Annotated in this window: 52 protein-coding genes (2 of these 52 running past the window's edge); 8 read left to right on the forward strand and 44 right to left on the reverse strand. The window is 69.8% G+C overall.

The window, feature by feature from the left end:
- The 6 genes from carB to pyrR form a co-directional block, all read right to left on the reverse strand.
- On the reverse strand, positions 1 to 2,116 hold the 5' portion of the coding sequence (carB, locus tag ACFYP5_RS13540) for a carbamoyl-phosphate synthase large subunit (protein WP_389034659.1). It extends 1,193 nt beyond the left edge of the window; 2,116 of the gene's 3,309 nt are visible here — the first part of the coding sequence; the start codon lies at positions 2,114 to 2,116; the stop codon falls past the left edge of the window.
- Complete coding sequence (gene carA, locus ACFYP5_RS13545; RefSeq protein WP_389034661.1) at positions 2,109 to 3,251, reverse strand: glutamine-hydrolyzing carbamoyl-phosphate synthase small subunit; 1,143 nt, start codon at positions 3,249 to 3,251, stop codon at positions 2,109 to 2,111. The genes carB and carA overlap by 8 nt, the downstream gene beginning before the upstream one ends.
- Complete coding sequence (locus ACFYP5_RS13550; RefSeq protein WP_389034663.1) at positions 3,248 to 3,829, reverse strand: hypothetical protein; 582 nt, start codon at positions 3,827 to 3,829, stop codon at positions 3,248 to 3,250. The genes carA and ACFYP5_RS13550 overlap by 4 nt, the downstream gene beginning before the upstream one ends.
- Positions 3,826 to 5,112, reverse strand: a complete 1,287-nt coding sequence (locus ACFYP5_RS13555; protein ID WP_327123861.1) for a dihydroorotase — start codon at positions 5,110 to 5,112, stop codon at positions 3,826 to 3,828. Before ACFYP5_RS13555 ends, ACFYP5_RS13550 begins: the two co-directional genes overlap by 4 nt.
- Before the next feature lie 2 nt (positions 5,113 to 5,114).
- Positions 5,115 to 6,140: an aspartate carbamoyltransferase catalytic subunit gene (locus ACFYP5_RS13560; RefSeq protein WP_389035322.1), complete on the reverse strand. Its 1,026-nt coding sequence runs from the start codon at positions 6,138 to 6,140 to the stop codon at positions 5,115 to 5,117.
- A 91-nt stretch (positions 6,141 to 6,231) separates the two neighbouring features.
- On the reverse strand, positions 6,232 to 6,816 hold the full coding sequence (gene pyrR / locus ACFYP5_RS13565; protein WP_389034666.1) for a bifunctional pyr operon transcriptional regulator/uracil phosphoribosyltransferase PyrR: 585 nt from the start codon (positions 6,814 to 6,816) through the stop codon (positions 6,232 to 6,234).
- Between the two features lie 197 nt (positions 6,817 to 7,013).
- Here pyrR and bldD point away from each other — a divergent pair, with 197 nt between their 5' ends.
- Complete coding sequence (gene bldD, locus ACFYP5_RS13570) at positions 7,014 to 7,514, forward strand: transcriptional regulator BldD (RefSeq protein ID WP_014157378.1); 501 nt, start codon at positions 7,014 to 7,016, stop codon at positions 7,512 to 7,514.
- 532 nt (positions 7,515 to 8,046) lie between these two features.
- Here bldD and nusB read toward each other — a convergent pair.
- From nusB to ACFYP5_RS13640, 14 genes are all read right to left on the reverse strand, one after another.
- Entirely contained in the window at positions 8,047 to 8,478 is a 432-nt protein-coding gene (gene nusB, locus ACFYP5_RS13575; protein WP_030968779.1) for a transcription antitermination factor NusB, read from the reverse strand.
- Positions 8,479 to 8,480: 2 nt separating this feature from the next.
- Positions 8,481 to 9,047 carry an elongation factor P gene (gene efp, locus ACFYP5_RS13580; protein ID WP_030918902.1) on the reverse strand — a complete coding sequence of 189 codons (567 nt, stop codon included), beginning with the start codon at positions 9,045 to 9,047 and terminating at the stop codon, positions 8,481 to 8,483.
- A 49-nt stretch (positions 9,048 to 9,096) separates the two neighbouring features.
- Positions 9,097 to 10,203, reverse strand: coding sequence for an aminopeptidase P family protein (locus tag ACFYP5_RS13585; RefSeq protein ID WP_389034668.1), 1,107 nt, complete (start codon positions 10,201 to 10,203; stop codon positions 9,097 to 9,099).
- A 112-nt stretch (positions 10,204 to 10,315) separates the two neighbouring features.
- The gene (locus ACFYP5_RS13590) at positions 10,316 to 11,143 is read right to left on the reverse strand and encodes a Pro-rich N-terminal domain-containing protein (RefSeq protein ID WP_389034670.1); all 828 of its coding nucleotides are present in this window, start codon (positions 11,141 to 11,143) and stop codon (positions 10,316 to 10,318) included.
- A 138-nt stretch (positions 11,144 to 11,281) separates the two neighbouring features.
- Complete coding sequence (gene aroQ, locus ACFYP5_RS13595; RefSeq protein WP_329200464.1) at positions 11,282 to 11,722, reverse strand: type II 3-dehydroquinate dehydratase; 441 nt, start codon at positions 11,720 to 11,722, stop codon at positions 11,282 to 11,284.
- Positions 11,719 to 13,365 (reverse strand): 3-dehydroquinate synthase, encoded by a 1,647-nt coding sequence (gene aroB / locus ACFYP5_RS13600; protein ID WP_389034673.1) that lies wholly within the window; start codon positions 13,363 to 13,365, stop codon positions 11,719 to 11,721. Before aroB ends, aroQ begins: the two co-directional genes overlap by 4 nt.
- Positions 13,362 to 14,546, reverse strand: a complete 1,185-nt coding sequence (aroC, locus tag ACFYP5_RS13605; RefSeq protein ID WP_389034675.1) for a chorismate synthase — start codon at positions 14,544 to 14,546, stop codon at positions 13,362 to 13,364. The genes aroB and aroC overlap by 4 nt, the downstream gene beginning before the upstream one ends.
- A 240-nt stretch (positions 14,547 to 14,786) precedes the next feature.
- Positions 14,787 to 15,197: a serine/threonine protein kinase gene (locus ACFYP5_RS13610; RefSeq protein WP_234322032.1), complete on the reverse strand. Its 411-nt coding sequence runs from the start codon at positions 15,195 to 15,197 to the stop codon at positions 14,787 to 14,789.
- Positions 15,198 to 15,330: 133 nt separating this feature from the next.
- Positions 15,331 to 16,188 (reverse strand): shikimate dehydrogenase, encoded by an 858-nt coding sequence (locus ACFYP5_RS13615; protein WP_389034677.1) that lies wholly within the window; start codon positions 16,186 to 16,188, stop codon positions 15,331 to 15,333.
- Complete coding sequence (gene mltG / locus ACFYP5_RS13620; RefSeq protein WP_389034680.1) at positions 16,185 to 18,023, reverse strand: endolytic transglycosylase MltG; 1,839 nt, start codon at positions 18,021 to 18,023, stop codon at positions 16,185 to 16,187. The genes ACFYP5_RS13615 and mltG overlap by 4 nt, the downstream gene beginning before the upstream one ends.
- Before the next feature lie 95 nt (positions 18,024 to 18,118).
- Positions 18,119 to 18,604 carry a Holliday junction resolvase RuvX gene (gene ruvX / locus ACFYP5_RS13625; RefSeq protein ID WP_063756060.1) on the reverse strand — a complete coding sequence of 162 codons (486 nt, stop codon included), beginning with the start codon at positions 18,602 to 18,604 and terminating at the stop codon, positions 18,119 to 18,121.
- Positions 18,601 to 21,270 (reverse strand): alanine--tRNA ligase, encoded by a 2,670-nt coding sequence (alaS, locus tag ACFYP5_RS13630; protein ID WP_389034682.1) that lies wholly within the window; start codon positions 21,268 to 21,270, stop codon positions 18,601 to 18,603. The genes ruvX and alaS overlap by 4 nt, the downstream gene beginning before the upstream one ends.
- The gene (locus tag ACFYP5_RS13635) at positions 21,270 to 21,638 is read right to left on the reverse strand and encodes a DUF6167 family protein (protein WP_389034685.1); all 369 of its coding nucleotides are present in this window, start codon (positions 21,636 to 21,638) and stop codon (positions 21,270 to 21,272) included. Before ACFYP5_RS13635 ends, alaS begins: the two co-directional genes overlap by 1 nt.
- Before the next feature lie 7 nt (positions 21,639 to 21,645).
- Positions 21,646 to 22,095 (reverse strand): DUF948 domain-containing protein, encoded by a 450-nt coding sequence (locus ACFYP5_RS13640; RefSeq protein ID WP_313941490.1) that lies wholly within the window; start codon positions 22,093 to 22,095, stop codon positions 21,646 to 21,648.
- A 162-nt stretch (positions 22,096 to 22,257) separates the two neighbouring features.
- Here ACFYP5_RS13640 and ACFYP5_RS13645 point away from each other — a divergent pair, with 162 nt between their 5' ends.
- Positions 22,258 to 24,471 carry an ATP-binding protein gene (locus ACFYP5_RS13645; RefSeq protein WP_389034687.1) on the forward strand — a complete coding sequence of 738 codons (2,214 nt, stop codon included), beginning with the start codon at positions 22,258 to 22,260 and terminating at the stop codon, positions 24,469 to 24,471.
- Between the two features lie 17 nt (positions 24,472 to 24,488).
- Here ACFYP5_RS13645 and rpsD read toward each other — a convergent pair whose 3' ends face one another.
- Positions 24,489 to 25,103, reverse strand: coding sequence for a 30S ribosomal protein S4 (gene rpsD, locus ACFYP5_RS13650; RefSeq protein ID WP_030918857.1), 615 nt, complete (start codon positions 25,101 to 25,103; stop codon positions 24,489 to 24,491).
- A gap of 188 nt (positions 25,104 to 25,291) precedes the next feature.
- Between rpsD and ACFYP5_RS13655 the strand changes: the two genes are divergently transcribed.
- A complete protein-coding gene (locus ACFYP5_RS13655; protein WP_389034689.1) occupies positions 25,292 to 25,993 on the forward strand; it encodes a DUF2470 domain-containing protein in 702 nt (233 codons plus the stop codon).
- Between the two features lie 30 nt (positions 25,994 to 26,023).
- Here ACFYP5_RS13655 and ACFYP5_RS13660 read toward each other — a convergent pair whose 3' ends face one another.
- From ACFYP5_RS13660 to ACFYP5_RS13675, 4 genes are all read right to left on the reverse strand, one after another.
- Positions 26,024 to 27,397 carry a replication-associated recombination protein A gene (locus tag ACFYP5_RS13660; protein WP_389034692.1) on the reverse strand — a complete coding sequence of 458 codons (1,374 nt, stop codon included), beginning with the start codon at positions 27,395 to 27,397 and terminating at the stop codon, positions 26,024 to 26,026.
- A 67-nt stretch (positions 27,398 to 27,464) separates the two neighbouring features.
- A complete protein-coding gene (locus ACFYP5_RS13665; RefSeq protein WP_030918849.1) occupies positions 27,465 to 28,100 on the reverse strand; it encodes a vitamin K epoxide reductase family protein in 636 nt (211 codons plus the stop codon).
- 350 nt (positions 28,101 to 28,450) lie between these two features.
- Complete coding sequence (gene hisS, locus ACFYP5_RS13670; RefSeq protein WP_030918846.1) at positions 28,451 to 29,713, reverse strand: histidine--tRNA ligase; 1,263 nt, start codon at positions 29,711 to 29,713, stop codon at positions 28,451 to 28,453.
- Between the two features lie 14 nt (positions 29,714 to 29,727).
- Complete coding sequence (locus ACFYP5_RS13675; RefSeq protein ID WP_389034694.1) at positions 29,728 to 30,414, reverse strand: MBL fold metallo-hydrolase; 687 nt, start codon at positions 30,412 to 30,414, stop codon at positions 29,728 to 29,730.
- A gap of 159 nt (positions 30,415 to 30,573) precedes the next feature.
- Between ACFYP5_RS13675 and ACFYP5_RS13680 the strand changes: the two genes are divergently transcribed.
- Together ACFYP5_RS13680 and ACFYP5_RS13685 are read left to right on the forward strand one after the other, a co-directional pair.
- Entirely contained in the window at positions 30,574 to 31,359 is a 786-nt protein-coding gene (locus ACFYP5_RS13680; RefSeq protein ID WP_389034697.1) for a peptidylprolyl isomerase, read from the forward strand.
- Between the two features lie 202 nt (positions 31,360 to 31,561).
- Positions 31,562 to 32,791, forward strand: a complete 1,230-nt coding sequence (locus ACFYP5_RS13685; RefSeq protein ID WP_389034699.1) for a DUF349 domain-containing protein — start codon at positions 31,562 to 31,564, stop codon at positions 32,789 to 32,791.
- 73 nt (positions 32,792 to 32,864) lie between these two features.
- Here the strand turns inward: ACFYP5_RS13685 and ACFYP5_RS13690 are convergent, their stop codons facing one another.
- The 15 genes from ACFYP5_RS13690 to pgsA all read right to left on the reverse strand — a co-directional run bounded on the left by ACFYP5_RS13690 (position 32,865) and on the right by pgsA (position 48,399).
- Positions 32,865 to 35,426 (reverse strand): RelA/SpoT family protein, encoded by a 2,562-nt coding sequence (locus ACFYP5_RS13690; protein WP_389034702.1) that lies wholly within the window; start codon positions 35,424 to 35,426, stop codon positions 32,865 to 32,867.
- Between the two features lie 179 nt (positions 35,427 to 35,605).
- The gene (locus tag ACFYP5_RS13695; protein WP_389034704.1) at positions 35,606 to 36,157 is read right to left on the reverse strand and encodes an adenine phosphoribosyltransferase; all 552 of its coding nucleotides are present in this window, start codon (positions 36,155 to 36,157) and stop codon (positions 35,606 to 35,608) included.
- Positions 36,154 to 37,260 (reverse strand): protein translocase subunit SecF, encoded by a 1,107-nt coding sequence (gene secF / locus ACFYP5_RS13700; RefSeq protein WP_389034707.1) that lies wholly within the window; start codon positions 37,258 to 37,260, stop codon positions 36,154 to 36,156. Before secF ends, ACFYP5_RS13695 begins: the two co-directional genes overlap by 4 nt.
- A 1-nt stretch (position 37,261) precedes the next feature.
- A complete protein-coding gene (gene secD / locus ACFYP5_RS13705) occupies positions 37,262 to 39,004 on the reverse strand; it encodes a protein translocase subunit SecD (protein WP_389034709.1) in 1,743 nt (580 codons plus the stop codon).
- A gap of 147 nt (positions 39,005 to 39,151) precedes the next feature.
- Complete coding sequence (gene yajC / locus ACFYP5_RS13710; protein WP_389034711.1) at positions 39,152 to 39,643, reverse strand: preprotein translocase subunit YajC; 492 nt, start codon at positions 39,641 to 39,643, stop codon at positions 39,152 to 39,154.
- A gap of 165 nt (positions 39,644 to 39,808) precedes the next feature.
- Positions 39,809 to 40,882, reverse strand: a complete 1,074-nt coding sequence (gene ruvB / locus ACFYP5_RS13715) for a Holliday junction branch migration DNA helicase RuvB (RefSeq protein WP_356663842.1) — start codon at positions 40,880 to 40,882, stop codon at positions 39,809 to 39,811.
- Between the two features lie 71 nt (positions 40,883 to 40,953).
- A complete protein-coding gene (gene ruvA, locus ACFYP5_RS13720; RefSeq protein ID WP_389034714.1) occupies positions 40,954 to 41,580 on the reverse strand; it encodes a Holliday junction branch migration protein RuvA in 627 nt (208 codons plus the stop codon).
- The gene (gene ruvC / locus ACFYP5_RS13725; protein WP_389034718.1) at positions 41,577 to 42,149 is read right to left on the reverse strand and encodes a crossover junction endodeoxyribonuclease RuvC; all 573 of its coding nucleotides are present in this window, start codon (positions 42,147 to 42,149) and stop codon (positions 41,577 to 41,579) included. Before ruvC ends, ruvA begins: the two co-directional genes overlap by 4 nt.
- Positions 42,150 to 42,270: 121 nt before the next feature.
- The gene (locus ACFYP5_RS13730; RefSeq protein ID WP_030918812.1) at positions 42,271 to 43,023 is read right to left on the reverse strand and encodes a YebC/PmpR family DNA-binding transcriptional regulator; all 753 of its coding nucleotides are present in this window, start codon (positions 43,021 to 43,023) and stop codon (positions 42,271 to 42,273) included.
- A gap of 62 nt (positions 43,024 to 43,085) precedes the next feature.
- Positions 43,086 to 43,679, reverse strand: coding sequence for a pyridoxal 5'-phosphate synthase glutaminase subunit PdxT (pdxT, locus tag ACFYP5_RS13735; RefSeq protein WP_376259289.1), 594 nt, complete (start codon positions 43,677 to 43,679; stop codon positions 43,086 to 43,088).
- 6 nt (positions 43,680 to 43,685) lie between these two features.
- Positions 43,686 to 44,606 (reverse strand): pyridoxal 5'-phosphate synthase lyase subunit PdxS, encoded by a 921-nt coding sequence (pdxS, locus tag ACFYP5_RS13740; protein ID WP_030968722.1) that lies wholly within the window; start codon positions 44,604 to 44,606, stop codon positions 43,686 to 43,688.
- Between the two features lie 259 nt (positions 44,607 to 44,865).
- Positions 44,866 to 45,411 carry a hypothetical protein gene (locus ACFYP5_RS13745; protein ID WP_376259292.1) on the reverse strand — a complete coding sequence of 182 codons (546 nt, stop codon included), beginning with the start codon at positions 45,409 to 45,411 and terminating at the stop codon, positions 44,866 to 44,868.
- A 227-nt stretch (positions 45,412 to 45,638) separates the two neighbouring features.
- On the reverse strand, positions 45,639 to 46,799 hold the full coding sequence (locus tag ACFYP5_RS13750) for a glycosyltransferase family 4 protein (protein ID WP_389034721.1): 1,161 nt from the start codon (positions 46,797 to 46,799) through the stop codon (positions 45,639 to 45,641).
- Positions 46,796 to 47,731: a phosphatidylinositol mannoside acyltransferase gene (locus ACFYP5_RS13755; RefSeq protein WP_389034723.1), complete on the reverse strand. Its 936-nt coding sequence runs from the start codon at positions 47,729 to 47,731 to the stop codon at positions 46,796 to 46,798. The genes ACFYP5_RS13750 and ACFYP5_RS13755 overlap by 4 nt, the downstream gene beginning before the upstream one ends.
- Entirely contained in the window at positions 47,728 to 48,399 is a 672-nt protein-coding gene (gene pgsA, locus ACFYP5_RS13760; RefSeq protein WP_267006184.1) for a phosphatidylinositol phosphate synthase, read from the reverse strand. Before pgsA ends, ACFYP5_RS13755 begins: the two co-directional genes overlap by 4 nt.
- Positions 48,400 to 48,666: 267 nt before the next feature.
- Between pgsA and ACFYP5_RS13765 the strand changes: the two genes are divergently transcribed.
- A complete protein-coding gene (locus ACFYP5_RS13765; protein WP_389034725.1) occupies positions 48,667 to 50,892 on the forward strand; it encodes an elongation factor G-like protein EF-G2 in 2,226 nt (741 codons plus the stop codon).
- A gap of 145 nt (positions 50,893 to 51,037) precedes the next feature.
- Entirely contained in the window at positions 51,038 to 52,708 is a 1,671-nt protein-coding gene (locus ACFYP5_RS13770; protein ID WP_389034728.1) for a hypothetical protein, read from the forward strand.
- 92 nt (positions 52,709 to 52,800) lie between these two features.
- Here ACFYP5_RS13770 and ACFYP5_RS13775 read toward each other — a convergent pair whose 3' ends face one another.
- A complete protein-coding gene (locus ACFYP5_RS13775) occupies positions 52,801 to 53,361 on the reverse strand; it encodes an HIT domain-containing protein (protein ID WP_267006182.1) in 561 nt (186 codons plus the stop codon).
- Positions 53,362 to 53,427: 66 nt separating this feature from the next.
- Between ACFYP5_RS13775 and ACFYP5_RS13780 the strand changes: the two genes are divergently transcribed.
- A complete protein-coding gene (locus ACFYP5_RS13780) occupies positions 53,428 to 54,102 on the forward strand; it encodes a potassium channel family protein (RefSeq protein WP_389034731.1) in 675 nt (224 codons plus the stop codon).
- A gap of 33 nt (positions 54,103 to 54,135) precedes the next feature.
- Here the strand turns inward: ACFYP5_RS13780 and thrS are convergent, their stop codons facing one another.
- The 3 genes from thrS to ACFYP5_RS13795 form a co-directional block, all read right to left on the reverse strand.
- Positions 54,136 to 56,112 (reverse strand): threonine--tRNA ligase, encoded by a 1,977-nt coding sequence (gene thrS / locus ACFYP5_RS13785; RefSeq protein WP_389034733.1) that lies wholly within the window; start codon positions 56,110 to 56,112, stop codon positions 54,136 to 54,138.
- A gap of 128 nt (positions 56,113 to 56,240) precedes the next feature.
- Positions 56,241 to 57,524 carry a hypothetical protein gene (locus ACFYP5_RS13790; protein ID WP_389034736.1) on the reverse strand — a complete coding sequence of 428 codons (1,284 nt, stop codon included), beginning with the start codon at positions 57,522 to 57,524 and terminating at the stop codon, positions 56,241 to 56,243.
- Positions 57,524 to 57,671: the final stretch of a DUF4365 domain-containing protein gene (locus ACFYP5_RS13795; RefSeq protein ID WP_389034738.1), read on the reverse strand. The gene runs 449 nt beyond the window's last position; the window shows 148 of its 597 coding nt (coding positions 450–597); its start codon lies beyond the right edge, outside the window; the stop codon is at positions 57,524 to 57,526. The genes ACFYP5_RS13790 and ACFYP5_RS13795 overlap by 1 nt, the downstream gene beginning before the upstream one ends.

Genomic DNA, 57,671 nt, shown 5'->3' on the forward strand with positions numbered 1-57,671 from the left:
CCTTGGCTTCGGCGAAGGTGGTGGCGGTGCCGTGCTTCGGGGCCGGGAGTCCGGCCTCGGCCAGGACGCGGCCGAAGGCGCCGCGGTCCTCGGCGGCGTGGATCGCCTCCGGCGAGGTGCCGACGACCGGCACGCCGTTGTCCTTGAGCGCCTGCGAGAGGCCCAGTGGGGTCTGGCCGCCGAGCTGGACGATGACACCGGCGATCGGGCCCGCGAGGGACTCGGCGTGCACGATCTCCAGCACGTCCTCGAGCGTCAGCGGCTCGAAGTACAGGCGGTCGGAGGTGTCGTAGTCGGTGGAGACCGTCTCCGGGTTGCAGTTGACCATCACGGTCTCGTAGCCGGCGTCGCTCAGCGCGAAGGAGGCGTGGACGCAGGAGTAGTCGAACTCGATGCCCTGGCCGATGCGGTTGGGGCCCGAGCCGAGGATGATCACCGCGGGCTTGGTGCGGGTCGCGACCTCGTTCTCCTCGTCGTAGGAGGAGTAGAAGTACGGCGTCTTCGCGGCGAACTCGGCGGCGCAGGTGTCGACCGTCTTGTAGACCGGGCGGATGCCGAGCGCGTGCCGCACCTCGCGGACGACGTCCTCGCGCAGATCGCGGATCTCGGCGATCTGGGCGTCGGAGAAGCCGTGCCGCTTGGCCTCGGCGAGCAGCTCGGGGTCGAGCTTGTCGGCGGCGGCCAGCTCGTCGGCGATCTCCTTGATCAGGAACAGCTGGTCGACGAACCAGGGGTCGATCTTCGTGGCGTCGAAGACCTCTTCCTGGCTGGCGCCGGCCCGGATCGCCTGCATGACCGTGTTGATACGGCCGTCGGTCGGCCGGACCGCCTCGGCGAGCAGCTCGGCCTTGTCGCCGGGCTCGCCGGTGAAGGTGAACTGCGAGCCCTTCTTCTCCAGGGAGCGCAGCGCCTTCTGCAGCGCCTCGGTGAAGTTGCGGCCGATCGCCATGGCCTCGCCCACCGACTTCATGGTGGTGGTGAGGGTGGAGTCGGCGGACGGGAACTTCTCGAAGGCGAACCGGGGGGCCTTGACCACGACGTAGTCGAGCGTCGGCTCGAAGGAGGCCGGGGTCTTCTCGGTGATGTCGTTGGGGATCTCGTCGAGCGTGTAGCCGACGGCCAGCTTGGCGGCGATCTTGGCGATCGGGAAGCCGGTGGCCTTGGACGCCAGCGCCGAGGAGCGGGAGACCCGCGGGTTCATCTCGATGACGATGACCCGGCCGTCGGTCGGATCGATGGCGAACTGGATGTTGCAGCCGCCGGTGTCGACGCCGACCTCGCGGATGATCGCGATGCCGATGTCGCGCAGCCGCTGGTACTCGCGGTCGGTGAGGGTCATCGCCGGGGCGACGGTGATCGAGTCACCCGTGTGGACGCCCATCGGGTCGAAGTTCTCGATGGAGCAGACGACCACGACGTTGTCGTTCTTGTCGCGCATCAGCTCCAGCTCGTACTCCTTCCAGCCGAGGATGGACTCCTCCAGGAGCACCTCGGTGGTCGGGGAGAGCGTGAGGCCTTGTCCGGCGATGCGGCGCAGCTCCTCCTCGTCGTGCGCGAAGCCGGAACCGGCGCCGCCCATGGTGAAGGAGGGGCGGACGACGACGGGGTAGCCGCCGAGCGTGTCCACGCCCTTGAGCACGTCGTCCATGGAGTGGCAGATGACCGAGCGGGCGGACTCGCCGTAGCCGATCTTGGCCTTGACGGCTTCGACGACGCCCTTGAAGAGGTCGCGGTCCTCGCCCTTGTTGATGGCCTCGACGTTGGCACCGATGAGCTCGACGCCGTACTTCTCCAGGACACCGTTCTCATGCATGGAGATCGCGGTGTTGAGCGCGGTCTGACCGCCCAGCGTCGGGAGGAGCGCGTCGGGGCGCTCCTTGGCGATGATCTTCTCGACGAACTCGGGGGTGATCGGCTCGACGTACGTGGCGTCGGCGATCTCCGGGTCGGTCATGATCGTCGCCGGATTGGAGTTCACCAGGATGACGCGCAGGCCCTCGGCCTTGAGGACACGGCAGGCCTGGGTGCCGGAGTAGTCGAACTCGGCGGCCTGTCCGATGACGATCGGGCCGGAGCCGATGACCAGGACGGACTGGATATCGGAGCGCTTAGGCACGCTGGCCCTCCATCAGGGATACGAAACGGTCGAAGAGGTACGCGGCGTCGTGCGGGCCGGCGGCTGCCTCGGGGTGGTACTGGACGCTGAAGGCCGGCTGGTCGAGGAGCTGCAGTCCCTCGACCACCTGGTCGTTCAGGCAGACGTGGGAGACCTCGGCGCGGCCGAACTCGGTGTCGGACACCTTGTCCAGCGGGGCGTCGACGGCGAAGCCGTGATTGTGTGCGGTGACCTCGACCTTGCCGGTCGTGCGGTCCTGCACCGGCTGGTTGATGCCGCGGTGGCCGTACTTCAGCTTGTAGGTGCCGAAGCCGAGGGCACGGCCCAGGATCTGGTTGCCGAAGCAGATGCCGAAGAGCGGGGTCTTCCGCTCCAGGACGCCCTGCATGACGGAGACCGGGTGGTCGGCGGTGGCCGGGTCGCCGGGGCCGTTGGAGAAGAAGACTCCGTCGGGCCCGACCGCGTACACCTCGTCGAGGGTGGCGGTGGCGGGCAGGACGTGCACCTCGATGCCGCGCTCGGCCATCCGGTGCGGGGTCATGCCCTTGATGCCGAGGTCGATCGCGGCGACGGTGAACCTCTTCGTGCCGATCGCGGGGACGACGTACGTCTCCTTGGTCGCGACCTCGGCTGAGAGGTCGGCGCCCACCATCTCGGGGGCCTCCTTGACGCGCGCCAGCAGGGTGGCCTCGTCGGCGACGGCGTCACCGGAGAAGATGCCGACGCGCATGGCGCCGCGCTCGCGCAGGTGGCGGGTGAGGGCGCGGGTGTCGATGCCGCTGATGCCGACGACGCCCTGACGCTCCAGCTCCTCGTCGAGCGAGCGCTGCGAGCGCCAGTTGGAGGGCAGCCGCGCGGGGTCGCGCACCACGTATCCGGCGACCCAGATCCGCTGCGACTCGGGGTCCTCGTCGTTCACACCGGTGTTGCCGACGTGCGGGGCGGTCATCACGACGACCTGGCGGTGGTACGACGGGTCTGTCAGCGTCTCCTGGTAACCCGTCATGCCGGTGGAGAACACCGCCTCGCCGAAGGTCTCCCCCACGGCCCCGTAGGCGCGGCCGCGGAAGGCGCGGCCGTCCTCCAGGACGAGTACGGCGGGAACCCTGGAGGCTCCCCGGGTGGAGGTCGTCATCGCGCGATGCCTTCCGTAGTGCTGTCGGTGAGGTGGTGGATGGCGTCGACCCAGGCCGGGTGTTCGGCCGAGTGGTCGGAGCGGAAGCCGGAGTCGATCAGCTTGTCGCCGAGCGCCCAGGTGATGATCAGCAGGCCACCCTCGGGGAGGACCTTGCCCGCGATTCCCTTGTCGAGCCGGGCGTCACGCAGCTGCGCGGCCGGGACGAAGAAGTCGGCCGCCCCGGGGCGTACGACGTCGAGACCCTGTTCGGTCAGGGTGAGCTCGACCCGGCTGCGGGTGCCGAGGCCGTGGGCGACGATCCGGTCGAGCCACTGCCCGGCGGTCGTCGAGGCGTGGTAGCGGCCGGTCATCGTCAGCAGGGGTGGCTGTGCCGCGTACCCGTCCGGCGTGGCGGGCAGATCCGGCAGGTCGGACTGCAGGCTTCCCCGCCACTTCCATCCCTGGCGCATCAGCCAGTAGACGAAGGCGATGAAGACGATGAGTCCGATCACCCAGCTGATGCGGGCGGACAGGTCGGTCACGTCCGCCGACTTCTGCTCGGCGGCCAGCTGGTACAGGGGGGTCAGTGATGTCACGCGAGCTTCCCGTCGACGACCGTGGCACGGCCCCGCAGGAACGTGTGGGTGACGCGACCCGGCAGCTCGCGCCCCTCGTACGGGGTGTTGCGGCTGCGGGAGGCGAAGCCCGCGGGGTCCACGACTCCACGGTATGCCGGATCGACCAGCGTGAGGTTCGCAGGCTCACCGGGCGAGACGGGACGGCCGTGTCCTTCCAGGCGGCCGATGGCCGCGGGGCGGATGGACATCCGGTCGGCGACACCCGTCCAGTCGAGCAGACCGGTCTCGACCATCGTCTGCTGGACGACCGAGAGCGCGGTCTCCAGGCCCACCATGCCCATGGCGGCCGCGGCCCACTCGCAGTCCTTGTCCTCGTGCGGGTGCGGGGCGTGGTCGGTGGCGACGCAGTCGATCGTGCCGTCGGCGAGCGCCTCGCGCAGGGCCATCACATCGGCCTCGGTACGCAGCGGCGGGTTCACCTTGTAGACAGGGTCGTACGACCGTACGAGCTCGTCGGTGAGGAGCAGGTGATGCGGGGTGACCTCGGCGGTGACGTTCCAGCCCTTGGACTTGGCCCAGCGGACGATCTCGACGGAACCGGCGGTCGACAGGTGGCAGATGTGCACCCGGGAGTCGACGTGGGCGGCGAGGAGGACATCGCGGGCGATGATCGACTCCTCGGCGACGGCGGGCCAGCCACCGAGGCCGAGCTCGGCCGAGACGATGCCCTCGTTCATCTGGGCGCCCTCGGTGAGGCGGGGCTCCTGGGCGTGCTGGGCGACGACACCGTCGAACGCCTTCACGTACTCCAGCGCGCGCCGCATGATCACGGCGTCGTCGACGCACTTGCCGTCGTCGGAGAAGACTTTCACTCCGGCGGCCGAATCGTGCATGGCGCCGAGTTCGGCGAGGTGCTTGCCCTCCAGGCCGACGGTGACGGCGCCGATCGGCTGCACGTCGCAGTAGCCGGATTCCTTGCCGAGCCGCCAGACCTGCTCGACGACGCCGGCGGTGTCGGCGACCGGGAAGGTGTTGGCCATGGCGTGCACGGCGGTGAAGCCGCCGACCGCCGCGGCCTTGGTGCCGGTGAGGACGGTCTCGGAGTCCTCGCGGCCGGGCTCGCGCAGGTGGGTGTGGAGGTCGACCAGTCCGGGGAGCAGAATCTGCCCCTCGGCCTCGACCACCACGGCGTCTCCGGCATCGATACCGGTACCGACCTGCGCGATGGTCTCGCCGTCGATCAGGACGTCCTGCGGCTCGCCCCCGAGGATCTTCGCGCCGCGAATAAGGATCTTGCTCATGGTTACTTGTTCTCCTCGGAATCGGCGGGGCGCGCAGCGCTTCGATCAAGGGTGGCGGCGGGCGACGGGTGGGAGGGTGCGGCGGGCTCGGAGCCGCCCAGCAGCAGGTACAGGACCGCCATGCGGATCGAGACGCCGTTGGCGACCTGCTCGACGGCCGTGCACCGGTCGGAGTCGGCGACCTCGGCGGTGATCTCCATGCCGCGGACCATCGGGCCGGGGTGCATGACGATGGCGTGCCCGGGCATCTTCGCCATGCGCTCGCCGTCCAGGCCGTAGCGGCGGGAGTACTCGCGCTCGGTCGGGAAGTACGCGGCGTTCATCCGTTCACGCTGCACACGCAGCATCATCACCGCGTCGGACTTCGGCAGCACCTCGTCGAGGCTGTAGCTGACGTCGCACGGCCACTGCTCGACACCGACCGGGACGAGGGTCGGCGGAGCCACCAGCGTGACGTGGGCGCCGAGGGTGTGCAGCAGGTGCACGTTGGAGCGGGCGACCCGGCTGTGCAGGATGTCGCCGACGATCGTGATCCGTCGTCCTTCCAGGTCCTGGCCGAGCCCGGCATCGGCCCCGACCAGCCTGCGGCGCATGGTGAAGGCGTCCAGGAGCGCCTGGGTGGGGTGCTCGTGCGTGCCGTCACCGGCGTTGACGACCGCGCCGTCGATCCAGCCGGAGGTGGCGAGACGGTACGGGGCGCCGGAGGCGCCGTGCCGGATGACGACGGCGTCCGCGCCCATCGCCTCCAGGGTCAGCGCGGTGTCCTTGAGCGACTCGCCCTTGGAGACCGACGAGCCCTTCGCGGAGAAGTTGATGACATCGGCGGAGAGGCGCTTGGCGGCGGCCTCGAAGGAGATGCGGGTACGCGTCGAGTCCTCGAAGAAGAGGTTGACGACGGTGCGGCCGCGCAGGGTCGGGAGCTTCTTGATCGGCCGGTCGGCGACGCGGGCCATCTCCTCGGCGGTGTCGAGGATCAGCACGGCGTCGTCGCGGGTGAGGTCGGCGGCCGAGATGAGGTGACGCTTCATCTGGGTGTTCTCCGGGTGGCTGGAGGGTTCAGGCATGCGGGCGTGCGGAAGCTGTCGTACGACCGGATGCCGGCCGTACGGGTGAGTACAGCTACTGCGCGCCCGCCGGGGCGGTCTGCTGGACACCGAGCAGCACGGCGTCGCGGCCGTCCTCCTCGGCCAGCTGGACCTTGACCGTCTCCCGCAGCGACGTGGGGAGGTTCTTGCCGACGTAATCGGCACGGATCGGGAGTTCGCGGTGGCCGCGGTCGACCAGGACCGCGAGTTGCACCGCGCGGGGGCGGCCGATGTCGCCGAGCGCGTCGAGCGCGGCGCGGATCGTACGGCCGGAGAAGAGCACGTCGTCGACCAGGACGACCAGTCGTCCCTCGATACCCTCGCCGGGGATCTCGGTGCGGGCCAGGGCGCGCGCCGGGCGCAGCCGCAGGTCGTCGCGGTACATCGTGATGTCGAGGGAGCCGACCGGCACCTTGCGGCCGGTGATCTCCTCGAGCTTGTCGGCCAGCCGACGGGCGAGGTAGACGCCCCGTGTCGGGATGCCGAGGAGCACCACATCGTCGGCGCCCTTGGCGCGTTCGACGATTTCGTGGGCGATTCGGGTCAGTACTCGGGCGATGTCGGGAGCCTCGAGAACGGGGCGTGCCGCATTGCCGGTGGCTTCGTGCTGTGCGTCCATAAGAAACGGACCTCCTTCTCCGCCTCACTGGACGGACCTTAAAGGACGTCGAAATTTGCTTCATCAACGTTACCAGGCCTTGCACGGAGCCTTGGTCACAATCCCGGGAGGTGCCAGTGCGGACCATTCGGCTTGACGCATCCAAGTAACGCTGCGTAACCTCACAGTGAGTTACCAGACTTCGTCCGGGGAGCCTTATGTCCAGCGAATACGCAAAACAGCTCGGGGCCAAGCTCCGTGCCATCCGCACCCAGCAGGGCCTCTCCCTCCATGGTGTGGAGGAGAAGTCCCAGGGCCGCTGGAAGGCCGTCGTGGTCGGTTCGTACGAGCGCGGCGACCGTGCCGTGACCGTACAGCGTCTCGCCGAGCTGGCGGACTTCTACGGCGTCCCGGTGCAGGAGCTTCTGCCCGGCACGACGCCCGGCGGGGCGGCAGAGCCGCCGCCGAAGCTTGTCCTGGACCTGGAGCGCCTCGCCCACGTCCCGCCGGAGAAGGCCGGACCGCTGCAGCGCTACGCGGCGACGATCCAGAGCCAGCGCGGTGACTACAACGGCAAGGTGCTCTCGATCCGCCAGGACGACCTGCGCACGCTGGCCGTGATCTATGACCAGTCGCCGTCCGTGCTCACCGAGCAGCTGATCAGCTGGGGTGTCCTGGATGCGGACGCGCGCCGCGCAGTCGCCCACGACGAGGGCTGACGTGCGGGTCTGAAGCCCCGAAGAAACGTAACGCCGGGTTGGCCGGGTCCCCCATTCGGGCCCCGGGCATCCCGGCGTTTTTTGCTGTCGCGATCCCCACGGTGCGGGGTTCGGGGTTCCGTCCTCAAGCGCCGGACCGGCTTGGGTGTCCGCCCCGGGCCGTGAGGGCGCCATCGCCCCTGCCCGGTGGTGGGGTGGTGTCCCTCCGGGGCGTCCCCTCGGGACTGGCGCGGAAGCCGGCAGCGCGACGAACAATGACCCGAGCTCCCCCGACGACGAACCCGAATGTTCGTCGTTCGAGGAGACACCCCGGAGGGGCCCCGGACCCCCACCCACCCGACCGAGGCGACCGCACCCCCGGAGAACGGCGCCGGGCCGGACACCCCAAGCCCGTCCGGCGATTGCGGACGGAACCCCCGCCCCGGGACAGGGGCACACCACCACGAACGACGCCCCGACCAGGGGCCCCGCACGCCGAAGGGCCCACGGTCGTGCGACCGTGGGCCCTTCGTGGGCTGAACTCCGCCGGAAGCTACGACTCCCGGCGAAGGTTCGGCTTGAGGTCCTTGAAGCGTGCCAGCAGCCCGTTCACGAAGGACGGGGAGTCATCGGTGGAGAACTCCTTGGCGAGCTGGACCGCCTCATCGATCACCACCGCGTCCGGCGTCCCGTCCACCCAGATCAGCTCGTACGCACCGAGCCGCAGGATGTTCCGGTCGACGACCGGCATGCGGTCGATCTCCCAGTCCACGGCGTAGGTGATGATGAGGTCGTCGATCCGGTCGGCGTACTGCGCGTACCCCTCGACGAGCTCCATCGTGTACTCGGTGACCGGCGGCTGACGGGTGTCGGACCGCGAGAGCCGCACCCAGTCCGCGAGGACCGTCTGCACGGACTCACCGCGCTGGTCGGCCTCGAACAGGATCTGGAAGGCTCGCTTGCGGGCCGTGTTCCGAGCAGCCACGGTTAGCTGTTCACCCGGCCGAGGTAGTCGCCCGTGCGGGTGTCGACCTTGATCTTCTCACCCGTGGTGATGAAGAGCGGGACGCCGATCTCGTAACCGGTCTCCAGCGTGGCGGGCTTGGTGCCACCGGTGGAGCGGTCGCCCTGAACGCCCGGGTCGGTGTGCTGGATGGTCAGCTCGACGGCGGCCGGCAGCTCGACGTAGAGCACCTCGCCCTCGTGCTGGGCGACGGAGGCCGTGAAGCCCTCGATCAGGAAGTTGGCGGCGTCGCCGACAGCCTTGCGGTCGACCATGAGCTGGTCGTACGTGTCCATGTCCATGAAGACGAAGTACTCGCCGTCCATGTACGAGAACTGCATGTCGCGGCGGTCGATGGTGGCCGTCTCGACCTTCACGCCGGCGTTGAACGTCTTGTCGACGACCTTGCCGGACAGCACGTTCTTGAGCTTGGTGCGCACGAAAGCCGGGCCCTTGCCGGGCTTGACGTGCTGGAACTCGACGACGGACCAGAGCTGGCCTCCGTCGAGCTTGAGCACCAGGCCGTTCTTGAGGTCGTTCGTGGAAGCCACGGTTGCGGAATCTCCTGGACTGAAGCTGGTGGACAACCAAGGATGCGCGCTAGAGCGCGAGCAGCTCCTTGGTCGTAATGGTGAGTAGCTCGGGTCCGCCGTCCGCCTCGGGGCGCACGACGAGCGTGTCATCGATCCGGACTCCGCCCCGGCCCGGGAGGTGAACCCCCGGTTCGACGGTGACCGGCACACAAGCGTCCAGTTTACCCATGGCTGCCGGTGCCAGCTGCGGGTCCTCGTCGATTTCGAGCCCCACCCCGTGCCCGGTCCAGGGTGCGAGGCCGTCACCGTGGCCCGCGGAGTCCAGGAGATGGCGGGCCGCGCGGTCCACATCTCGGTACGCGGCGCCCGGCACCAAGGCCTCGCGTCCGGCCCGCTGAGCGGCGAAAACCAGGTCGTAGAGGTCGATCTGCCAGGCGGCCGGCGCGGTCCCGATGACAAATGTACGACCGATCTCGCACCGGTAGCCGCGATAGTTCGCGCCGAGGCAGACGGAGAGGAAATCTCCCTCCTCGACCCGCCGGTCGGAGGGCCGGTGACGGCCCTGGCCCGAGTTGGGTCCGGTGGCGACGGAGGTCGAGAACGCGGGTCCGTCGGCGCCGTGGTCCACCAGCCGCCGTTCCAGTTCCAGTGCCAGATGCCGTTCGGTACGGCCGACAAGGATCGATTCGAGGAGTTCGCCGAGTGCCTGGTCGGTGATCTCGGCGGCGATCCGCAGGCAGGCGATCTCCTCCTCGTCCTTGACGATGCGCAGCTGCTCCACCGTTGCGCCGAGGTCGGCCAGCCGGAGCCGCGGGGCCACCGCGTGCATGGCCCGGTGGCGGGCGACCGTCAGATCGTGTTCCTCCACGGCCAGCGATTCCGCGCCGGAAGAGGTGGCCAGGTCAGCGGCTGCGACCACCGGATCGCCGTCGGTGGCGGGCAGCAGGGCCAGCCGCAGCTCGTCGTCGGTGCGCCCCTGGACGGTATCGCCGGTCGGCGCCCGGGGGCAGACCAGGACGTCCTCGTCGGGGCCGAGCAGCAGCACGGCACCCGGGGGCGCCCCGCCCGCGAGGTAGCGGACGTTGGCGGGGCGGGAGACCAGAGCGGCCGCGGATCCGACGGCGGCGCACCGGTCCCGCAGCAGCGCGCGGCGGACGGTGTACACCTCTGACATGCCACGAGCCTACGAGCGGGAGCGCCGGGCTGCCCGGTCAGCGCATCCGACCGGGGACCGCAGCAGGTCCGGGCCCGCGCTCAGGTGTGCGGAACCCGGACCCGCCGGGCCGTCACCATGCGGGCGGGCTGGCTATGGAGCGGGCGAGTATGTCGTCGAGGACGCGGGCCGTGGTCTCCACGTCGTAGGTCGAGTTGTCGATGATCGGCAGCCCCGAGCCGTACCAGCCGGCCATCCTGCCGTGGATCCGGGCGACCTCCTCGTCCGACAGCCGGCGGTTGCCGCTGCGGGCGGCGTTGCGCTCCAGCACGATCTCCAGGCCGGGGAGGAGCACCACGGGCAGCAGCCCCGGGCCCACATGGCGCTTCCATCCGCCGAGGCCGACGACCGGGCGGTCGGGGAACACCGCGTCGTCGAGGATGCAGGAGATGCCGTTGGCCAGGAAATTACGGGCCGCGAAGCCGCAGGTGCGGCGGGCCAGCCGGTACTGGGCCTCCGAGTGGTCGTTCCACCCGGCCTGCGGGTCGGCGAAGCCGGAGCAGACCCATTCGCGGACGTCGTCGAGGCTGACGTGCGCCGTGGGGACCCTGCGGCGGCTGGCCCAGAGCTTGGCCACGGTGGTCTTGCCCGCGCCCGCCGGCCCGATCAGGAGGACGGCGAGCGTCGCCGTGCCCGTGCCGGGCTCGGCGGGTGGTGCGGGCAGCGGGACGGGACCACCTGGCGGCAGCTGCACGTGCCCGGTGGTCTCCCGGGAGACGGGCGCGGGGGCGTGGTGCGGGGCGGGCCCGGTCCAGCCCTGGCCCTGGGGTGCCGACGGGGGTGGAGGCGGCGGCCCCGGCGGACCGGGGTGTCCGGGGTGCTGGGCCTGGTGCGTCCAGCCGGCAGGTCCGTTTCCGGGTCCTTGGGGCGGCGGCAGCGGGGCCCCCACTGCGTGCTGCATCCGGTGCCACTCCGTCTCGTACAGGCAACTGGCGCTGGTGGAACGGCCACCGTACCGTCCCCGGCCGCCACAGAGGCAACGGTCGGGGACGGTACGGAGTGCCCGTCGGCCGGGTCTGGCCGTCCGGTACGCCGCCTGTCAGTCCGTCAGTTCGTCCGCGAGGGCGCGGAGCGCGAGCCGGTAGGAGCCGATGCCGAATCCGGCCACGGTCCCCGTGGCGACCGGGGCGACCACGGAGTTGTGGCGGAATTCCTCCCGTGCGTACGGGTTCGAGATGTGCACCTCGATCAGCGGGGCGGTGCGCTGCGCGGCCGCGTCCCGCATTCCGTACGAGTAGTGGGTGAACGCTCCCGGGTTGAGAACGACCGGAATCGAACCGTCCGCTGCCTCGTGCAGCCAGCGGATCAGCTCGCCCTCGTCGTTGGTCTCCCGGACGTCGACGTCGAAGCCGAGCTCCTTGCCGAGCGCCCGGCAGGTCTCGACGAGTCCGGCGTACGACGTCGCTCCGTACACATCGGGCTCACGGGATCCGAGCCGGCCGAGGTTCGGCCCGTTGAGCACGAAGACCCTGCGGGTCACGCCGACACCTCCCCGTACGCGGCGAGCAGCACGGCCGGGTCGGGGCCCTCCAGGACGGTGGGCTTGCCCAGGCCGTCGAGGACGATGAAGCGGAGCAGGTCGCCGCGGGACTTCTTGTCGACCTTCATGTTCTCCAGCAGCCTGGGCCACTGGTCACCGCGGTAGGTGAGCGGCAGTCCGACCGACTCCAGGATCGCCCGGTGCCGGTCGGCGGTGGCGTCGTCGAGGCGGCCGGCCAGCCGGCCGAGCTCGGCGGCGAAGACCATCCCGATGGAGACGGCCGCTCCGTGGCGCCACTTGTAGCGCTCGTTCTTCTCGATGGCGTGGCCGAGCGTGTGACCGTAGTTGAGGATCTCGCGCAGACCGGACTCCTTGAGGTCGCTGGAGACGACCTCGGCCTTGACCCGGATGGAGCGCTCGATCAGCTCGGCGGTGTGCGGTCCGGCGGGCGTACGGGCGCCTTCCGGGTCCGACTCGATCAGGTCGAGGATCGCGGGGTCGGCGATGAAACCGGCCTTGATGATCTCGGCCATGCCGCTGACGTAGTCGTGCACGGGCAGCGAGTCGAGGGAGGCGAGGTCGCAGAGCACCCCGGCCGGCGGGTGGAAGGCGCCGACGAGGTTCTTGCCCTCGGCGGTGTTGATGCCCGTCTTGCCGCCGACGGCCGCGTCGACCATGGCGAGCACCGTCGTCGGTACGGCGATCCAGCGCACCCCGCGAAGCCAGGTCGCCGCGACGAATCCGGCCACATCCGTGGTGGCGCCGCCACCGACGCCGACGATCACATCGGTGCGGGTGAAGCCGGTCTGGCCGAGCGCCTTCCAGCAGTACGCCGCGACCTCGACGGTCTTGGCCTCCTCGGCGTTCGGCAGCTGGATCGCGATGGCCTCGTACCCCTGCTCGGCGAGGTCCTGACGGACCGCCTCGCCGGTCTCGGCGAGCGCCTCGGGGTGCAGGACCGCGACCCGCTGGGCGCGTTCGCCGATGAGCGACGGCAGCTCGCCGAGCAGCTGCCGGCCGATCAGCACCTCGTACGGGTCGGTGCCCGCGCTGCCGGCGATCTGGATGCGCGTGGGGCCCTGTTCCGTCATGTGTGTGTTCTCCCGGCCGGGCGACGCGGGGTCGCCCGCGCGCTCCGGCAGTTCCAGTGCGTCGAGGACCGCTTGGGCGACCTCTTCGGGGGTGCGCTCGTCGGTGGCGACGGTCGCCCTGGCCACCTCGGTGTACAGATGGCGGCGGGCGTCCATCAGCTCGCGCCACTGCCGGCGCGGGTTGACGGCGAGCAGCGGGCGCGCGGTGTTCAGCCCCACCCGCTTGACGGCCTCTTCGACGTCCATCGAGAGGTAGACGACCGCGCGATCGGCGAGCAGCGTACGGGTCGTCTCGTCGAGCACGGCTCCGCCGCCGAGCGAGAGGACGCCCGTGTGCTCGGCGACTGCAGCGCGTACCGCCTCTCGCTCGAGCTCGCGGAAGTGCTCCTCGCCCTCGTCGTAGAAGATCTCGGAGATCGGCTTGCCCGCCGCGGCCACGACGTCCGCGTCGGTGTCCCGGTAGGTGGTGCCGAGCCGGTCGGCGAGGAGTTCACCGACCGTGGACTTGCCGACGCCCATCGGGCCGACGAGGACGATCAGGGGGCCGCTCATCGGATCTGGAGGTGGTCGAGGTACGACTGGACGTTGCGGTGGGTCTCGGGGACGCTGTCGCCGCCGAACTTCTCCGCGACGGCGTCGGCCAGGACCAGCGCGACCATCGCCTCGGCAACGATCCCGGCGGCCGGCACGGCACAGACATCGGAGCGCTGGTGGTGCGCCTTGGCGGGCTCCCCGGTGACGACGTCGACGGTGGCCAGCGCGCGGGGCACGGTCGCGATGGGCTTCATCGCGGCGCGGACACGCAGCAGCTCTCCGGTGGTCAGACCGCCCTCGGTGCCGCCGGAACGGCCGGAGGCGCGCTTGATGCCGTCCTCGGTGACCAGGATCTCGTCGTGCGCCTTCGAGCCGGGGACCCGGGCCAGGTCGAAGCCGTCGCCGACCTCGACCCCCTTGATGGCCTGAATGCCCATGAGGGCGGCGGCGAGGCGGGCGTCGAGACGCCGGTCCCAGTGCACGTGCGAGCCGAGGCCGACCGGCACGCCGTACGCGAGCACCTCGACCACACCACCGAGGGTGTCGCCGTCCTTGTGGGCCTGGTCGATCTCGGCGACCATCTGCTTGCTCGCGGCGGCGTCGAGGCAGCGCACCGGGTCGGCGTCGAGCTTCTCGACGTCGGCGGGCGTGGGGTAGACACCGTAGGGCGCCTTGGCCGCGGCCAGTTCGACGACGTGGCTGACGATCTCGATACCCGCGGTCTCCTTGAGGTACGACCGTGCGACGGCGCCGAGCGCCACCCGGGCCGCTGTCTCCCGGGCGCTGGCGCGCTCCAGGATCGGCCGGGCCTCGTCGAAGCCGTACTTCTGCATGCCCGCGAGGTCGGCGTGGCCGGGGCGGGGGCGGGTCAGCGGGGCGTTACGGGCCAGCGCGGCCAGTTCGTCGGCGTCGACCGGGTCGGCCGACATGACCTGCTCCCACTTGGGCCATTCGGTGTTGCCCACCATCACGGCGACCGGGGAGCCCATGGTGAGCCCGTGGCGCACCCCGCCGAGGAAGGTGACCTCGTCCTTCTCGAACTTCATGCGAGCGCCGCGGCCATAGCCGAGCCGCCGCCGGGCGAGTGCGTCCGCCACCATCTCCGTGGTGATCGGGACGCCGGCGGGAAGACCCTCCAGCGTCGCCACCAGTGCGGGGCCGTGCGACTCCCCTGCGGTCAGCCAGCGCAACCTGCTCAACGGTGCTCCTCATGCTCGCGCCTGAAACTGCAACGGCGCGACCGGGTGCGCGGCCCTGGCCCGCCGCCATTGATCCTCCCATGCCCGGGCGGTGGATCTGATCGGCGTACCAGTTGTCGGACACTCGAAGGCTCGGTCCGGACGCACCAGGCGCCTGAATCCCGGCCGTGGCAGGCTGCCCGACGGAGTACGGAGGGCCCGGCCCCACATAGGGCGGCCGGGCCCTCCGTGCTCCTGTCGTCAGCCGCAGTTGCCGAAGGTGCTGGTGTGATACCAGTCCCGGATGCTGGAGGCGCCGATCTCCTCGTAGTGCCCCCAGAAGCGGACGCACTGACCGGCCGCGCTCAGATAGACAGGACCTGCGTAGTACTTGTAGTCCCCGTCGTCCTTCTTCCAGGACCCGCCCTCCGCCTGGATTCCCGCGCCGAGACCGGTCGCCGTTCCGTAGTACGCGCCCGCGTTCTCGTGCTTCACGGTGACCACACAGTTGTTGCGCGTCGAGGCGCTGTACAGCAGGAACACAGTTGTGTTCTGCCCCAGCCCCATCGACTGCTGCCGCTGGACGTAGTAACTGGACCCACAAGCGGCCACAGCCTTGTCCGCGGGACTCGATGCGCTGGCCACACCCGTACCAGCGATCAGCGTGCTCAAGGCAGCAACCGACACCGTAAGCCCGCGGCTCACCAACGTGCGCACAATCTCTCCCCTCCTGGCCGATGTGATCAACACCGGCTCCACGACGGGAGAACGTAGCAGTCCGACAACCTGAATTGATCAGGTCACGTCAAATCGGCCGGACCCGTGACCGAAACCAATCCCCGGGTCCTTCGAGAGCACGTTCACCGGCCGCTCTCATCTCACGCAACGGCGCGGGAACACAGCCCGTCATGAGTTCCACCTGGAGCGCGGCCTGATGCACCAGGAGGTCCATGCCCCCGATGACCGTTCCCCGGCACGACCACGCAGCGGACAATGCCGTCGGCCACGGCTCGTACAGAACGTCGAACAAGACACCGGCGCTGTCCGGAACGGCGCCTGCCAGCTCATCCGTGGCACCCGCCGGAGTCGTAGCGATCACCAACTCGGCGTCAAAGGCCCGAGCGGCCTGGCTCCATTCCAGAGTGCGCAGCTCGACACCGAGCCTGTCACCCCAGCCCCGCATCTCCGCAGCACGGGCGGCACTTCGTACATAGGCGGTGACAGGCCCGGTACAGACGCGGGAGAGTGCCGCCAGTGCGGATGAGGCGGTGGCCCCCGCACCGAGGATCGACGCGGATCCCACCTGGTCCACACCGCTTTCCCGCAGGGCCGCGATCATGCCCGGAATATCGGTGTTGTCGCCGATCCGTCGTCCGTCGTCCGTGAGGACGACCGTGTTGACGGCCTCCACCGACGATGCGGTCTCGCTGACGGAGTCCAGCAAAGGGATGATCGCGCGCTTGAGCGGCATGGTCAGTGAAAGACCGGCCCACGTGGAGTCGAGCCCCTGGACGAAGCCGGGCAGCGCGGCCTCGTCGATCTCGAAGCGGTCGTACGACCATCCGGTGAGGCCGAGTTCGGCGTACGCCGCCCGGTGCAGGACCGGGGAGAGCGAGTGGGCGATGGGCGAGCCGAGGACGGCCGCCCGTCGGATGGTGCTCACTGACCCGACTTCTCCTGTTCGTACTTCTTTCGATTGCGCTCGTGCTCTTCGTTGGTGACCGCGAACACGGTCTTGTCCGCGGTCACGGATACGAAGTAGTACCAAGGTCCGGGAGTCGGCTTGATCGCCGAGTGAAGCGCCGCTTCGCCGGGGTTGTTGATCGGACCCGGCGGCAGACCGTGGACGTAGTACGTGTTGTACGGGTCCTTGAACTTCCGCAGGTCCGACACCGCGCCCGTGTCCAGCGTGCTCTGGGCCTTGGCGTAGTTCACGGTGGAGTCGAAGTCGAGCAGTCCGTAGGTCTCGGTGTTGTTGGGCTTCAGCCGGTTGTAGACGACCCGGGCGACCTTGTCGAAGTCGTGCTTGTACTTGCCCTCGGCCTGGACGAGGCTGGCGACCGTGATCAGCTGCCAGGGGCTCTTGAGACCCAGCTTCTTGGCGCTCGACTCGAGGTCGACCTTGCCGTACTCGTCTTTGGCCCGGGAAACCATCTTCTTGAGGACGGCCTCGGGCTTCGTCTCCTTGGTGACCGGGTAGGCCGCGGGGAAGAGGAAGCCCTCCAGCCGGTCGTCCACGGCCGGGTCGTCATCGGCCCAGTCCGGCAGACCAAGATCGCCGACGTTCTTCTTGGCGACATCCTTCGTGGTGCCGGCCTTGAGACCGAGCTTCGTGTCGACCATCTTGTAGACATTCCTGTTGGTCGTGCCCTCAGGAATGATCAGCAGATTCTGGCTCTTCGGGTCGAGCATCATCTTCACGGCCTCGGCCGCGGACATGTGCTCCTTGAGGACGTAGACGCCCGCCTGGATCGATTTCCCCTTGGGGTTCTTGGTCTGCGCCGCGACGAAGGCGTCGACGCTCTTGACGACGCCCTTCTCCTTCAGGATGTTGCCGATCTCGTTGCCGAGGGCGAGCTTCGGAACCTCCACCTCGACGCTGCCGGAGCCCTGGCCGGAGTAGTCGGGTGCGGGGCCGAATTGTTCCTGCCAGTACGTGTAGCCGAAGTAGGCCGCGCCGCCGAGGCCGCCGGCGAGGACAAGGGAGACGACGAGGCAGGCGCAGCCGTTGCGGCTCTTCTTCTTGCCCTTGCCGCGGCGTTCGCTGTCGCCGCCCCTGCGCGATTCACGCGAGTCGTCGTCGTACTCGTCATCGTCGTCACGGGGGCGCCGGGCATCGCGGTCGTCGTCGGCGCCCGTGAAGAAGGGGTGCGTCTCCTCCTCGGGCTCGTCCGGGTCCCAGTCGGGGTTACGCGGTGAGCCCGGTTCGGGCGCGGCCTCACGCCGGCCCGGGGGCTGCGGCGGCGGGTACGCCTCGGGAGTGCCGTAGGGGTCGTGCGATGCACCGTAGCCACCCGGCCGGTTCCCGTACGCGTCCTGCGCATGGCCGTCGTACGGCGGCATCGCCGCGGGCTGCTGACCGGTGTCCCAGCCGCCGTTGTACTGCTGGTGCTGCGGAGCCTGCTGGCCGTACGGGCCATGCGGGTGCTGCGGGTGCTGCGGGTGCTGCGGCTGCTGCGGCTGCTGCGGCTGCTGCGGCTGCTGCCCATAGGGGCCTTGGGCGTACGGGTCATGCTGCTGCGGCTGCCGCTGCTGCGCGTACGGGTCCTGCTGCGCGTACGGGTCCTGCGGTGAGCCGTACTGCTGGGGCTGCTGATGCTGGGGGTACATCTGCTGCGGCTGCTGCTGGGCGTAGGGGTCCTGCGGATAGGACTGCTGCGGGCCGCCGTACTGGCTCTGACCGTGGGCAGCCTGCTGGCCGTCCCATCCCTGGTCCCCATAGAGGGGATCCTCGGGATGCCACGGTTCGGAGCCGGGGCCCCGGCCATACTCAGTCATCGATCCCCTAGAGCCGCGAGACGAACTTCCGCCTCTTTGCTGTGCGGTGTTTGTTCGAACACCGCCGCATCGCGCGGAACGTTACCGTATCGCGATCAGACAACCACTTCGACGCCTTCGCCCGGAGCTTTACCTGACGCCCGCTCCGACTCCAGAGCGTTCTGGAGGATCACCACAGCGGCAGCCTGGTCGATGACAGACCGGCCCTTCTTGGACTTCACGCCCGAGGCGCGCAATCCCTGGCTCGCCGTCACTGTGGTCATCCTCTCGTCCACCAATCGCACCGGAATGGGTGCGGCCGAGCGGGCGACCTCCTGGGCGAACAGCCGGACCTTGGCCGCGGCGGGCCCTTCACCGCCGCCCAGGGATCTGGGCAGACCGATGATGATCTCGATGGGCTCGTACTCCTCGACGATCTGTCCCAGCCGCCGGTGGGCGGCCGGGACGTCGCGTCCCGGCACGGTTTCCACCGGCGTGGCGAGGATCCCGTCGGGGTCGCACGAGGCGACCCCGATCCGGGCGTCCCCGACGTCGATCGCGAGGCGACGTCCGCGGCGCATCTGCGTCACTCCCGCCGTCACGCCGTCTCGGTGACGAGGCGTTCGACAGCGGCGATGGCCTCGCCGATGGCGTCGGGGTTCTGGCCCCCGCCCTGGGCGACGTCCGGCTTGCCGCCGCCACCGCCGCCGAGGGTCTTGGCAGCCGTACGGACCAGGTCGCCGGCCTTGAGGCCACGCTCGCGGGCGGCCTCGTTGGTGGCGATGACGGTCAGCGGGCGGCCGTTGGCCGTGGTGAACAGCGCCACGACGGCCGGGCGGCCGCCCCGGATGCGGCCCCGGACGTCGAGGACCAGCCTGCGCAGGTCGTCGGCGGACGTCCCGTCCGGCACCTGTCCGGTGACCAGGGCGACACCGCGTACGTCCTTGGCGGAGTCGGCGAGCCCGCCGGCGGCCTGGAGGACCTTCTCCGCGCGGAACTTCTCGATCTCCTTCTCGGCGTCCTTCAGCTTGCCGAGCATGGCGGAGACCTTCTCCGGAAGCTCCTCGGGGCGGCCCTTGACCAGCTCCTGGAGCTGGGCGACGACCGTGTGCTCCTTGGCCAGGAAGTTGTACGCGTCCACGCCGACGAGGGCTTCGATACGACGCACGCCGGAGCCGATGGACGACTCGCCGAGCAGCTTCACCAGACCCAGCTGGGCGGTGTTGTGGACGTGCGTGCCGCCGCAGAGCTCCTTGGAGAAGTCGCCGATGGTGACGACGCGGACCCGCTCGCCGTACTTCTCGCCGAACTCCGCGATGGCGCCCTGCTTCTTGGCCTCGTCGATCGACATGACCTCGGCCTGGACGTCGAGCTCCCGGGTGAGAACCTCGTTGATCTTCTGCTCCACGTCGGTGAGGACCGTGCCGGGGACGGCGGCGGGCGAACCGAAGTCGAAGCGGAAGCGGCCCGGCGAGTTCTCCGAACCGGCCTGGGCGGCCGTCGGGCCGAGGGCGTCACGCAGCGCCTGGTGCGTGAGGTGCGTGGCGCTGTGGGCGCGGGCGATGGCGCGGCGGCGGGTGGTGTCGATGGCGGCGTAGGCGGTGGCTCCGACCGTCACCTCGCCGACCTGGACCGTGCCCTTGTGGACGGAGACGCCCGGGACCGGCTGCTGGACGTCGCGCACCTGGATGACGGCGCCGGTGTCGAGCCGGATCCGGCCCTGGTCGGCGAGCTGGCCGCCGCCCTCGGCGTAGAACGGCGTGCGGTCGAGGACGACCTCGACCTCGTCGCCCTCGGTTGCGGCGGGCGAGGAGATCCCGTTGACGAGGAGGCCGACGACCGTCGATTCGCCCTCGGTGGAGGTGTAGCCGGTGAACTCGGTGGAGCCGGACTTGTCGGCCACCTCGCGGTAGGCGGACAGGTCGGCATGGCCGGTCTTCTTGGCCTTGGCGTCGGCCTTGGCGCGGTCCCGCTGCTCCTTCATCAGGCGGCGGAAGCCGTCCTCGTCCACTGCGAGGCCCTGTTCGGCGGCCATCTCCAGGGTGAGGTCGATCGGGAAGCCCCAGGTGTCGTGGAGCAGGAACGCCTTGTCGCCGGCGAGGACCTTGCCGCCGGCGGCCTTGGTCTCGGTCACGGCGGTGTCGAGGATGTTGGTGCCGCCCTTGAGTGCCTTGAGGAAGGCGGCCTCCTCGGCGAGCGCGACGGTCTCGATGCGCTTGCGGTCGGTGATCAGCTCCGGGTACTGCTGGCCCATCGCCTTGATGACCGTGTCGACGAGCTCGGCGACGACCGGACCGGTGGCGCCCAGGAGGCGCATGTTGCGGACGGCGCGGCGCATGATGCGGCGCAGGACGTAGCCGCGGCCCTCGTTGCCTGGGGTGACACCGTCGCCGATGAGCATGACGGACGTACGCATGTGGTCGGTGACGACCCTGAGCGAGACGTCGGAGGTGTGGTTCTCGCCGTAGCGCACCCCGGTCAGCTCGGTGGCCTTCTCGATGACGGCCATCGAGGTGTCGATCTCGTACAGGTTCTGCACATCCTGCAGGATCATCGCGAGGCGCTCGAGGCCGAGGCCGGTGTCGATGTTCTTGGACGGCAGGTCACCGAGGATCGGGAAGTCCTCCTTGCCGTCGCCGGCACCCCGCTCGTACTGCATGAAGACCAGGTTCCAGATCTCCACGTAGCGCTCGTCGTTGACGGCCGGGCCGCCCTCGACGCCGAACTCGGGGCCGCGGTCGTAGTTGATCTCGGAGCAGGGACCGCACGGACCGGGGACGCCCATGGACCAGAAGTTGTCCTTCTTGCCCAGACGCTGGATGCGCTCGGCCGGGACGCCGATCTTGTCGCGCCAGATCTGCTCGGCCTCGTCGTCGTCGAGGTAGACCGTGATCCACAGTCGCTCGGGGTCGAGACCGAAGCCGCCGTCCGCCACGGAGGTGGTGAGAGCCTCCCAGGCGTAGCTGATGGCGCCTTCCTTGAAGTAGTCGCCGAACGAGAAGTTCCCGCACATCTGGAAGAAGGTGCCGTGCCGGGTGGTCTTGCCGACCTCTTCGATGTCGGGCGTACGCACACACTTCTGCACGCTGGTGACGCGCGGGGCGGGCGGCTTGACCTCGCCGAGGAAGTACGGCTTGAAGGGGACCATGCCCGCGGGGACCAGCAGCAGAGTCGGGTCGTCCGCGATGAGCGACGCCGAAGGCACGACGGTGTGCCCGCGCTCCTCGAAGAAGCTCAGCCAGCGGCGACGAATTTCAGCCGACTCCATCAGTGGTCCTCATTCCGGTTGTACGAGTTGTCGTTGTACGAGTTGTAGGGGAGCTTGCGGTGGCCGGTGGCGTCCGAGGCCGGGACGGACTCGGCCGCCTCGACCGCGAAATGACGCTGTACCGGGAGCTCGGGGTCGACCGGTGCCTGCAGGCCCAGTGCCTCCCCCAGCTCCGCCTCGCGCCGGACCATGCCGTCGCGGACGTCGAGAGCGAAGTCCTTGAGCTTGTGACCTCCCTCGATCGCCTTGTCGGCGGCACGCGCCGCGAGGCTCTCGGGGGTCAGCTGCTTTAGTTTGCGGTTGACCTTGGTGGTGGCCCATACACCGGCGGCTGCGCCGGCGGTGAACCAGAACGTACGGCGGAACATCGCTGCGTCAGTCCTTCGATCCGCGGGAGCTTCTGCCGCCGCGCTTCTTGGCCCTCGCGGACGGCACCGTACGACCGACGATCACCGTGCGACGCGACGCCCGGCGGGCGGGCTCGGCCTCCGGGGAGGTCCGGCGGCCGATGGCCTGCCGCACTCCGTAGCCGAACGCCGCCACCTTCACCAGGGGGCCGCCGAAGGTCGAGGCGACGGTGGTGGAGAGCGCCGATGCGTTGGAGGTGACCTCCTGGACGTCCGTCGCGATCGCGTCGACCTTGTCGAGCTGGGTCTGCGCGGAACGCACCGTCGCGGAGGCGTCGGCCAGCAGCGGAACGGCCTGTTCGGTCACTTCCGCCACGAGCTTGGTGGTTGCCCTGAGCGTCTGGGCCAGCCTCACCAGGACGACGGCGAGGAACGAGACCAGGATCGCCCAGAAGACGGCCACCAGGATCCCGGCCACCTCTCCACCGGACACGTTGCACCGCTCTCTGGCTTGTCGAATCGTCGTCTCCCGACCCTATCGCGCCGGGCGGCACGCCCCCTACCGCATCGGGGACGGGGGAGCGGGAGTTGCACAAAGGAGATTGTACGGAGAGCTGCGGGGTCAGTACTCTGCGTGTTCATGCGACGCTCCCGGCGCCCCTCCCCCGCCGATTCCCCCGACGCTCCGAGCCCCGCCACCACGGCCCGTGGCAATCTCCCGGCAGAACTGAACCGATTCGTGGGACGTGACGAGGAGCTGGCCGACCTGGGCCGTCTGATGACGGAATCGAGACTGGTCACCGTGGTCGGGGTGGGTGGCGTGGGGAAGACCCGGTGTGCCATCAGGGCCGCGGCTCTCCTGGAGAAACGGTACTGCGACGGGGTCCGGCTGGTGGAGCTGTCCACCGTCCACGACCCCGGACTGCTGGAACATGCCGTGATCGATGCCCTGGGACTCACCGATCACACCAGCCGCCCGCCCCGCACGACACTCCTCGAACATCTCGCCGGACGCCGGCTCCTGCTGGTGATCGACGGATTCGAGCATCTTGTCGACGCCTGCGCCGAGTTGGTGTGCGCGCTGCTGCGCAGGTCCCCGCAGCTGCGGGTGCTGGCCGCCGGACGACGGCCCCTGGAACTGGACGGCGAGGTCACCTACCCGCTCGCACCCATGGCCGACGAGGACGCGATGACGTTGTTCGCGGAACGGGCCGCGGCGGTGCGCCCGGAGTTCCGGCTGACGGAGGCCGGCCGCGGACCGGTGCGGGAGCTGTGCCGTCGGCTGGACGGGATCCCGCTCGCGCTGGAACTGGCCGCCGGACGGCTTCGCGCGCTGTCCACGGAACAGGTGCTTCAACGTCTGGACGACCGCTTCCGCCTGCTGACCGGCGGCGGCCGCAGCGCGCAGGCGCGCCACCAGACGCTCCGTACGGCCATCGGCTGGAGCCATGAGCTGTGTGCCCCGGAGCAGCGGCTGCTGTGGGCGCGGCTGTCGGTCTTCGCCGGGCAGTTCGATATGGAGGCCGTCGAGTACATCTGCAGCAGCCCGGAGCTGCCGGCCGAGTCGGTGCTCGACGTGCTGACGGGGCTGCTGGCGCAGTCCGTGGTGCTGCGTGAGGACTCGGCGGTGGGCACCCGCTACCGGATGCTGGACACCGTGCGCGAGTACGGCGCCGAGTGGCTGGCCGCCACCGGCGACACGGACCGGTTACGACGGCGCCACCGGGACTGGTTCCTGGGGCTCGCCACCTGGTGCGAGCTCGACTGGTTCAGCCCGCGGCAGGGCGAGGTCGCGGCCCGGGCCGAGAGCGAACTGCCCAATCTTCGCCTGGCGATGGAGTGTTCGCTGGAGTGCCCGGACGAGGCCCATCTCGCGCAGTACCTGGCGGGCACGCTCTGGTTCCTCTGGGTCGGCTGCGGGCGCCTCTCGGAGGGGCGGCACTGGCTGAACCACGTGCTGGAGGAGGAGACGCCGTACGAACCCTCCCGGCTCAAGGCGCTGTGGGTGCTCGGGTACGTGGCCGTGCTGCAAGGGGACGCGATCGGTGCGATCTCCGCGTTGCACGAGTGCCGGGAGGAGGCGGACCGGACCTGCGACGCGGCGGCCCAGGCCTACGCGGTGCACCGCACGGGATGTCTCGCGCTCGTCACGGACGACATGGTCCGTGCGGAGGAGCTGTTGCAGGACGCCTTGGGGCGCTACCGGGACCTCGGAGAGCTGAACAGCAATGTACTGATGGCCCAGATCGAACTGGCGATGGCGGTCGGGTTCCGCGGGGATCTGGAGGCCGCGGTGGAGATGTGCCAGGAGGTCAGGGAGATCTGCGACGGCCGCGGGGAGCGGTGGGCACTCTCGTACGCGCTCTTCGTGCTGGCCTACGCGCAGCTGCAGCAGGGGCGCCCGGAGTGCGCCCGGGAGCTGCTCCGGGAGTCTCTGGCGATCGGCCACGCCTTCCACGACCTGCTCGGTTCCGTCCTTGCCATGGAACTGCTGGCACTGGTCACGGCCGTCGAGGGGGATGCGGCGGAGGCGGCGGTGCTGCAGGGGGCCGCCGAACGGATCTGGCCGTCGGTGGGGCTGCCGCTGTTCGGTTCGGCGTACTACGGAAGGCCGCGGGCGGAGTGCGAGCGGCTGGCGCGGCGGGATCTCGGCGACGCCCGGTACGAATCAGGTCGGCGGGCGGGTGCGCAGCTGGATCCGGACGCGGCGGTGGCGCGGGCGCTGGCGCGCCGGCCTGTGGACCGTCCCGGCGTGACGGCAAAGGGGCGTGGTCCCGTACCCGCCCCGGACGGCAGAACGCGGAAGCCCGCCGCCTCCCGGACTTCGGGGAGGGGCGGGCCTGAGCGCTGGTGAGAGCGGCTACGCCTGGATCAGCGGGCGTAGTACTCGACGACGAGCTGCTCGTCGCAGATCACCGGGATCTCCTTGCGGTTCGGGTCCCGGTCCAGGCGGAAGGCCAGGGCCTTCAGGTTCACCTGCAGGTAGCGCGGGGTCTCGCCGTCGGGGGCGTAACCACCCTCGCGGGCCACCTGGAAGGGGTGCTTGTCGCGGCTGCGCTCGCGGACCATCACGATGTTGTCGGGACGGACGCGGAAGGACGGCTTGTCGACCTTGCGGCCGTCGACCTCGATGTGGCCGTGGACGACCATCTGGCGGGCCTGGTAGATCGTGCGGGCGATGCCCGAACGCAGAACCAGCGCGTCGAGACGGCGCTCGAGCTCGACGACGAGCGCCTCGCCCGTCTTGCCCTCGGCCTTCTTGGCGCGGTCGTAGGCGCGCGCCATCTGGCGCTCGCTGATGTCGTACTGGGCGCGCAGGCGCTGCTTCTCGAGCAGACGGACCTTGTAGTCCGAGTTCTGCTTGCGGCCACGGCCGTGCTCGCCCGGCGGGTAGGGGCGGGCCTCGAAGTACTTGACGGCCTTCGGCGTCAGGGCGATGCCGAGCGCACGAGACTTCTTGACCTTGGGACGCGACTGATTAGGCACGTTCTCCAGACCTCCGTTGTGGGTTAGGTTAGGCTCACCTTACTCAAGGAGATCGCATGTCTCGCCCTGGGAACACCACACACGTCACGGACAGCACTGACAGCGTCGACGCCATCGAGGGCGTCGATACGACGGAGGACCGATCAGATCGTGGTCAGCCGCGTCCCAGCGGGCTTGAAAACACTCGGATGCCGTCAGCAGCCGAGCGCACACGAACTCTCGTACAGAGTACCTGTTCGGCGGTACTGCTCATCCCCGGGCTGACCGCAGCCGGATTCGACCAGCTGGTGCCGCTGGACCGCAGCGTGGGCCCCGAGGGCGATCTGCTCCTCGAGTTTCCCGCCGACTCCCCGGCAGTACGGGCCGCCACGCGCGCCCAGGACGACGAGCTGACCGCCGTGTTGGAGATCACGGATGTCGCACCGGTCTCCGTGCCGCACCGCATCCGTGGCCGCGGCTGGATCTCCGGGTGGCTCACCTCCGTACCGGGGATGGCCGGGCCCGGACGGATGATGCTGCGCCTGGAGACCGGTGAGGCGTACGTCGACGATCTGTGGGGCGCCCAGGACGTCGAGCCGGAGGAATTCCGGGACGCCGCGCCCGACCCGCTCGTCGCCCACGAGGCGGAACTGCTGCAGCATCTGCACGCGGCGCACGGCGAACAGGTGGCGCTGCTGTGCGGCCTGCTGGGAGAGCGGGCGGACGGCAGCTGCGCGGCCCACCGGCCCTCGGTCGTGCCCGTCGCGCTCGACCGGCACGGGCTGCGGGTGCGCTTCTGCGAGGCCGACGGGCGGTGCTTCGACGCACGCTTCGAATTCCCCGAGCCGGTGCGCGACGTCACCGGACTGCGCCACGCGATGCACACGCTGTTCGAAGCGGCCGCACGCTGAAGGGGTGCCCCGCCGTCCGGAGGAGGAGCGTCACGCGTCCGTCGCGTCGTCCGGACCAACGCGGCCCAGCCGGTCGCGGACCCGGTCCACCACATCCGCATAGCGCGCCTCGGCGCCGTACCGGGTGGGCCGGTAGTAGCGCCTGTCGGCGACCGCGTCCGGGGCGTACTGCTGGGCTGCGATCCCGCCGGGGACATCGTGCGGATAGACGTAGCCCTGCGCATGGCCCAGTTTCGCGGCCCCCTTGTAGTGGCCGTCCCGCAGATGGGGAGGGACCGGGCCCGCCAGGCCGTTGCGCACATCCTCCTGGGCGGCGGAGATCGCCAGCGTCGCCGCATTGGACTTGGGGGCGAGCGCCAGCGCGATCGTGGCATGGCTGAGGGTGAGCGCCGCCTCCGGGAAGCCGATCATGGCGACGGCCTGGGCGGCGGCGACCGCTGTGGGCAGCGCCGTCGGGTCGGCGAGGCCGATGTCCTCGCTGGCGGAGATCATCAGCCGCCGGGCGATGAACCGCGGGTCCTCCCCCGCCTCGATCATCCGGGCCAGATAGTGCAGCGCCGCGTCCACGTCGGAGCCGCGGATCGACTTGATCAGCGCGCTCGCCACGTCGTAGTGCTGGTCGCCGTCCCGGTCGTACTTCACGGCCGCCCGGTCGACGGTCGCCTCGACCGTCTGGAGGGTCACCTCCTTCTCCTGCATGGCGAGGGCCGCACCGGCCGCGGCCTCCAGTGCCGTCAGCGCGCGGCGCGCGTCACCGCCCGCGATGCGCAGCAGATGCGCCTCGGCATCCTCGGGGAGCGTGACCGCGCCTCCGAGGCCGTGCTCGGCGGTCAGGGCGCGGCGCATCAGGGCGCGTAGATCGTCGTCGGTGAGCGATTCGAGGGTCAGGAGCAGCGAGCGCGACAGGAGCGGCGAGATGATCGAGAAGTACGGGTTCTCGGTCGTCGCGGCGATGAGCGTCACCCAGCGGTTCTCCACGGCCGGCAGCAGCGAGTCCTGCTGGGCCTTGGAGAAGCGGTGGATCTCGTCGAGGAAGAGGACGGTCTCCTTGCCGTAGCCACCGGTGGCGCGGCGGGCGCTCTCGATGACGGCCCGCACTTCCTTGACCCCCGCGGTGATCGCGGAGAGCTCGACGAAGCGCTTGTTGGTGGCCTTGCTGACCACGTACGCCAGAGTCGTCTTGCCGATGCCGGGCGGGCCCCAGAGGATGACCGACGACGGGCCCGCAGGCCCGCCGCCCCCTTCGCCGACGAGGCGGCGCAGCGGCGAGCCCGGTTTCAGCAGATGCTGCTGGCCGACGACCTCGTCGAGGCTTCGAGGGCGCATCCGGACAGCGAGGGGGCTGCTGGACGGGTCCTTCTCCTGGCGGTCTTCGGCGGCTGCGGTAAAGAGGTCGGGCTCCACGTTTTGAAGCCTATGTCACGGCACTGACAACCCGGCCGGGGCCGGTGCCCGCTCCCGGCAGGGAGGGTCAGCTGGTCCAGAAGTCCCACCAGCGAGTCAGGATCAGCATGCCGATGATGCCCACCCAGAGGACCGGCGGCACCCAGTGGAACTCCGTCAGTCCGTTGCGCAGCCAGTTCGGCGCGGGCACGATCCGGTGCTTGATGTTGTGCGTGGTGACGTAGCAGAACATGAAGATCGTCGCGACCCAGGCCAGGCAGCACCACAGGCAGAGCGAGTTGATGTTGTACAGCGACTGGTACTGCAGCCAGGTGCAGAAGCCGACGCCGAACAGTGTGCCCGCGTTGAGGCCGAGCCAGTACCAGCTGCGGAAACGGGCGCCGGCGAGCAGGGCCAGGCCGATCCCGATGACGACGGAGTAGGTGGCGAGTCCCAGCATCGGGTTCGGGAACCCGAAGACGGACGCCTGCTCGCTCTTCATGATGTTGCCGCACGAGACCACGGGGTTGAGGCTGCAGCCCGGGGTGAAGCTCGGGTCCTCGAGCAGCTTGAACTTGTCGATCGTGATCACCCAGGCGGCGAGGAGACCGGCGGCACCGGTGATCACCAGCAGCAGTGCGAACGCGCGGCTGCCGCCGATGGTCCTCTTCCGGCCGTCCTCGTCCTGGTCCGAGGAGGGATGGTCAACCGCTGCAGTCGTCATATCGCCGTTCCATCAGTGAGTGGCCTGCTGGGCATGGTCATTGTGCCGCACCACCTCATCTGCCATCCGTTCGATGGGCATAAAGACGTACGGAAGGACGCACGCACGGGCGGCAGGGAACGCACGGCTTTCGCGAGCCACTCCTCGCACCGCCGGCGGTCGTCAGGGGCCTGCCCAGGCATTACGGACGGCGGGCAGCCACGCCGGGGCGCCACCCCGGCCTCCACCGCGGACCGCCGTGTTTCTCGTCGGCCAGGATGAACCGGCTCCTGCGAAGTTGACGCCACGCGGGGCTGTGACGCACTGTGCCCGCCCGGGCGGACCGGGCGGGCACGGTCGGAGACGGTGGATCAGGCCAGCTTCTGCTGGACCTCGGCGACCAGCGCGTCGAGCGCGACCGCCTGCTGCTCGCCCGACTCCATGTCCTTCAGCTGGACCACGCCCTCGGCAAGATCACGCTCGCCCGCGACGACGGTGAAGCGGGCGCCGGACCGGTTGGCGCTCTTCATCGCGCCCTTGAGACCGCGGCCGCCGAACGCGAAGTCGGCGGCCACGCCCACTCGGCGCAGCTCCGTCACCTTGGCGAACAGCACCCGGCGAGCCTCCTCGCCGAGCGGCACCGCGAAGACGCTGGTGGACGAGGGCAGTTCGAGCTCGATGCCCTCGGCCTCCAGCGCGAGCACCGTACGGTCCACGCCGAGCGCCCAGCCGACCGACGGGAGCGCCGGACCGCCGATCATCTCGGACAGGCCGTCGTAGCGGCCGCCGCCGCCGACCGCGGACTGCGAGCCGAGTCCGTCGTGGACGAACTCGAAGGTGGTGCGGGTGTAGTAGTCGAGGCCGCGGACGAGCTTCTCGTCGTCCTCGTACACCACACCCGCCGCGGTCAGCAGATCGCGGACCTCCTCGTGGTACGCCTTGCACGCGTCGCACAGGTAGTCGCGCAGGACCGGCGCGCCGACCAGCTGCTTCTGCACCTCGGGGCGCTTGTCGTCGAGGACCCGCAGCGGGTTGAGGTCGATGCGGCGGCGCGTGTCGTCGTCCAGGTCGAGCTCGCGCAGGAACTCCTGGAGCGCGTCCCGGTAGACGGGGCGGCACTCCTTGTCGCCCAGTGAGTTCAGCAGGATCCGGAAATTCTGCAGGCCCAGCGTGCGGTACGCCTGGTCGGCCAGGATGATCAGCTCGGCGTCCAGTGCCGGATCCTCGGCACCGATCGCCTCGGCACCGACCTGCGAGAAGTGCCGGTAGCGGCCCTTCTGCGGGCGCTCGTAGCGGTAGTACGAGCCGGAGTACCAGAGCTTGACCGGCAGGTTGCCGAGCTTGTGGAGGTTGGCCTCCAGTGCGGCACGCAGCACGGACGCGGTGCCCTCGGGGCGCAGCGCCAGCTCGGAGCCGCCCTTGGTCGTGAGGGTGTACATCTCCTTGCTCACGATGTCGGTGGACTCACCGACTCCGCGCGAGAAGAGCGCGACGTCCTCGAAGCCGGGCGTCTCGATGTAGCCGTAGCCGGAGTTCTTCAGCGGTGCGGAGAGCGCCTCGCGCACCGCGAGGTACTTCGCGGAGTCGGGCGGGGTCAGGTCGTACGTGCCCTTGGGGGCCTTGAAGGTGCTCACGGTTCTAACTCTCGTCACATTCCTCGTCGGGGCGCGGCCAGCCCGTGCAGATACGGGTTCGAGGCGCGCTCGCGGCCGATGGTCGTCTGGGGGCCGTGGCCGGACAGCACCACGGTCGCGTCGTCGAGCGGCAGGCACACACGGGCCAGCGACTCGAGCAGCTCGGCGTGGTCGCCGCCGGGCAGGTCGGTGCGTCCGACGGAGCCGGCGAAGAGCAGGTCGCCCGAGAAGAGGATCTGCGGAACATCCGCGGCCTCGGGCGTCCTGAACGTCACCGACCCCCTGGTATGGCCAGGCGCATGCGCGACACCGAACTCCAGACCGGCCAGCAACAGCTGGGCACCGTCGCTCAGCTCCTTGACGTCGTCCGGCTCGCCCACCGTCAGCTCGCCCATGAGCGGCATCCCGATGGAGCGGCCGAGGGCCTTCTCCGGGTCGCTCATCATGTACCGGTCCTCGGGATGGATCCAGGCGGGGACGTCGTGCGCGCCGCACACCGGGACGACCGACGCGACATGGTCGATGTGCCCGTGGGTTAGCACTACGGCGACCGGCTTCAGCCGATGCTTCTTCAGCGCGTCCTCGACTCCCTGGGTGGCCTGGTGGCCCGGGTCGATGATGACGCACTCCTCACCGGCGGCGGGGGCGACCACATAGCAGTTGGTCCCCCAGGCCCCGGCGGGGAACCCGGCAATGAGCACGATCGTCCTTAATGGTCGTCCGACGGAGGGGTGCGGCCGACTGCGGCTGAGAAGGTCGCGGCAGTTCAGAGCCTACCGGCGCTCCTCATTCCACAGCTAACCCATATACGGTACGGGGCAACCCAGGCCCGATCACACGACGTACAAGGAGATCACCCGGTGGTCAGCAGCGATCAGCGGCGGCGGCAGCTCGCCAGGGAGAAGTTCGAGCGGCAGCAGCAGCGCCGGGAGGAGGCCCGCAGCAGGACCAGGCGACTCACCGTCGTCATCGCGTCCGCGCTGGCCGTGGTGGCGGTCGTCGGAGTCACCGCGTTCGTCTCCCTCGGCGGCGACGACAAGGACAAGAAGGACGCGGCGTCGAGCACCAGCCCGTCCCCCTCGCCCTCGGCGAGCGAGAGCAGTGCGCCCGAGCCCGCGATGAAGATCGACAAGAAGTCGAAGTACACGATGTCGCTCAAGACGAGCCAGGGCGACATCGCGTTCACGATGGACGCGGCGAAGACCCCGCACACGACGAACTCGTTCAAGTCGCTCGCGGACAAGGGCTTCTTCGACGGGACGAAGTGTCACCGGCTCACCACGCAGGGCATTTTCGTCCTGCAGTGCGGTGACCCCAAGGGCGACGGCACGGGCGGCCCGGGCTACACGATCCCGGACGAGAACCTGACCGCGCTGGGCAAGGCGGGCAAGGACGGCACGGTGACGTACCCGGCGGGCACGGTGGCGATGGCCAACACCGGTCAGGCGCACACCGGAGGCAGCCAGTTCTTCCTGGTGTACAAGGACAGCAAACTGCCGCCGACCTACACGCCGTTCGGCACGATGGACGCCGCCTCGCTCAAGGCCGTGAAGGCGGTCGGGACCGCCGGTGTCACCGGTGGCGCGGCCGACGGTGCCCCGAAGAAGGCCGTCACCATCTCGAAGGCGGCCGTCGACAAGGCCTGAACCGATCGGGCGGCCGGACCAGCGAGCCCGGTCCGGCCGTCGTGGTGCCGACCGAAGAATTCGGCCGCGCTGAGTGCGGACAGCCGGGCGGCCGGTCGCCTAGATTGGCGTTGTGCAGGGCGGGCGCGCAGCCCGCCCCAGGAAACTGTGGACGATGCCAGGGGGGCGAACCCTCTCACAGGCATCAGGTGGAGGAGGCGCTGTGAGCAGCGACCCGTGGGGCCGCGTCGACGAGACGGGCACCGTGTACGTGCGTACGGCCGATGGCGAGCAGGTGGTCGGATCCTGGCAGGCCGGCTCGCCCGAGGAGGCTCTGGCCTACTTCGAGCGCAAGTACGAGGGCATCGTGGTCGAGATCGGCCTCCTCGAACGGCGGGTGAAGACCACCGACCTGTCGGCGAAGGACGCAACGACCGCCATCGAGCATCTGCGTCAGCAGGTCGACGAGCATCACGCGGTCGGTGACCTCGACGCGTTGCGCAAGCGCCTGGACGCGCTGGTCGCGACGGTCGAGTCCCGCCGCGAGGAGCGCAAGGTCCAGAAGGCGAAGCAGACCGACGAGGCGAAGCACGCCAAGGAGGCGCTGGTCGTCGAGGCCGAGGAGCTGGCGCAGAGCGAGCAGTGGCGCTCCGCGGGCGAGCGGCTGCGGGCGCTCGTCGACACGTGGAAGGGCCTGCCGCGGCTCGACCGCAAGTCGGACGACGAGCTGTGGCACCGCTTCTCGCACGCGCGTTCGGCGTTCTCCAAGCGCCGCAAGGCGCACTTCGCCTCGCTGGACGCCCAGCGCGAGGATGCCCGCAAGGCCAAGGAGAAGCTGGTCGTCGAGGCCGAGGCGCTGTCGGGTTCCACCGACTGGGGTGCGACGGCCGCGCGCTACCGCGATCTGATGACGGAGTGGAAGGCGGCGGGCCGCGCCCAGCGCGAGGCGGAGGACGATCTGTGGAACCGCTTCCGCGGTGCGCAGGACGTCTTCTTCGCCGCCCGCGGCGAGGTCTTCGCCGAGCGGGACGCGGAGCAGGGCGAGAACCTCAAGCTGAAGGAGGAGCTCGCGGTCGAGGCCGAGAAGCTGGTGCCGGTGAAGGACCTGAAGGCGGCCAGGGCCGCTTTCCGTGCCGTCAACGAGCGCTGGGAGGCCATCGGCCATGTGCCGCGTGACGCCCGCCCGAAGATCGAGGGGCGGATGCAGGCGGTGGAGCGGGCGCTCCAGGAGGCCGAGGAGTCCGAGTGGCGCCGGACGAACCCGGAGGCGCGTGCGCGCGCCGAGGGTCTGACCGGTCAGCTGCAGGCTGCCGTGGACAAGCTGCGTACGCAGATCGACACGGCGCGCGCCGCGGGCAACAACGCCCGGGCCGACAAGCTGGCCCGCGAGCTGGAGGGCCGCCAGGCGCTGCTGGACCAGGCACTGAAGGGCCTTGAGGAGTTCGGCGGCTGACCGAACACCGCACACAAGGAGGGGGCTCCCGCACGTCATGTGCGGGAGCCCCCTCCTTGTGTGCGTGGTGCGCCTATGGCCTGCGGGCCGAGGTCACGCGGTAGACGTCGTAGACGCCCTCCACGCCCCGTACGGCCTTCAGGACGTGTCCGAGGTGCTTCGGGTCGCCCATCTCGAAGGTGAAGCGTGAGGTGGCCACCCGGTCCCGCGAGGTCTGCACGGCCGCGGACAGAATGTTGACGTGCTGGTCGGACAGGACGCGTGTGACGTCCGAGAGCAGCCGCGACCGGTCCAGCGCCTCGACCTGGATGGCGACCAGGAAGACCGAGGACTGGGTGGGTGCCCATTCGACATCGAGGATCCGCTCCGGCTGCTGCGACAGCGAGTCGACGTTGACGCAGTCGGCACGGTGGACGGAGACACCACTGCCGCGGGTGACGAAGCCGATGATCGGGTCACCGGGGACAGGCGTACAGCAGCGGGCCAGTTTGACCCAGACGTCCTCGACGCCCTTGACGACGACACCCGGGTCGGCGTTGGAGCGTCGCTTGTGGCGGCTGCGGGACGGCGGCGAGCTCTCCGCGAGATCCTCGTTGGCGGCGTCCTCCCCGCCGAGCGCCTGCACAAGCTTCTGCACGACACCCGCGGCAGCGACATGGCCCTCGCCGATCGCCGCGTACAGCGACGAGATGTCGGGGTAGCGCATCTCATGGGCGAGTGTGACCAGCGAGTCGCCGGTCAGGATCCGCTGGATCGGCAGGTTCTGCTTGCGCATGGCGCGCGCGATGGAGTCCTTGCCCTGCTCGATCGCCTCGTCGCGGCGCTCCTTGGAGAACCAGGCGCGGATCTTGTTCCGGGCACGCGGCGACTTGACGAAGCCGAGCCAGTCCCGGGACGGTCCCGCGCCGGCCGCCTTGGAGGTGAAGACCTCCACCAGGTCACCGTTGTCGAGGGTCGATTCGAGCGGTACGAGCCGCCCGTTGACCCGTGCCCCTATGGTCCGGTGGCCGACCTCCGTGTGGACGGCGTACGCGAAGTCGACCGGTGTCGCACCCGCGGGGAGCGCTATGACGTCGCCCTTCGGCGTGAAGACGAAGACCTCGTTGCGGGAGAGGTCGAAGCGCAGGGAGTCCAGGAACTCGCTGGGGTCCTCGGTCTCCTTCTGCCAGTCCAGGAGCTGGCGCAGCCACGCCATGTCGTTGACGGTGTCCTGGCCGCGGCCGGTGTTCTTCGGTACGTCCGTACGGACCTTGGAGGCGCCCGCGACGGCCTCCTGCTTGTACTTCCAGTGCGCGGCGATGCCGTACTCGGCGCGGCGGTGCATGTCGAAGGTGCGGATCTGCAGCTCGACGGGCTTGCCGCTGGGACCGATCACCGTGGTGTGCAGCGACTGGTACATGTTGAACTTGGGCATCGCGATGTAGTCCTTGAACCGGCCGGGGACCGGATTCCATCGCGCGTGCACGGTGCCGAGTGCCGCATAACAGTCGCGAACGGTGTCGACGAGGACGCGGATGCCCACCAGGTCGTAGATCTCGGCGAAGTCCCGGCCCCGCACGATCATCTTCTGGTAGACGCTGTAGTAGTGCTTCGGGCGTCCGGTGACGGTTGCCTTGATCCGGGCGGCGCGCAGGTCGGCCTGGACCTCGTCGGTCACTATGGCGAGGTACTCGTCACGCTTCGGCGCCCGCTCGGCGACGAGACGGACGATCTCGTCGTACATCTTGGGGTAGAGGATCGCGAAGGCGAGGTCCTCCAGTTCCCACTTGATGGTGTTCATGCCCAGCCGGTGGGCCAGGGGCGCGTAGATCTCCAGGGTCTCGCGGGCCTTCTTCTCCTGCTTCTCCCGCTTGAGATAGCGCATGGTGCGCATATTGTGCAGCCGGTCGGCGAGCTTGATGACGAGGACCCGGGGGTCCTTGGCCATGGCGACGACCATCTTGCGTACGGTCTCGGCCTGTGCGGCCTCGCCGAACTTGACCTTGTCGAGCTTGGTCACGCCGTCGACGAGCAGCGCGACCTGGTCGCCGAAGTCGCGGCGCAGCGTGTCGAGGCCGTACTCGGTGTCCTCGACCGTGTCGTGCAGCAGGCCCGCCATCAGAGTCGCCGGGTCCATGCCGAGTTCGGCGAGGATCGTCGTGACGGCGAGCGGATGCGTGATGTACGGGTCGCCGCTCTTGCGCTTCTGTCCGCGGTGCCAGCGCTCGGCGACCTGGTAGGCGCGCTCGATCTGACGCAGCGTGGACGTCTCGATCTTGGGGTCGTTGCTGCGGACGGCACGCAGCAGCGGTTCGAGAACCGGGTTGTACGGGCTGGAGCGCTGTACCCCGAGCCGGGCGAGCCTGGCCCGTACCCGGTTGGAGGAGCCACCGGAACGAGCCACGGCGCCGGCCGGTGCCACAGGCTTCACGGCGGGCTTGGCCGGGGGCTTCGGGGCTGCCGGCGAGGCCGGGGCGGGCCGGTCGGCGGCGGACCCGTTCGCCTTGATGGGCGCCTGTGCCGGGCTGCGCACGGGTTCGGGGGCCGGGGGCTTCGGCTTCTCCTTCGCCGCGGGCTGCTTCTTCTCGGGCGTGGCTGGGACCGCCGCGGGCTTGTCGGGCTGCGGGGCGGCGACTGGCTGGGCCTCGTCTGGCAAGAGCACTCCTCGTGCGGATCCGGACACCCGGAAAGGCCATCGTATCGACCCTGCGGCCGGAGCTCCCCCGGGGACGGTGAGACCTTTGACAACGCGGGACGGGCACCCGGCTGTTCCCGGGTGCCCGTCCTGTGTCTGCGAGTGTGCCGTCGCGTACGGTCCGCTACCGCGAGCGACGCTCAGATCGTGATCAGAGCCTCCAGCGGGGCACCTTCGAGCCTCTGCTCCAGCCGGGCCCGGCCGGCGAGGAAGCCGAGCTCCATGAGGACCGCGACGCCCGCGACCTGGGCACCGGCCCGCCGGATCAGCTCCAGCGAGGCCTCGGCGGTGCCACCGGTGGCGAGGACGTCGTCGATGACCATGATCCGGTCGTCGGGAACGAGGTCCTCGGCGTGGATCTCGATCTCCGCGGTGCCGTACTCCAGCTCGTACGCCTGGCTGAGCGTGGCTCCGGGCAGCTTCCCGGCCTTGCGGACGGGTACGAAACCGAGCCCGGCCCGGACCGCGACCGGCGCGGCCAGGATGAAGCCGCGCGCCTCGAGACCGACGATCTTCGTGGCGCCGTGCCGGACACACAGCTCGGCGAGGGAGTCGGTGAGAGCCGTGAACGCCACCGGGTCCGCGAGCAGCGGGGTGATGTCCTTGAACATCACGCCCGGCTTCGGGTAGTCCGCCACATCACGGATCCGGCTGAGCAACAGTTCCCTGATGCTCTCGGTGGTGCTGGTCATCGCCGCTTCCCCGGGGTCCGGCCGTGGCCCCTGGGCTGCTGGCGCTGGCCGACCACCGCAGCGGTCGGCGCGGCGTCCACGGGGACATCGTCGTCGTCGTGCGACTGCTCGTCCTCGGCCGACTCGCCCTTGGCGGCGGCTGCCGCGCGCTTGGCGAGAATCCGCTTCTTCAGGGCCTTCATCTGCGGCTCGCGTTCCTTGAGGTCGGCGACCAGCGGGGTGGCGATGAAGATCGAGGAGTACGCACCGGCGGCGAGGCCGACGAAGAGCGACAGCGAGATGTCGTTCAGCATGCCGGCGCCGAGGACACCGCCACCGATGAACAGCAGACCGGCGACCGGCAGCAGCGCCACGACGGTCGTGTTGATGGAACGGACCAGCGTGCCGTTGATCGAGCGGTTGGCGATCTCGCTGTACGTCCAGCGGGTCTGCTTGGTGATCCCCTTCGTGCCCTCCTTGAGGCTGTCGAAGACGACGACCGTGTCGTACAACGAGTAACCGAGGATGGTCAGCAGACCGATCACGGTGCCCGGGGTGACCTCGAAGCCGACCAGGGCGTAGATACCCACCGTGATCGTGATGTCGTGGATCAGCGCGACCAGGGCCGCGATCGCCATCCGCCACTCGAAGGCGATGGCCAGGTAGATCACCACGAGGACCATGAAGACGCCGAGGCCGGTCCAGGCCTTGTTGGCGATCTGCTCACCCCAGCTGGGGCCGACCAGGTCGGCATTGATCTTCTCCTCGGGGACCTTGAGGTCCTTGGAGAGATCCGCCTTGATCGCGTCGGACTTCGCCAGGTCGACTTCGGTGATCTGAATGCGCAGACCGCCGTTGCCGAGCTTCTGGACGATCGCCTGGTGGCCGGAGGCGGAGACCGCGGACTCCTCCGCCTGGGCGACCGAGGCGCTGGTCGACGGAGTGGTGAAGACCGCGCCGCCCTTGAACTCGATCCCCATGTTGAGGCCGCTGACCGCCAGGGCGACGACAGCCGTGATGGTGATCAGGATCGAGATGCCGTACCAGATCTTGCGCTTGCCGATGAAGTCGTAACCGACCTCGCCGCGGTAGAGCCGGGAGCCGAGACTGCCGAGTCGCGACATCTCACGCCTCCTTCGGGTCGGTGGGGGCGTTTACACGACGCGTGCGGCGCAGCGGCGGCTTGGCGCCGAGCCGCTTCGGGTCCAGGCCGGACCACGGGTGACCGCTGGAGAAGAACTTCGTGCGGGCCATCAGCGTCATGACGGGCTTGGTGAAGAGGAACACCACGACGACGTCGAGCAGGGTGGTGAGACCCAGCGTGAAGGCGAAGCCCTGGACCTTGCCGACGGTGACGATGAAGAGCACCGCGGCGGCGAGGAACGACACGAAGTCGGAGACCAGGATGGTGCGCCGGGCGCGCGGCCAGGCACGCTCGACGGCCGGACGCAAGGTGCGGCCCTCGCGGATCTCGTCCCGGATGCGTTCGAAGTACACGATGAACGAGTCCGCGGTGATACCGATCGCCACGATGGCGCCACAGACCGCGGGGAGGTTCAGCGCGAAGCCGATGGCCGGGCCGAGCAGCGACATGAGCGTGTAGGTCAGGATGCCGGAGACCATCAGGCTCAGGAGCGCGATGAGCGCGAGGCCACGGTAGTAGGCCACCAGGTAGATGACGACCAGGGCCAGACCGATCGCACCGGCGATCAGGCCCGCCTGGAGCTGCTCACCGCCGAGCGCGGCGGTGACGGTGGTGACCGTGTCCTCGTCGAAGGACAGCGGGAGCGCACCGTACGACAGCACGTTCGCCAGGTCCTGGGCGGACTGCTGGGTGAAGCTGCCGGAGATCTCGGCGCTGCCGCTGAGCGTCTCGTTCACCTGGGGCGCGGAGACGACCTCGCCGTCGAGCGCGATGGCGAACTGGTTCATCGGCGACTGCTGCTGCGACAGCTTGGAGGTGATCTGCTGGAACTTCTTCGAACCCTTGTCGGTGAAGTCCATCTGCACGATCCACATGCCGCGCTGCTGGTCGATCGTGGCCTTGGCGCTGTCCACGTCCGTACCGGAGACCTCGGCCGGGCCGAGGACGTACTTGGCGTCACCCTCGGAGCTGCACGCGATCGTGGTGTCGGTGGGCTTCGCGTTGGCACCGGCCTTCGCACGGCCGGCCTTGGTGGAGCAGTCCAGCGCGGCGAACCGCTTCTGGAGCTCGGCGGTGGCCGGGTCGACCGAGGCCGAAGGGCTCGCGGATGCCTTCGGCGTCCCGGAGGTGCTGGCGCTGGGGCTGGGCGACGTGTCCTTCGTCAGGGCACCGGTGACCGCACGGCCCTGGGTGGTGGCGCCGGACGAGGGGGTGGCCTTCGAACCGGAGGCCGTCTCCTTGTCGCTGGGCGAGGCGCTCGGCTTGGCCGAACCGGATGCCGAGGGGCTGGCCGTGTCGGTGGGCGCGGCCTGGCCTGCGGTTACGGTGAGCACGGGCCGGAAGTAGAGCTGGGCGGTCGTACCGACCTGTTCCCGGGCCTGCTTCGAGTTCGTCCCCTTGGGGATGTTGACGATGATGTTGTCCCGGCCCTGGGTCTGGACCTCGGCCTCCGAGACACCCAGACCATTGACACGGCGTTCGATGATGCTGACCGCGGTGTCCATGTTGGTCGGGTTGATCGCGTCGGGCTTGCCGGGCTGGCTCTTCGCCTTGAGCGTGATCGACGTGCCGCCCGCCAGGTCGATACCCAGCCGAGGCGTGGTGTGACCGGACAAGAACATCCCGCCGGCGAGCGCGACCATGGCGATCAGGATCAGAGCCAGGGCACGCCCCGGCCTGCCCTGGCCGCCGGACGACCCTCGGCCCTTCTTCGGTGCTGCCACCTTCTCGTTTCTCCCTGTCCAACCGCCCCGCGCCGGGTACGCGCCCGAGCGGCCACGAAGTGTTGTGGGGACCTGCCCCCGCAGAAGACCGCACGTTCCGGGGGATGCCGGACGCCGGTAGGCTCACAGCATCCCCCGGGTCATGCCCTACTTCGCGTCGGCCTCGCCGTCGGCCTTCTCATCGGCCTTGACATCCTTCGGCTCGGCCTCGTCGGCATCGGCCTTCTTGCCCAGGTCGATCTTGGCATCGGCCGAGGAGTCCTCGTCCGCGTCGGCCTCGACGGGCGCGTCGGCGTCGGCCGCCTCGGTCAGCGAGGAGGCGTCGTCCGGCACGATCGCGCCGTCGATGTCGTCGCCGTCGCCGTGGACGATCCGGTTGTACTCCGCGTCGTCGAGGACGGCGCCGATGGCGTTCTTGGCGTAGATGGCGTGGACGCCGGGGGCGACCTCAAGGACAACCGTGTCGTCGTGCAGCTCCTTGACGGTGGCGTACATGCCCCCGATCGTCCGGACGCCGGTGCCGGGCTGCATCTCATTGCGCATCTGCGCGGCGGCAGCCTGCTTCTTCTTGGCGGACCGGGTCATCAGGAACATGGCCCCGATGAGCACGATGAAGGGGAGGAGAGTCACGGGATTCACGGGACGAGTTTCCTTCGCACGACCGCGCTGAAATGCGGCCTGATCTACGGGGGTGGGTACGCCGCCCTGTACGGACGGCATCGGCGGAGTCTAAGCGAGTCCGCATCGATGGAACAACGCCCAGCATGGCACCGTGGTTCCTGATGTGGGGCAACCTGTGACGCATCACGCCCCAAAAAGACCCTGTTGTCCTTTTCCACCCTGGGACGGGGGGACGAGACCCAGATGGGTCCAGGCTGCCGGGGTGGCGACCCGGCCCCTCGGCGTCCTGGCCAGCAGCCCTTCCCGTACCAGGAAGGGCTCTGCGACCTCCTCCACCGTCTCGCGCTCCTCCCCCACGGCCACGGCGAGGGTGGACAGGCCGACCGGGCCGCCGCCGAAGAGCTTCAGCAGCGCGCCGAGCACCGCCCGGTCCAGCCGGTCCAGACCCCTGGCGTCGACCTCGTACACCCTGAGGGCCGCAGCGGCGACGGTGCGGTCGATCCGGCCGTCCGCCTTGACCTGGGCGTAGTCACGGACGCGGCGCAGCAGGCGGTTGGCGATACGGGGCGTGCCGCGGGAACGGCCGGCGATCTCGGCGGCGCCGTCGGCGTCTATCGCGACGTCGAGGAGGCGGGCCGAGCGGTGGACGACTCGTTCCAGTTCGGCGGGGGCGTAGAACTCCATGTGGCCCGTGAAGCCGAAGCGGTCGCGCAGCGGGGGCGGCAGGAGTCCGGCCCTGGTGGTGGCACCGACCAGGGTGAAGGGCGGCAGCTCCAGCGGGATGGCGGTGGCACCGGGGCCCTTGCCGACGATGACGTCGACCCGGAAGTCCTCCATCGCCATGTAGAGCATCTCTTCGGCGGGCCGTGACATGCGGTGGATCTCGTCGAGGAAGAGGACCTCGCCCTCCTGGAGGGAGGAGAGGATCGCGGCGAGGTCGCCCGCGTGCTGGATGGCGGGACCGGAGGTGATCCGGATCGGGGCGCCCATCTCGGCGGCGATGATCATGGAGAGGGTGGTCTTGCCGAGGCCGGGGGCACCGGAGAGCAGGACGTGGTCGGCGGTGGCGCCACGGGCGAGGGCCGCCTTCAGGACCAGGTCGAGCTGTTCGCGCACCTTCTCCTGGCCGACGAACTCGTCGAGGTCCTTCGGCCGCAGGGCGGCTTCGACCGCGGTGTCCTCGCCGTCCGCGCCTGCGTCGACGAGGCGCTCGTCGAGCCGCTCGTCGGTGTCGGGTCCGGTGTCGTCCCAGTTCATTCGGTCAGTCCCGCCTCGGGTGTTTCGGTGCCGGGCCGTGCGATGCCCGTGCGTCGGGGTGCCGCGTCCGGTCAGCGTGCGCGGTTGAGGGTCTGCAGTGCGGCGCGCAGCAGCTGCGGTACGGGCGGCTGGGCGCCCTCGGCGAGGGCGGCCTCGGCCTGCGGGGCGACGGCGGAGACCGCTTCGTCGGCCTCACGGCTCGCGTAGCCGAGGCCGATCAGGGCGGCATGCAGCTGGTCGCGCCAGGAAGAGGCGACGGCGGTGCCGATCCCTTGCCGGCCGATGTGGGCGCCGACGGGTTCGCCGAGCCTGTCCTTCAGCTCGAGGAGGAGTTTCTGCGCCCCCTTCTTGCCGATGCCGGGGACAGCGGTGAGCGCCTTCTCGTCTCCGGCGGAGACGGCGAGGCGCAGGGCGTCCGGGCTGTGCACGGCCAGCATCGCCTGGGCGAGCCTCGGGCCGACGCCGCTGGCGGTCTGCAGGAGCTCGAAGACCTGCCGCTGGTCGTCGTCGGCGAAGCCGTAGAGCGTCAGCGAGTCCTCCCGCACGACGAGCGAGGTCGCCAGCCTGGCCTCCTGACCGATCCGCAGGTCGGCGAGGGTGTGGGGGCTGCACTGGACGGCCATGCCGATGCCACCGACCTCGATCACGGCCGTGGTCGGGGCGAGTGCGGCGACGGGGCCGCTGACGAAGGCGATCATCGGGGGACCTTCCGGACGGGAACTGCGGGGTTACGGGGAACGCGCGGGGTGCGGGCCGCCGCGGCGGCCGCATGCGCCTGCTGGAGGCGGTTGACGGCCGGCGCCCGCCATATGTGACAGATGGCCAGGGCCAGCGCGTCGGCGGCGTCGGCCGGCTTCGGCGGTGCGTCGAGCCTCAGCAGCCGGGTGACCATCGCGCCGACCTGCGCCTTGTCCGCGCGGCCGCTGCCGGTGACGGCGGCCTTGACCTCACTGGGTGTGTGCAGGGCGACCGGGATGCCGCGGCGGGAGGCGCAGAGCATGGCTACCGCACTGGCCTGCGCGGTGCCCATCACCGTACGGACGTTGTGCTGGCTGAACACCCGCTCCACGGCGACGAATTCGGGACGGTGCTCGTCGAGCCACTCCTCGATGCCTCGCTCGATGGCGACCAGCCGGTGGCCGAGCTCCGCATCGGCCGGGGTGCGCACGACACCGACCCCGAGCATCGTCAGCGGGCGGCCCGCGACCCCTTCGACGACGCCGACGCCGCACCGGGTCAGCCCCGGGTCCACGCCCAGTACCCGCATGAAGCGCCCCCTCTGCCGATCGGTCAACTGTTCCCGCAGGCTATCGGCTTGCACTGACAATGCGACGGGCCGACGGGGTGTGTCCCCGCCGGCCCGTGCTGAAGGCTGTGCCGAGTGCGCCTCAGGCGTCGACCTTCTCCATGACCTCGTCCGAGACGTCGAAGTTGGCGAAGACGTTCTGCACGTCGTCGCTGTCCTCCAGCGCGTCGATCAGCTTGAAGATCTTGCGTGCGCCTTCCTCGTCCAACTCGACCTGCATGGTGGGCAGGAAGTTGGCCTCGGCGGAGTCGTAGTCGATGCCGGCCTGCTGGAGCGCGGTACGGACCGCGACCATGTCGGTGGCCTCACTGACGACCTCGTAGGACTCACCGAGGTCGTTGACCTCCTCGGCGCCCGCGTCGAGCACCGCACCGAGGACGTCGTCCTCGGTCAGCTCGCCCTTGGGGACGATGACGACGCCCTTGCGGTTGAAGAGGTACGAGACCGAACCCGGGTCGGCCATCGAACCGCCGTTGCGGGTCATCGCGACCCGTACGTCGGAGGCGGCACGGTTGCGGTTGTCGGTGAGGCACTCGATGAGCACCGCGACACCGTTCGGGCCGTAACCCTCGTACATGATCGTCTGGTAGTCGACGCCACCCGCTTCGAGACCGCCACCGCGCTTGACCGCGGAGTCGATGTTCTTGTTCGGGACGGAGCTCTTCTTGGCCTTCTGGATCGCATCGACGAGGGTCGGGTTGCCCTCGGGGTCCACACCGCCGGTGCGGGCCGCGACCTCGATGTTCTTGATCAGCTTCGCGAAGAGCTTGCCGCGCTTGGCGTCAATCACGGCCTTCTTGTGCTTCGTCGTAGCCCATTTAGAGTGGCCGGACATCTGCCTGTCTCCTTCGCGTCACCAGTTTCTTAACGAACCCGAGAGATCCTACCGGGATCGAGTCAGCGGACTGCGCGCACCATGTCGACGAAGAGTGCGTGAACTCGGTGGTCCCCGGTCAGTTCCGGGTGAAATGACGTCGCCAGGGCGTTTCCCTGCCGTACGGCGACGATGTGACCACCGTGCTCGGCCACGACCTGGGCCTGTGCGCCGACCGACTCCACCCAGGGGGCCCGGATGAAGACGCCCTCGACCGGACCGCCTTCGATTCCGGTGACCTCGACGGCCGCTTCGAAGGACTCGTTCTGCCGCCCGAAGGCGTTACGGCGCACGATCATGTCGATGCCGCCGACGGTCTCCTGGCCCGAGCGCGGGTCGAGGATCTTGTCGGCCAGCAGGATCATTCCCGCGCAGGTGCCGTAGACCGGCATTCCGGCGCGTACCCGCTCGCGCAGCGGTTCCAGCATGCCGAACAGGACGGCCAGCTTGGACATGGTGGTGGACTCGCCGCCGGGTATGACGAGACCGTCCACCTCGGCCAGCTCCTCGGGGCGCCGGATCGGCCTGGCCAGGGCATCGGCCGAGGCCAGGGCGATCAGGTGCTCCCGTACGTCGCCCTGAAGAGCCAGGACTCCGATCACAGGGGTGTCGCTCATCAGTGACTACCAGCCGCGGTTGGCGTAGCGCTCGGTCTCGGGCAGCGTGTCGCAGTTGATGCCGACCATGGCCTCGCCCAGGTTGCGGGAGGCATCCGCGATGATCTTCGGGTCGTCGTAGAAGGTGGTGGCCTTCACGATGGCGGCGGCGCGCTTGGCCGGGTCACCGGACTTGAAGATGCCGGAGCCGACGAAGACGCCCTCGGCACCGAGCTGGCGCATCAGCGCGGCGTCGGCCGGGGTGGCGACGCCACCGGCGGAGAACAGGACGACGGGCAGCTTGCCGAGCTCGGCGACCTCCTTGACCAGCTCGTACGGGGCGCGGAGCTCCTTGGCCGCGGCATACAGCTCGTTGTTGTCGTAGCCGCGCAGCCGGGCGATCTCGTTCTTGATCTGGCGCAGGTGGCGGACCGCCTCGACGACGTTGCCCGTGCCGGCCTCGCCCTTCGAGCGGATCATGGCCGCACCCTCGGCGATGCGGCGCAGCGCTTCGCCCAGGTTGGTGGCGCCGCAGACGAACGGCGTGGTGAAAGCGAACTTGTCGCTGTGGTTGACCTCGTCGGCCGGGGTGAGGACCTCGGACTCGTCGATGTAGTCGACGCCGAGGGACTGCAGGACCTGCGCCTCGACGAAGTGGCCGATGCGCGACTTCGCCATCACCGGGATGGAGACGGCCTCGATGATCTCTTCGATCATGTTCGGGTCGGACATCCGGGCCACGCCGCCGTCCTTGCGGATGTCGGCGGGCACCCGCTCGAGCGCCATGACGGCCACGGCGCCCGCGTCCTCGGCGATCTTCGCCTGCTCGGCGTTGACGACGTCCATGATCACGCCACCCTTGAGCTGCTCGGCCATGCCGCGCTTGACGCGCGCGGTGCCGGTCGCCGGGGAGTCGGTGGACTGCGGGGTGGTGGGAAGCGTGGACACGGATCGACCTCACTCGGAGAAAAAGATGCTGATGGTGCTCGTTGGTGCTCTGCCGAGCAAACTCCTCGGAACCAGTCCACAGCAAGGGCCAATGCCAGGCCGGTGGATCGTTTTGGCGGCGTACGGCCGCGTACGGGATGAACGGCGTGCCTTGCGCCGGGGAGAGGAGCGCGCCCCGATCGGCGCGTGGCGGTCCGGTGCGGGACGTACAGGGGGGCGAGGCGGCCGCGTAAGGGCCCGCCCGGCGGCCGTTCACCTGTCAGCTGACCGGACGGTCCGCCAGTGCGACCGGCGGCTCGTCGTCCATCTCGAAGGCCAAGGGGAACGGTGCGTGTCCGGCCAGCCGGAACCAGCGCACCGTGCGGTGCCTGCGCAGCGCACGCGCCGCGCGCACCGCGTCGTTGTGGAACCGCCGCGCCATCGGGACCCGTCGCACGGCTGCGGCCAGCTCCGACGCGGCCTCCTCGCCGCCGGGGATCTCCTTCACGGCCTCCACCTGGGCCGACTCGCCGAACACCGCCCGCAACGCGGTGCTGAGCTCGCTCTCCGCGACCTCACGGTGCTCCTCCTCCGACTGCCGGGCCGCGTGCGCGGCCTCGTACAGGACGATCGACGCGGCGGGGTCGAGGACACCGGACGTGGCCAGTTCCTGGGTGACCGAGGCACGGCGCAGCAGTTGTGCGTCGAGGGCGGCGCGGGCGGCGTCGATCCGCGTGTGCAGTCGGTCCAGCCGTCCGGCGGTCCAGCTGAGGTACAGGCCGATCGCGACGATCGCGACGGCGATCCAGATGAGGGTTTCGGTCACGGGCGGCAAGGCTACCGTCGGCCGCGCGCACCCCGGCCCTCCGGCCCGAGTCCCCGCCCGGGAAGCAGCCGCGGACCCCGCTCCTCGATCCCGGTCCTCGATCGCGCCGGTCGGGCCCGGGAGGGACGGCGCCGAGATGCCCGGGCGTGAGGTCCACCGCCCCGAGGCGTGCCGCACGAAACCCGGACCGCCGCGGGCCGGCCGGCCCGGAACAGGTGCGTCCGGCCTCAGGGGCGGGCCAGCCCGAACCGGGCCCGCAGGCCCGTGCGTTCGTCCGTCGCCACCGATGCTGCCCCGTCCGTCACCGTCTCGTACACCGCGAGGATGTCCGCCGCCACCGTCGACCAGTCGAACCGCCGAACATGCGCGCTGCCCCGTTCGCTCAGCTCCGCGCGCCGCGCAGGATCGCCGAGCAGCCGGATCGCCGCCGCCGCCAGGGCGTCCGCGTCCTCGTTGGCGAACAGCTCGCCCGCCGTGCCCAGGTCCAGCACCTGGGCGAACGCATCCAGATCGCTGGCGAGGACCGGTGCGCCCGCCGACATCGCCTCGACCAGAATGATCCCGAAGCTCTCGCCGCCCGTGTTGGGGGCCACGTACACGTCGACACTGCGCAGCAGCCGTGCCTTGTCCTCGTCGCTCACCATGCCGAGGAATTCGACGCGCTCGCGCATCTCCTCCGGCAGCGAGGCGACGGCCTCCTCCTCGTCGCCCCGGCCCGCCACCAGCAGCCTGGTGTCCGGGCGGGCGGCGAGGATCGCGGGCAGTGCCCTCATCAGGACGGGCAGACCCTTGCGCGGCTCGTCGATGCGCCCGATGAAGCCGATCGTCCCGCCCTGCCATTCGGGCTTGGGCTCGACCTTGTCGAAGAAGCCGACATCGACCCCGTTCGGAATGACCACCGCGTCACCGCCGAGGTGCTCGACCAGGGTCCGGCGCGCGTACTCGCTCACCGCGATGCGCGCGCTGATCTTCTCCAGCGCGGGCTGCAGGATCGGGTACGCGGCGATCATCGCCCGGGAGCGCGGGTTGGAGGTGTGGAACGTGGCGACGATCGGCCCCTGCGCGGCCCAGCAGGTGAGCAGCCCCAGCGACGGCGAGGTGGGCTCATGGATGTGGATCACGTCGAAGGTGCCGTCGTGCAGCCAGCGGCGCACCCGCGCAGCGGAGAGGAATCCGAAGTTCAGCCGGGCGACGGAGCCGTTGTACGGGACGGGCACGGCCCGGCCTGCGGACACCACGTACGGGGGCAGCGGCGTCTCGTCGTCGGCGGGGGCCAGCACCGACACCTGGTGGCCGAGGCGGATCAGGTGCTCGGCCAGGTCGCGGATATGGAACTGCACACCGCCCGGTACGTCCCAGGAGTACGGGCAGACGATGCCGATCTTCACGGCTGCTCCTCCCTGGGTTCGAGGTCGGCGAGCCAGAGCCGCTGCAGCATGTGCCAGTCCTCCGGGTGTTCCGCGATTCCGGTGGCGAAGGCATCGGCCAGCGCCTGTGTCATCACAGACGTCTTCTCGGTACGCGTACCTGACTCGGGTACCTCGACGGCCGGGTGGACCCGCGCCTTCATCACCGGGGTCCCGTCGTACCGGAGGGTCACGGGCAGCAGCAGCGCACCGGTCTGCTGGGCCAGCAGAGCGGGGCCGGCGGGCATCCGTGCCGTGTCGCCGAAGAACGTCACCTCGACACCGGATGCGGACAGATCGCGGTCGGAGACCAGACAGACCAGGCCGCCGTCGCGCAGTCGCCGTGCCAGGGTGCCGAAGGCGGACCCGCCGGTGTGCGGCAGGACCTCCATGCCGAGCCCCTCACGGTAGGCGACGAACCGGTCGTACAGCGATTCGGGCTTCAGCCGTTCCGCGACCGTGGTGAAGGGCACCTTCATGTCGGTGGTGACCCAGGCCCCGGCCAGGTCCCAGTTGGCCAGGTGCGGCAGGGCGAGGATGACACCGCGTCCGGCGTCGAGACCCTCGGTCAGCCGGTGGGCGTCCGACACGTCTATGCCGGCCTTGATCCGCTCCGGACTCCACGTGGGGAGACGGAACGACTCCATCCAGTAGCGCATGTACGAGCGCATCCCGGCCTTGGAGAGCTCGGCGAGGCGAGCCGGGCTCGCGTCCGGCACCACCCTCGCCAGGTTCGACTCCAGCCGCAGCACACTCTTGCCACGTCGCTTCCACACCTGGTCGGCGAGGGTACGGAAGAGGGCCTGCGCGACCGGTTCGGGGAGCTTCTTCACCGCGCCCCAGCCGAGCCCGTACAGACCGTCGGTCAGCCGGTCCTTCAGCCCTGGCTTCGACTCCCCCGGAGTGCCGCTCACTGTGCGGCCTCGCTCCCCCGGTCCGCCGCCGCGGCGGCGGCGTCGGCCTCCGCGGACTCGCGGCGCACGGTAACCACCCGCTGCACGAGCGTCACCAGACTGCCGACGGCGACGATCCACAGCGCGATCGGCAGCAGGATGTCGATCCCCGGCACGCCGAACTTGTGGAGCCCGGCCAGCCCGGCCGCCACCAGCGAGATCACCAGCCGCTCGGCACGCTCGACCAGACCGTTGACCGCGACCGGCAGGCCGATCGATTCGCCGCGGGCCTTCGTGTACGAGACCACCTGGCCGCTCGCCAGGCAGAAGATCGCCACGGCGCACAGCACGTTGTCGTCGCCGTTGCCCGCGTACCAGAGCGCGAACCCGCCGAAGATCGCCCCGTCGGCGACCCGGTCCAGCGTCGAGTCCAGGAACGCTCCCCAGCGGCTGGAGATACCGGCCTGCCGGGCCATGTTCCCGTCGACGAGGTCGGAGAAGACGAAGATCGTGATGACGATCGTGCCCCAGAAGAACTCACCCATGGGGAAGAAGACCAGCGCACCTGCCATCACTCCGGCCGTACCGATGAGCGTGACCGCGTCAGGGCTCACGCCGAGACGGAGCAGCAGTGCGGCGAACGGTGTGAGGACACGCGTAAAAAATGCACGCGCGTACTTGTTCAGCATGGCCTTCCCGAGGGGTCGGTGGGCCGTGCGGCCCCTTCGGCCACCGGCTGGCCCATCGTAGTCACCCGTGCAGGGGTCCATCCTCCGGGCACCCGTCCAGGTGCGTCGGCGTACGACGTATGGACGCAAGCCGACCTGAGTGGAAAGCTCGAATTACCGCGGGCGTCGCCGAAGCCGCCGCGGCGGCTCCCCGTGCCCGCGCCCCTCATCTCCCCTCAACGCGCCAGGCAAGCTCCCCGCACAGCGCACTCCACCGGGAGGCACATCATGGGCGACAAGGCACACGCACACACCGGGGCCGCCGGCAGAGCAGCAACGGCCGACCGGCCCTCCGCCATACGGAATGTGGTACTGGTCGGCCACAGCGGTTCAGGCAAGACCACCCTCGTGGAAGCCCTCGCACAGACCGCCGGAGCGGTCAACCGGGCCGGCCGGGTCGAAGACGGCGGGACGATCTCCGACTACGACGAGATCGAACACCGCCAGCAACGCTCCGTACAGCTCTCCTTGGTCCCGGTCGAATGGGGCGGGTACAAGATCAATCTGTTGGACACCCCCGGATACGCCGACTTCGTCGGGGAACTCAGGGCCGGTCTGCGGGCAGCGGACGCGGCCCTCTTCGTCGTCTCGGCCGCCCAGGAGGCCGACGCCGTGGTGGGCACCACCCGCGCCGTGTGGGAGGAGTGCGCCGCCGTCGGCATGCCGCGCGCGATCGTCGTCACCCACCTGGACACCGCGCGTACCTCCTTCGACGGGATGACCCGGGTCTGCGGAGAGATCTTCGGCGGTGACGATCCCGACGCCGTGCTGCCGCTCTATCTCCCTGTGCTCGGCACCGAGGGCCCGGACGGGCACGCCCCGCTGACCGGACTCACCGGACTCCTCTCGCAGCGGATCTTCGACTACTCCAGCGGCGAGCGGGAGGCGACCCCGCCCGCCGACGACCAGCAGACACCGCTCCAGGACGCCCGCAGCCGGCTGATCGAAGGGATCATCGCCGAGAGCGAGGACGAGACCCTCATGGACCGCTACCTCGGCGGCGAGGACATCGACATCAAGACCCTCATCGACGACCTGGAGCGCGCCGTCGCCCGCGGCACCTTCCACCCCGTCCTCACCGCGGCACCGGCCACCGACGGCGCCCGCCAGGGCATCGGCACCGTCGAACTCCTCGACCTGATCACGGGCGGCTTCCCGACGCCGCTGGAGCGCCCGCTGCCCGCCGTCACCACCCCGCAGGGCGCCCTGCGCCCCGCCCCCGCCTGCGACCCCCAGGGACCGCTGGTCGCCGAGGTGGTCAAGACGGCCTCCGACCCGTATGTCGGACGCGTCTCGCTCGTCCGTGTCTTCTCCGGCACCCTGCGCCCCGACGAAACCGTCCACGTCCTCGGCCACGGCCTCACCGATCCCGGCCACGAACCCCGCCCCTTCCATGACGCGGAGGTCCGGGTCGGCGCGCTCTCCGCCCCCTTCGGCAAGCAGCAGCGCGCCCTGACCAGCTGCATCGCCGGGGATCTGGCCTGCGTCGCCAAACTGGGCAGCGCCGAGACCGGGGACACCCTCTCGGCCCCGGAGGATCCGCTGCTGATGGAGCCCTGGAGCATGCCCGATCCACTGCTGCCGCTCGCCATCGAGGCACACAGCAAGGCGGACGAGGACAAGCTCTCCCAGGGGCTCGCACGGCTCGTCGCCGAGGACCCGACCATGCGCCTCGAACAGAACCCGGACACGCATCAGGTGGTCCTGTGGTGCCTCGGCGAAGCCCATCAGGACGTGGCCCTGGACCGGCTGCGCACGCGGTACGGGGTCCAGGTCGACGCCGTACCGCACCGGGTCCCCCTGCGCGAGACGTTCGCCGGCGCTTCGACCGGCCGCGGCCGGCACGTCAAGCAGTCCGGCGGTCACGGCCAGTACGCCATCTGCGAGATCGACGTGGAGCCGCTGCCCCCGGGTTCGGGCATCGAATTCGTCGACAAGGTGGTCGGTGGCGCGGTACCGCGCCAGTTCATCCCCTCCGTGGAGAAGGGGGTACGCGCCCAGGCGGCCCGCGGAGTGGCGGCCGGCCACCCCCTGGTCGACGTCCGGATCACCCTGCGGGACGGGAAGGCGCACTCCGTGGACTCGTCCGACGCCGCGTTCCAGGCCGCAGGCGCACTGGCGCTTCGGGAGGCGGCCGCGGACACCCGTATCCAGCTCCTCGAACCCGTCTCCGAAGTCCAGGTCCTGATCCCCGACGGCTACGTGGGGCCGGTGATGAGCGATCTGTCGGGGCGGCGCGGGCGGGTGGTCGGCACCGAGCAGTCGGGGCAGGGACGCACCCTCGTACGGGCCGAAGTGCCGGAGCTGGAGATCGGCCGGTACGCGGTCGACCTGCGCTCGCTGTCACACGGCACCGGCCGCTTCGACCGGTCGTACGCCCGGCACGAAGCGATGCCCCCACAGCTCGCGGACCGCATCCGCGAAGAGCAGGAAAACGCATCAAACGGGACATAATTGACAGCGCTGCCCGTCCTTGTCCACAAGGACGGGCAGCGCCTTGATCCGGACGATACGCTGTGATCCCAGCTCAGAAGGTGTGCCGGGCGCGGCAGTTGGGAAGGCCGCAGGAGCAGATCCTTGGTGGCAAGTGGGGGCGACAGTGGCCAACGACGGATTCGATTTCTCTCCCGGAGCGCAGATCCCGCTCCAGGGGGCGGCCGGACAGGCGGTGGCGACGAACGCCCTGGCCTCCGCCGCATACCGCGACAGCCCGGTGGAAGACATCCTCAAGGCCGACAGCGAGTGGCACAAGTCCAAGATCGAGGAGGGTCGCTCCAAGCTCTTCAAGAGCAAGTACTTCGCCCCCAACCTCGGCGAGGCCTTCTCCCGCGCCGTGCAGGAACGCATGCTGGGCGGCGCCCGCAAGGCCCTCATCCAGTCCTTCGGCACCGACCCGCAGACCGTGGTCGAGCACTGCCTGTCCGCGACCCGGCTCCGCAAGGCCCGGGACACCAAACTGACCTTGGTCACCGTGCTCTTCGGCTTCCTCTTCCTGCCCGGACTGCTCCTGTGGGTGCTTGCGTTCCGCCTCCGCGACGGTCTGGGCGCCACCAAGGACAAGGCCCTCAGCGCCCTCGGTACCCTCCTGCTCCCCCTCATCGGCATCGCGGCCCTTTTCTTCCTGATCGAACTGCCCGCCACCGGACTCCTCGCGCTGTATCTGCGCGCGATGATCGTCGCCCCGGTCATCGGCTGGCTGATCGCCAAACGGATCGCCGAGACGTCGGCCAGGGACATGCGCGCGCGCTGGGAGGGGCTGCTCTCCGGCGGCGGTGTCATCGCCAAGATCCCCGAGGCGGTACCGAAAAATCCGAACGAGACCGCCCGCGAGGCGCTCCGCCAGGGCCTGGAGAAGCTGGCGGCCGAGCAGCAGTCCAACTCCGTCTTCTACGCCGGCCCCAAGGGCATCCTCGGCATGGGGACCCGCTGGGGCAGCTGGCAGCTGGCCGAGGAGCTCGTCTCCAAGGATCCCGGCAAGGAATTCCACCAGTTCCGCAGCTGGGACCTCATCCGCGTCATCCACGACCAGCTCAAGATGCTGGAACGCGGCCCGCTGCACACCGGCGGCTTCCCCACTCCGTCGGTCACGCACTGGATCGTCTCGCCCGTCGGTGAGAATGCCGACGAGGTCTCCCGCCCGGCCGGCGAGGACGTGGCCACCTTCCAGATCAAGCCGCACGAGATACAGCGGATCTGCAACCACCAGCAGTTCGGCAGCGGCGACCGGCACTACCTGGGTGTCCAGTTCACCCTCTGGGACGGCCAGCTGGTGATCACCATGATGATCACTGTCACGGTGCTCCACGAAACGCTGCGGATCGAGGTCACCGGGCACGCGCTGGGCCCCGTCCACTCGCTCTTCACGAGCAAGCCGAAGGCCAAGGAGAAGACCGTCAACAAGACGGTCAGGTTCTGGGAGACCCGCAAGGTCATGCTCCCGCTGGTGGAGTCCAAGGAGGTCGTCCGCCTGGCCCTGCGCGCCCCCTTCACCTGGTACCCGCCGCTGCTCGACCACCTGGGCGGCAAGATCACCCTCCCGGAGCCGTTCGGCCTGCGCCATGCCTGGGCCGAGAAGCCGTGGCGCCACCGCTTCATGGCGGACGACGCGATCCGCGCCGCCACCCCCGTCCTGCGGGCCGTGCACAGCGCGGCGCTCCGCGTCCTCGACGAGAACGGCGTCGACACGGAGCGCTTCGACAACCGCTCCATGATTCTCAGCGGTTTCGTGCAGGATCCGACGCCGAAGAAGGCCGACGTGTACGACGCCTAGAGACCCGATGCGTACGACGCACGGACACGCGGCGAATACGCGTGTGGGGCGCCCCGGACCACTCCGGGGCGCCCCACACGTACCGCTCGGGCTCAGGCCGCCGGCCAGGCGTCGGCCAGCATCTTCCGGGTGTCGGCCAGCAGCTGCGGCAGCACCTTCGTATGACCCACCACCGGCATGAAATTCGTGTCGCCACCCCAGCGGGGCACCAGGTGCTGATGCAGATGGGCGGCGATGCCCGCGCCCGCCACCGCTCCCTGGTTCATCCCGATGTTGAAGCCGTGCGCCCCCGAAGCCGTCCGCAGCGCCGACATGGCGCGCTTGGTGAAGTCGGCCAGCTCAAGCGTCTCCGGACCGTCCAGCTCCGTGTAGTCGGCGACGTGCCGATACGGCACCACCATGAGGTGGCCGCCGTTGTACGGATACAGATTGAGCACGGCGTACACCTTCTCGCCGCGCGCCACGACGAGTCCGTCCTCGTCCGACTTGGCCGGGATCGCACAGAACGGACAGCCGTCGCCGGCCTCCGGGCCGGTCGGCTTGTTCTCACCCTGGATGTACGCCATCCGGTGAGGCGTCCACAGGCGCTGGAACGCGTCGGGCGTTCCCACTCCGATCTGCTGCTCCGGCTCAGTCGTCATGCCGATCAGCATATTGCTTCACTCCCGCCGAGCGTGTCGCCGGGGCCGCACCGGTCGGCGGACGGCGATGCTGAGGCGATGAGCGACCAGCCCACGGACTCCACCCCTCTGCGGTTCAGTCGCTGGGAGGAGCGCACGGAAGTACCGCTCTTCGTCGCGTCGCTGGTCTTCCTCCTCGGGTACGCGGGCCGGGTCCTCGCCCCCCACGACGCCGAGCCCTGGCACGACCTCGGCCTGATCCTGGTCGGTTGCACCTGGCTGATCTTCGCGGTGGACTTCGCCGTACGGATCCGGCTCAGCGGCCAGGGCCTGCGATTCCTGCACACCCACTGGCTGGACACGGTGGTGCTGGTGCTTCCTCTGCTCCGGCCGCTGCGCCTGATCCGGCTCTACACGGCCCTCCAGCGGCGGAGGGAGCAGCCACGGCTGAGTCTGTACGCCCGGGTGATCGCCTACTCCGGTATGACCGCCCTGCTGCTCGGATTCTCGGCCGCGCTGGCCGTGTACCACCAGGAGCACGATGCTCCGGGCGCCACGATCCTTACGTTCGGCGACGCGGTGTGGTGGGCGTGCGAAACGCTCACCACGGTGGGGTACGGCGACGCGGTTCCGGTCACGGCGGGCGGCCGGACCGTCGCGGCGGGGCTGATGATCTGCGGTCTGGCGCTGCTGGGCGCAGTGACGGGTTCGTTCTCGTCGTGGCTGGTCCAGGTGTTCACCCGGGAGGACGAGAAGGGGCCCACGCAGCGCTAGCCGCGCTGGTGGGCCCCTGAAGTCTCCCGGCGGTCAGACCTGGACGCGGTCCTCGACGGCCTTCTGGATCTTGGCGATGGCCTCGTCGACCGGGATGCCGTTCTCCTGCGATCCGTCGCGGTAGCGGAAGGAGACGGCGCCGTTGGCCATGTCCTCGTCACCCGCGATGATCATGAAGGGCACCTTGGCCTTCTGCTGGTTGCGGATCTTCTTCTGCATGCGGTCGGACGAGGCGTCCACCTCGACCCGCAGCCCCTTCTTCCTGGCCGCCGACGCGAACTCCTGGAGGTACGGGATGTGCGCGTCGCCGATCGGGATGCCGACCGCCTGGACCGGGGCCAGCCACACCGGGAACGCACCCGCGTAGTGCTCCAGCAGCACGGCGAAGAACCGCTCGATGGAGCCGAACAGGGCGCGGTGGATCATGACCGGGCGCTGCTTGGTCCCGTCGGGGCCGGTGTACTCCAGGTCGAAGCGCTCCGGCAGGTTGAAGTCGAGCTGCACGGTCGACATCTGCCAGGTGCGGCCGATGGCGTCCTTGGACTGGACCGAGATCTTCGGGCCGTAGAACGCGGCGCCGCCCGGGTCGGGAACCAGGGGAAGGCCCTGCTTCTCGGCGACCTGGCGCAGCGTCTCGGTGGCCTCGTCCCAGATCTCGTCCGAGCCGACGAACTTCTCCGGGTCCTTGGTGGAGAGCTCCAGGTAGAAGTCGGTCAGACCGTAGTCGCGCAGCAGGTTCAGGACGAAGGTGAGCGTCTTGTCGAGCTCCTCCGCCATCTGCTCCTTGGTGCAGTAGATGTGCGCGTCGTCCTGCGTGAAACCGCGCGAGCGGGTCAGGCCGTGCACCACACCCGACTTCTCGTAGCGGTACACCGTGCCGAACTCGAAGAGACGCAGCGGAAGTTCACGGTAGGAGCGGCCGCGCGCGTCGAAGATCAGGTTGTGCATGGGGCAGTTCATCGGCTTGAGGTAGTAGTCCACCCCGTCGTCGAGCTGCATGGGGGGGTACATGCCTTCGGCGTACCAGTCCAGGTGGCCGGACTTCTCGAAGAGCTTGCCCTTGGTGGCGTGCGGCGAGTAGACGAACTCGTAGCCCTCCTCCTCGTGCCGCTTGCGCGAGTAGTCCTCCATGGCCCGGCGGACGATGCCGCCCTTGGGGTGGAAGACGGCGAGGCCGGGGCCGATCTCGTCGGGGAAGGAGAAGAGGTCCAGCTCGTTGCCCAGCTTGCGGTGGTCGCGCTTGGCGGCCTCCTCCAGGAACTCCAGGTGCGCCTTGAGCTCGTCCTTGGTGGGCCAGGCGGTGCCGTAGATGCGCTGGAGCATCGGGTTCTTCTCGCTGCCCCGCCAGTACGCCGCGGCGTTCCGCATCAGCTTGAACGCCGGGATGTTCCGGGTGGTCGGCAGGTGCGGACCACGGCAGAGGTCCTTCCAGCACAGGTCACCGGTCTTGGCGTCCAGGTTGTCGTAGATGGTCAGCTCGCCGCCGCCGACCTCGACATCCGCGCCGTCGTCCTTGGAGGCGGCACCTTTGATGCCGATGAGCTCCAGTTTGTACGGCTCGTCGGCCAGCTCCTCGCGGGCGGCCTCGTCGGTGACGACCCGGCGGGAGAACCGCTGCCCCCGCTTCTGGATCTCCTGCATCTTCTTCTCGATGGCCTTGAGGTCCTCGGGCGTGAACGGCTTCTCGACGTCGAAGTCGTAGTAGAAGCCGTCCTTGACCGGCGGGCCGATGCCGAGCTTGGCCTCGGGGAAGAGCTCCTGCACCGCCTGCGCCATGACGTGCGCGGTGGAGTGCCGGAGGATGTTCAGGCCGTCCTCGGAGGAGATCTCGACGGGCTCGACGACCTCACCGTCGGCGACGACGTACGCGAGGTCCTTCAGCTCACCGGCGACCCGGGCGGCGACGACGGTGCGCTCGCCGGGGAAGAGCTCAGCAGCCGTAGTGCCCGTCGTCACCACGCGCTCTTCCCGCTCGGAATCGCGTTGGATGATCACACGGACGTCTGACACCGGTCTCTCCTGACTGAAGGGGGGTGCGCGCCCTGTTCCACCGCGCACGCAAGACGAATCGTACCGAGCCGATGGCCCCCTTAGCGAAAGGGTTCGCTCCGGCCGCCCGCATGCCCGGCGCGGTGCGCCTATTCGCCCGTGCAGGCCTCCTCGAAGAAGTCGAGGTTCTCCTGGAGCGATTTCATCAGCCGGTCCCGTTCCGCCTCGTCGACCTGTACGGGTACCACCTGCGAGGCCCTGGTCAGCCGCCGGAAGCCGTCCCGGCTCTCCAGCCGCCCCTCCACCCGGATCGGGAGCCCGACGAGGTGGGCGTGCCCGGCTATCCGGTACGCCTCCTCGTCGAGCTCCAGCCGTACGTGCGGGACCTCGGCACCCGCCAGGACCCGCAGCCGGACGATTCCGGCGCCGCGCGGTCCCGAGCGGCGCATCCGGACGACAGCCCCGGTGATCCGTACGTTGACGGCGGGTTCGTCCTCGATGTAGCGGGCGCCGGCCAGCCGCAGGGCGGGCAGGTCGCCGGGTGAGAACTCGACCGGTTCGGGGCGGGCCGGGCAGCCTTCGGGGGTTCCCGCGGCGGGCGCCCAGGCGAGGGAGATCCTCGTCCCCTCCGAGCCGCGGACGAGAGCGATGACGGCCTGGGTCAGCTCCCGGCTGACACCGGCCTCGACAGCGCCGTCGAAGGCTTCCATTCCCCCGGTGGCGCGCTGGAAGTCGATGGCCTCCCGCGTGGCGTGCAGGGCGTGGTAGAGCCGTACGGATACGGCGCGGCCCGGTTCGACGGGGAGATACGCGGTGAGATCGCGGCCACCCGGCGCGGGCCCGACGAGGATACCTTCGAGCGAGGCCAGGGCCCTGCGGCGGTGGCGTGCGCCGTGGAAGCCGGTGCGCCCCCGCACGGCGAGCGCCCCGGCGAGAAGGATCTGCCGGGCCGCGGCGCGCAGCTGTTCGGCGCCGCTCCAGCTGGCGGCTCCGGCGGCGCCCGCTGCTCCGAGCGCACCGTCGGGGACGTCGCGCCACCAGCGGATCTCGTCGCTGGGCACGGCGAGGGAGACCAGAACGTCACGGGCTGAGGGTGCGGCGCTCCGGGCGAGCGCGGTGAGTGCCTCGGCGAGGAGGTCCTCGCTGTCGGGGAAGGCCGTGGTGTCGGGCACGAGCAGGCTCGTACCGCCGCCGGAGGGTGCCGCGGTTCCCGGCGGGGTCCATCGGCTGTACCGTCCGGCCGAGCCGCCGCGGCGACGCCAGCCGTGCCGGTCCAGCAGGGCACCGAGGACCGCGGGGTCGACGCGGGCGGGATCGGGGAGGTCCCCGACGGGCGGCAGCGCGGTGGGCCAGTGGCTCACCGTCTCGCTGGGGTGTGGTCGCGTGCCCGACGGCATCGTTGCGTCGACGGGCTCGTCCATCGGCCGGTGCATCAGGGTCTCCCTCCCGCCCCGACCCGCGTCATGATGTCGCAGAGCGCGCGGTCGTCGAATATGCGCGTGGTCGGGATCCGCACAGTGGTCCTGTGCCGGCCTGTCACCGCGTGGCCGGCCAGGTTGGTCCAGTAACAGCAGTGCCGC

Source organism: Streptomyces sp. NPDC005262, assembly GCF_042872425.1.
Taxonomy (GTDB): Bacteria; Actinomycetota; Actinomycetes; order Streptomycetales; family Streptomycetaceae; genus Streptomyces.

Bases quoted from the DNA above. Each gene is read 5' to 3' on its own strand.
- ACFYP5_RS13765 (WP_389034725.1), top strand. From the start codon at position 48,667: ATGGGCGACAAGGCACACGCACACACCGGGGCCGCCGGCAGAGCAGCA.
- carA (WP_389034661.1), bottom strand. From the start codon at position 3,251: ATGACGACCTCCACCCGGGGAGCCTCCAGGGTTCCCGCCGTACTCGTC.
- ACFYP5_RS13775 (WP_267006182.1), bottom strand. From the start codon at position 53,361: ATGCTGATCGGCATGACGACTGAGCCGGAGCAGCAGATCGGAGTGGGA.
- ACFYP5_RS13635 (WP_389034685.1), bottom strand. From the start codon at position 21,638: ATGTTCCGCCGTACGTTCTGGTTCACCGCCGGCGCAGCCGCCGGTGTA.
- pdxT (WP_376259289.1), bottom strand. From the start codon at position 43,679: ATGAGCGACACCCCTGTGATCGGAGTCCTGGCTCTTCAGGGCGACGTA.
- ACFYP5_RS13730 (WP_030918812.1), bottom strand. From the start codon at position 43,023: ATGTCCGGCCACTCTAAATGGGCTACGACGAAGCACAAGAAGGCCGTG.
- alaS (WP_389034682.1), bottom strand. From the start codon at position 21,270: ATGGAGTCGGCTGAAATTCGTCGCCGCTGGCTGAGCTTCTTCGAGGAG.
- pyrR (WP_389034666.1), bottom strand. From the start codon at position 6,816: ATGGACGCACAGCACGAAGCCACCGGCAATGCGGCACGCCCCGTTCTC.
- ruvC (WP_389034718.1), bottom strand. From the start codon at position 42,149: ATGCGGGTACTGGGCGTGGACCCGGGGCTGACCCGGTGCGGCGTCGGC.
- ACFYP5_RS13585 (WP_389034668.1), bottom strand. From the start codon at position 10,203: ATGTCAGAGGTGTACACCGTCCGCCGCGCGCTGCTGCGGGACCGGTGC.
- ACFYP5_RS13560 (WP_389035322.1), bottom strand. From the start codon at position 6,140: ATGAAGCGTCACCTCATCTCGGCCGCCGACCTCACCCGCGACGACGCC.
- ACFYP5_RS13790 (WP_389034736.1), bottom strand. From the start codon at position 57,524: ATGCACCGGCCGATGGACGAGCCCGTCGACGCAACGATGCCGTCGGGC.
- mltG (WP_389034680.1), bottom strand. From the start codon at position 18,023: ATGACTGAGTATGGCCGGGGCCCCGGCTCCGAACCGTGGCATCCCGAG.
- ruvB (WP_356663842.1), bottom strand. From the start codon at position 40,882: ATGAACTGGGACGACACCGGACCCGACACCGACGAGCGGCTCGACGAG.
- ACFYP5_RS13695 (WP_389034704.1), bottom strand. From the start codon at position 36,157: ATGACCAGCACCACCGAGAGCATCAGGGAACTGTTGCTCAGCCGGATC.
- ACFYP5_RS13780 (WP_389034731.1), top strand. From the start codon at position 53,428: ATGAGCGACCAGCCCACGGACTCCACCCCTCTGCGGTTCAGTCGCTGG.
- secF (WP_389034707.1), bottom strand. From the start codon at position 37,260: ATGTCGCGACTCGGCAGTCTCGGCTCCCGGCTCTACCGCGGCGAGGTC.
- ACFYP5_RS13655 (WP_389034689.1), top strand. From the start codon at position 25,292: ATGCCGTCAGCAGCCGAGCGCACACGAACTCTCGTACAGAGTACCTGT.
- ACFYP5_RS13590 (WP_389034670.1), bottom strand. From the start codon at position 11,143: ATGCAGCACGCAGTGGGGGCCCCGCTGCCGCCGCCCCAAGGACCCGGA.
- bldD (WP_014157378.1), top strand. From the start codon at position 7,014: ATGTCCAGCGAATACGCAAAACAGCTCGGGGCCAAGCTCCGTGCCATC.
- ACFYP5_RS13645 (WP_389034687.1), top strand. From the start codon at position 22,258: ATGCGACGCTCCCGGCGCCCCTCCCCCGCCGATTCCCCCGACGCTCCG.
- pgsA (WP_267006184.1), bottom strand. From the start codon at position 48,399: ATGCTGAACAAGTACGCGCGTGCATTTTTTACGCGTGTCCTCACACCG.
- aroB (WP_389034673.1), bottom strand. From the start codon at position 13,365: ATGAGCGGCCCCCTGATCGTCCTCGTCGGCCCGATGGGCGTCGGCAAG.
- ACFYP5_RS13555 (WP_327123861.1), bottom strand. From the start codon at position 5,112: ATGAGCAAGATCCTTATTCGCGGCGCGAAGATCCTCGGGGGCGAGCCG.
- ACFYP5_RS13665 (WP_030918849.1), bottom strand. From the start codon at position 28,100: ATGACGACTGCAGCGGTTGACCATCCCTCCTCGGACCAGGACGAGGAC.
- ruvA (WP_389034714.1), bottom strand. From the start codon at position 41,580: ATGATCGCCTTCGTCAGCGGCCCCGTCGCCGCACTCGCCCCGACCACG.